General features: G+C 67.4%; 60 protein-coding genes and 1 pseudogene (1 of these 61 cut by a window edge). 29 read left to right on the top strand and 32 right to left on the bottom strand.

Annotated elements, in window-relative coordinates; all coding sequences use genetic code 11:
* Together SLQ33_RS17765 and msrB are read left to right on the top strand one after the other, a co-directional pair.
* A pseudogene (locus SLQ33_RS17765) lies at positions 1-109 on the top strand (hypothetical protein); the annotation flags it as partial.
* Complete coding sequence (gene msrB / locus SLQ33_RS17770; RefSeq protein WP_319455182.1) at positions 106-519, top strand: peptide-methionine (R)-S-oxide reductase MsrB; 414 nt, start codon at positions 106-108, stop codon at positions 517-519. The pseudogene SLQ33_RS17765 and the gene msrB, both read left to right, overlap by 4 nt.
* Here the strand turns inward: msrB and SLQ33_RS17775 are convergent.
* Positions 497-2806, bottom strand: coding sequence for a putative bifunctional diguanylate cyclase/phosphodiesterase (locus SLQ33_RS17775; protein ID WP_319455183.1), 2310 nt, complete (start codon positions 2804-2806; stop codon positions 497-499). The two genes, msrB and SLQ33_RS17775, sit on opposite strands and share 23 nt — an antisense overlap.
* A gap of 372 nt (positions 2807-3178) precedes the next feature.
* On the opposite strand from SLQ33_RS17775, the gene SLQ33_RS17780 reads away from it, so the two are divergent.
* Both SLQ33_RS17780 and fmdA read left to right on the top strand, forming a co-directional pair.
* Positions 3179-3496: a zinc ribbon domain-containing protein gene (locus SLQ33_RS17780; RefSeq protein ID WP_319455184.1), complete on the top strand. Its 318-nt coding sequence runs from the start codon at positions 3179-3181 to the stop codon at positions 3494-3496.
* A gap of 12 nt (positions 3497-3508) precedes the next feature.
* Complete coding sequence (fmdA, locus tag SLQ33_RS17785; protein WP_319455185.1) at positions 3509-4756, top strand: formamidase; 1248 nt, start codon at positions 3509-3511, stop codon at positions 4754-4756.
* A gap of 6 nt (positions 4757-4762) precedes the next feature.
* Here the strand turns inward: fmdA and hemQ are convergent, their stop codons facing one another.
* Genes hemQ through hemE form a run of 3 tightly spaced genes read right to left on the bottom strand, consistent with a single transcriptional unit; the run spans position 4763 to position 7861 of the window.
* Entirely contained in the window at positions 4763-5455 is a 693-nt protein-coding gene (gene hemQ / locus SLQ33_RS17790; protein ID WP_319455186.1) for a hydrogen peroxide-dependent heme synthase, read from the bottom strand.
* A gap of 4 nt (positions 5456-5459) precedes the next feature.
* Positions 5460-6815 (bottom strand): protoporphyrinogen oxidase, encoded by a 1356-nt coding sequence (locus tag SLQ33_RS17795; protein WP_319455187.1) that lies wholly within the window; start codon positions 6813-6815, stop codon positions 5460-5462.
* The gene (gene hemE / locus SLQ33_RS17800; protein ID WP_319455188.1) at positions 6812-7861 is read right to left on the bottom strand and encodes a uroporphyrinogen decarboxylase; all 1050 of its coding nucleotides are present in this window, start codon (positions 7859-7861) and stop codon (positions 6812-6814) included. The genes SLQ33_RS17795 and hemE overlap by 4 nt, the downstream gene beginning before the upstream one ends.
* A 155-nt stretch (positions 7862-8016) precedes the next feature.
* Here hemE and SLQ33_RS17805 point away from each other — a divergent pair, with 155 nt between their 5' ends.
* Positions 8017-8553 (top strand): DUF3000 domain-containing protein, encoded by a 537-nt coding sequence (locus tag SLQ33_RS17805; RefSeq protein ID WP_319455541.1) that lies wholly within the window; start codon positions 8017-8019, stop codon positions 8551-8553.
* 1 nt (position 8554) lies between these two features.
* Complete coding sequence (locus SLQ33_RS17810; RefSeq protein WP_319455189.1) at positions 8555-9835, top strand: ribonuclease D; 1281 nt, start codon at positions 8555-8557, stop codon at positions 9833-9835.
* A 57-nt stretch (positions 9836-9892) separates the two neighbouring features.
* On the opposite strand, the gene SLQ33_RS17815 is transcribed toward SLQ33_RS17810, so the two are convergent.
* Both SLQ33_RS17815 and SLQ33_RS17820 read right to left on the bottom strand, forming a co-directional pair.
* Positions 9893-10807 (bottom strand): alpha/beta hydrolase, encoded by a 915-nt coding sequence (locus SLQ33_RS17815; protein ID WP_319455190.1) that lies wholly within the window; start codon positions 10805-10807, stop codon positions 9893-9895.
* Positions 10808-10835: 28 nt separating this feature from the next.
* Positions 10836-12038, bottom strand: a complete 1203-nt coding sequence (locus tag SLQ33_RS17820) for a saccharopine dehydrogenase family protein (RefSeq protein WP_319455191.1) — start codon at positions 12036-12038, stop codon at positions 10836-10838.
* A 35-nt stretch (positions 12039-12073) separates the two neighbouring features.
* On the opposite strand from SLQ33_RS17820, the gene SLQ33_RS17825 reads away from it, so the two are divergent.
* Positions 12074-12706, top strand: a complete 633-nt coding sequence (locus tag SLQ33_RS17825; protein ID WP_319455192.1) for a TetR/AcrR family transcriptional regulator — start codon at positions 12074-12076, stop codon at positions 12704-12706.
* On the opposite strand, the gene dxs is transcribed toward SLQ33_RS17825, so the two are convergent.
* Together dxs and nhaA are read right to left on the bottom strand one after the other, a co-directional pair.
* Positions 12687-14597 (bottom strand): 1-deoxy-D-xylulose-5-phosphate synthase, encoded by a 1911-nt coding sequence (gene dxs, locus SLQ33_RS17830; protein WP_319455193.1) that lies wholly within the window; start codon positions 14595-14597, stop codon positions 12687-12689. The genes SLQ33_RS17825 and dxs overlap by 20 nt on opposite strands.
* Before the next feature lie 37 nt (positions 14598-14634).
* On the bottom strand, positions 14635-15921 hold the full coding sequence (gene nhaA, locus SLQ33_RS17835; protein WP_319455194.1) for a Na+/H+ antiporter NhaA: 1287 nt from the start codon (positions 15919-15921) through the stop codon (positions 14635-14637).
* A 98-nt stretch (positions 15922-16019) separates the two neighbouring features.
* On the opposite strand from nhaA, the gene SLQ33_RS17840 reads away from it, so the two are divergent.
* Both SLQ33_RS17840 and SLQ33_RS17845 read left to right on the top strand, forming a co-directional pair.
* Positions 16020-16499 (top strand): hypothetical protein, encoded by a 480-nt coding sequence (locus SLQ33_RS17840; protein WP_319455195.1) that lies wholly within the window; start codon positions 16020-16022, stop codon positions 16497-16499.
* A 12-nt stretch (positions 16500-16511) separates the two neighbouring features.
* Positions 16512-17156 (top strand): TIGR03085 family metal-binding protein, encoded by a 645-nt coding sequence (locus tag SLQ33_RS17845; protein ID WP_319455196.1) that lies wholly within the window; start codon positions 16512-16514, stop codon positions 17154-17156.
* An 18-nt stretch (positions 17157-17174) separates the two neighbouring features.
* On the opposite strand, the gene SLQ33_RS17850 is transcribed toward SLQ33_RS17845, so the two are convergent.
* From SLQ33_RS17850 to SLQ33_RS17860, 3 genes are read right to left on the bottom strand one after another with little or no spacing between them, the layout of a single operon-like run.
* The gene (locus tag SLQ33_RS17850) at positions 17175-17915 is read right to left on the bottom strand and encodes an ABC transporter permease (RefSeq protein WP_319455197.1); all 741 of its coding nucleotides are present in this window, start codon (positions 17913-17915) and stop codon (positions 17175-17177) included.
* Positions 17915-18625: a fluoroquinolone transporter permease gene (locus SLQ33_RS17855; protein ID WP_319455198.1), complete on the bottom strand. Its 711-nt coding sequence runs from the start codon at positions 18623-18625 to the stop codon at positions 17915-17917. The genes SLQ33_RS17850 and SLQ33_RS17855 overlap by 1 nt, the downstream gene beginning before the upstream one ends.
* Positions 18622-19527 carry an ABC transporter ATP-binding protein gene (locus SLQ33_RS17860; RefSeq protein WP_319455542.1) on the bottom strand — a complete coding sequence of 302 codons (906 nt, stop codon included), beginning with the start codon at positions 19525-19527 and terminating at the stop codon, positions 18622-18624. The genes SLQ33_RS17855 and SLQ33_RS17860 overlap by 4 nt, the downstream gene beginning before the upstream one ends.
* A gap of 173 nt (positions 19528-19700) precedes the next feature.
* Here SLQ33_RS17860 and SLQ33_RS17865 point away from each other — a divergent pair, with 173 nt between their 5' ends.
* Positions 19701-20147 carry a GbsR/MarR family transcriptional regulator gene (locus SLQ33_RS17865; RefSeq protein ID WP_319455543.1) on the top strand — a complete coding sequence of 149 codons (447 nt, stop codon included), beginning with the start codon at positions 19701-19703 and terminating at the stop codon, positions 20145-20147.
* Here SLQ33_RS17865 and SLQ33_RS17870 read toward each other — a convergent pair.
* The 3 genes from SLQ33_RS17870 to SLQ33_RS17880 are packed head-to-tail and all read right to left on the bottom strand — an operon-like array spanning position 20140 to position 23443.
* Positions 20140-20271, bottom strand: coding sequence for a LuxR C-terminal-related transcriptional regulator (locus tag SLQ33_RS17870; protein ID WP_319455199.1), 132 nt, complete (start codon positions 20269-20271; stop codon positions 20140-20142). The two genes, SLQ33_RS17865 and SLQ33_RS17870, sit on opposite strands and share 8 nt — an antisense overlap.
* Entirely contained in the window at positions 20268-21533 is a 1266-nt protein-coding gene (locus SLQ33_RS17875; RefSeq protein ID WP_319455200.1) for a class I SAM-dependent RNA methyltransferase, read from the bottom strand. Before SLQ33_RS17875 ends, SLQ33_RS17870 begins: the two co-directional genes overlap by 4 nt.
* Positions 21449-23443, bottom strand: a complete 1995-nt coding sequence (locus SLQ33_RS17880; RefSeq protein ID WP_319455201.1) for an APC family permease — start codon at positions 23441-23443, stop codon at positions 21449-21451. The genes SLQ33_RS17875 and SLQ33_RS17880 overlap by 85 nt, the downstream gene beginning before the upstream one ends.
* Before the next feature lie 98 nt (positions 23444-23541).
* On the opposite strand from SLQ33_RS17880, the gene SLQ33_RS17885 reads away from it, so the two are divergent.
* Positions 23542-24216 carry a TrkA family potassium uptake protein gene (locus SLQ33_RS17885; RefSeq protein ID WP_319455202.1) on the top strand — a complete coding sequence of 225 codons (675 nt, stop codon included), beginning with the start codon at positions 23542-23544 and terminating at the stop codon, positions 24214-24216.
* Between the two features lie 7 nt (positions 24217-24223).
* Positions 24224-24883, top strand: coding sequence for a TrkA family potassium uptake protein (locus SLQ33_RS17890; protein ID WP_319455203.1), 660 nt, complete (start codon positions 24224-24226; stop codon positions 24881-24883).
* On the opposite strand, the gene SLQ33_RS17895 is transcribed toward SLQ33_RS17890, so the two are convergent.
* The 3 genes from SLQ33_RS17895 to SLQ33_RS17905 all read right to left on the bottom strand — a co-directional run bounded on the left by SLQ33_RS17895 (position 24866) and on the right by SLQ33_RS17905 (position 27416).
* A complete protein-coding gene (locus SLQ33_RS17895; protein ID WP_319455204.1) occupies positions 24866-26266 on the bottom strand; it encodes an MFS transporter in 1401 nt (466 codons plus the stop codon). The two genes, SLQ33_RS17890 and SLQ33_RS17895, sit on opposite strands and share 18 nt — an antisense overlap.
* A 50-nt stretch (positions 26267-26316) precedes the next feature.
* Complete coding sequence (locus SLQ33_RS17900; RefSeq protein ID WP_413467665.1) at positions 26317-26931, bottom strand: DUF3159 domain-containing protein; 615 nt, start codon at positions 26929-26931, stop codon at positions 26317-26319.
* Positions 26932-27044: 113 nt separating this feature from the next.
* On the bottom strand, positions 27045-27416 hold the full coding sequence (locus SLQ33_RS17905) for an OB-fold nucleic acid binding domain-containing protein (RefSeq protein WP_319455206.1): 372 nt from the start codon (positions 27414-27416) through the stop codon (positions 27045-27047).
* A gap of 159 nt (positions 27417-27575) precedes the next feature.
* Between SLQ33_RS17905 and SLQ33_RS17910 the strand changes: the two genes are divergently transcribed.
* The gene (locus SLQ33_RS17910) at positions 27576-28286 is read left to right on the top strand and encodes an alpha/beta hydrolase (RefSeq protein ID WP_319455207.1); all 711 of its coding nucleotides are present in this window, start codon (positions 27576-27578) and stop codon (positions 28284-28286) included.
* Here the strand turns inward: SLQ33_RS17910 and SLQ33_RS17915 are convergent.
* Both SLQ33_RS17915 and dut read right to left on the bottom strand, forming a co-directional pair.
* The gene (locus tag SLQ33_RS17915; protein WP_319455208.1) at positions 28273-29046 is read right to left on the bottom strand and encodes a DUF3710 domain-containing protein; all 774 of its coding nucleotides are present in this window, start codon (positions 29044-29046) and stop codon (positions 28273-28275) included. The genes SLQ33_RS17910 and SLQ33_RS17915 overlap by 14 nt on opposite strands.
* Complete coding sequence (dut, locus tag SLQ33_RS17920; protein WP_319455209.1) at positions 29046-29510, bottom strand: dUTP diphosphatase; 465 nt, start codon at positions 29508-29510, stop codon at positions 29046-29048. Before dut ends, SLQ33_RS17915 begins: the two co-directional genes overlap by 1 nt.
* A 25-nt stretch (positions 29511-29535) precedes the next feature.
* On the opposite strand from dut, the gene SLQ33_RS17925 reads away from it, so the two are divergent.
* Positions 29536-30027 carry a DUF3093 domain-containing protein gene (locus SLQ33_RS17925; RefSeq protein ID WP_319455210.1) on the top strand — a complete coding sequence of 164 codons (492 nt, stop codon included), beginning with the start codon at positions 29536-29538 and terminating at the stop codon, positions 30025-30027.
* 17 nt (positions 30028-30044) lie between these two features.
* On the opposite strand, the gene SLQ33_RS17930 is transcribed toward SLQ33_RS17925, so the two are convergent.
* Positions 30045-30347, bottom strand: a complete 303-nt coding sequence (locus tag SLQ33_RS17930) for a DUF4193 domain-containing protein (RefSeq protein WP_319455211.1) — start codon at positions 30345-30347, stop codon at positions 30045-30047.
* A 162-nt stretch (positions 30348-30509) separates the two neighbouring features.
* Between SLQ33_RS17930 and cei the strand changes: the two genes are divergently transcribed.
* The gene (cei, locus tag SLQ33_RS17935) at positions 30510-31160 is read left to right on the top strand and encodes an envelope integrity protein Cei (RefSeq protein WP_319455212.1); all 651 of its coding nucleotides are present in this window, start codon (positions 30510-30512) and stop codon (positions 31158-31160) included.
* Positions 31161-31165: 5 nt separating this feature from the next.
* Here the strand turns inward: cei and SLQ33_RS17940 are convergent, their stop codons facing one another.
* Complete coding sequence (locus tag SLQ33_RS17940; protein ID WP_319455213.1) at positions 31166-32041, bottom strand: inositol monophosphatase family protein; 876 nt, start codon at positions 32039-32041, stop codon at positions 31166-31168.
* Between the two features lie 97 nt (positions 32042-32138).
* On the opposite strand from SLQ33_RS17940, the gene ppgK reads away from it, so the two are divergent.
* A complete protein-coding gene (gene ppgK, locus SLQ33_RS17945) occupies positions 32139-32939 on the top strand; it encodes a polyphosphate--glucose phosphotransferase (RefSeq protein ID WP_319455214.1) in 801 nt (266 codons plus the stop codon).
* A 193-nt stretch (positions 32940-33132) separates the two neighbouring features.
* Positions 33133-34611 (top strand): RNA polymerase sigma factor, encoded by a 1479-nt coding sequence (locus tag SLQ33_RS17950; protein ID WP_319455215.1) that lies wholly within the window; start codon positions 33133-33135, stop codon positions 34609-34611.
* A 1182-nt stretch (positions 34612-35793) separates the two neighbouring features.
* Here SLQ33_RS17950 and SLQ33_RS17955 read toward each other — a convergent pair.
* The 3 genes from SLQ33_RS17955 to SLQ33_RS17965 form a co-directional block, all read right to left on the bottom strand.
* Positions 35794-36351, bottom strand: coding sequence for an RICIN domain-containing protein (locus SLQ33_RS17955; protein ID WP_319455216.1), 558 nt, complete (start codon positions 36349-36351; stop codon positions 35794-35796).
* A 123-nt stretch (positions 36352-36474) separates the two neighbouring features.
* Positions 36475-36792, bottom strand: a complete 318-nt coding sequence (locus SLQ33_RS17960) for a hypothetical protein (RefSeq protein ID WP_319455217.1) — start codon at positions 36790-36792, stop codon at positions 36475-36477.
* Positions 36793-36844: 52 nt separating this feature from the next.
* Positions 36845-37630 (bottom strand): hypothetical protein, encoded by a 786-nt coding sequence (locus SLQ33_RS17965; RefSeq protein WP_319455218.1) that lies wholly within the window; start codon positions 37628-37630, stop codon positions 36845-36847.
* Positions 37631-37722: 92 nt separating this feature from the next.
* Between SLQ33_RS17965 and SLQ33_RS17970 the strand changes: the two genes are divergently transcribed.
* Both SLQ33_RS17970 and SLQ33_RS17975 read left to right on the top strand, forming a co-directional pair.
* Positions 37723-38814, top strand: a complete 1092-nt coding sequence (locus tag SLQ33_RS17970) for a methyltransferase (RefSeq protein ID WP_319455219.1) — start codon at positions 37723-37725, stop codon at positions 38812-38814.
* Between the two features lie 4 nt (positions 38815-38818).
* Positions 38819-39205, top strand: coding sequence for a RidA family protein (locus SLQ33_RS17975; RefSeq protein ID WP_319455220.1), 387 nt, complete (start codon positions 38819-38821; stop codon positions 39203-39205).
* On the opposite strand, the gene SLQ33_RS17980 is transcribed toward SLQ33_RS17975, so the two are convergent.
* The gene (locus tag SLQ33_RS17980; protein WP_319455221.1) at positions 39187-39564 is read right to left on the bottom strand and encodes a DUF952 domain-containing protein; all 378 of its coding nucleotides are present in this window, start codon (positions 39562-39564) and stop codon (positions 39187-39189) included. The two genes, SLQ33_RS17975 and SLQ33_RS17980, sit on opposite strands and share 19 nt — an antisense overlap.
* Positions 39565-39707: 143 nt before the next feature.
* Here SLQ33_RS17980 and SLQ33_RS17985 point away from each other — a divergent pair, with 143 nt between their 5' ends.
* Together SLQ33_RS17985 and SLQ33_RS17990 are read left to right on the top strand one after the other, a co-directional pair.
* Positions 39708-39899, top strand: coding sequence for a hypothetical protein (locus SLQ33_RS17985; protein ID WP_319455222.1), 192 nt, complete (start codon positions 39708-39710; stop codon positions 39897-39899).
* Between the two features lie 49 nt (positions 39900-39948).
* Positions 39949-40956, top strand: coding sequence for a YihY/virulence factor BrkB family protein (locus SLQ33_RS17990; RefSeq protein WP_319455223.1), 1008 nt, complete (start codon positions 39949-39951; stop codon positions 40954-40956).
* Here the strand turns inward: SLQ33_RS17990 and SLQ33_RS17995 are convergent.
* Positions 40946-41182 (bottom strand): DUF3039 domain-containing protein, encoded by a 237-nt coding sequence (locus SLQ33_RS17995; RefSeq protein ID WP_319455224.1) that lies wholly within the window; start codon positions 41180-41182, stop codon positions 40946-40948. The two genes, SLQ33_RS17990 and SLQ33_RS17995, sit on opposite strands and share 11 nt — an antisense overlap.
* 78 nt (positions 41183-41260) lie before the next feature.
* Here SLQ33_RS17995 and SLQ33_RS18000 point away from each other — a divergent pair, with 78 nt between their 5' ends.
* The 3 genes from SLQ33_RS18000 (at position 41261) to SLQ33_RS18010 (ending at position 43587) form a co-directional block, all read left to right on the top strand.
* The gene (locus SLQ33_RS18000; RefSeq protein ID WP_319455225.1) at positions 41261-41659 is read left to right on the top strand and encodes a DUF3099 domain-containing protein; all 399 of its coding nucleotides are present in this window, start codon (positions 41261-41263) and stop codon (positions 41657-41659) included.
* A gap of 151 nt (positions 41660-41810) precedes the next feature.
* Positions 41811-42770 carry a sigma-70 family RNA polymerase sigma factor gene (locus SLQ33_RS18005; protein ID WP_319455226.1) on the top strand — a complete coding sequence of 320 codons (960 nt, stop codon included), beginning with the start codon at positions 41811-41813 and terminating at the stop codon, positions 42768-42770.
* Positions 42771-42897: 127 nt separating this feature from the next.
* Complete coding sequence (locus SLQ33_RS18010; protein ID WP_319455227.1) at positions 42898-43587, top strand: metal-dependent transcriptional regulator; 690 nt, start codon at positions 42898-42900, stop codon at positions 43585-43587.
* Here SLQ33_RS18010 and SLQ33_RS18015 read toward each other — a convergent pair.
* A complete protein-coding gene (locus SLQ33_RS18015) occupies positions 43584-44630 on the bottom strand; it encodes a DUF4192 domain-containing protein (RefSeq protein ID WP_319455228.1) in 1047 nt (348 codons plus the stop codon). The genes SLQ33_RS18010 and SLQ33_RS18015 overlap by 4 nt on opposite strands.
* A 160-nt stretch (positions 44631-44790) precedes the next feature.
* Here SLQ33_RS18015 and sthA point away from each other — a divergent pair, with 160 nt between their 5' ends.
* Positions 44791-46206: a Si-specific NAD(P)(+) transhydrogenase gene (gene sthA, locus SLQ33_RS18020; RefSeq protein WP_319455229.1), complete on the top strand. Its 1416-nt coding sequence runs from the start codon at positions 44791-44793 to the stop codon at positions 46204-46206.
* A gap of 5 nt (positions 46207-46211) precedes the next feature.
* Here sthA and SLQ33_RS18025 read toward each other — a convergent pair whose 3' ends face one another.
* Positions 46212-46994, bottom strand: a complete 783-nt coding sequence (locus SLQ33_RS18025; protein WP_319455230.1) for a trypsin-like serine peptidase — start codon at positions 46992-46994, stop codon at positions 46212-46214.
* 109 nt (positions 46995-47103) lie between these two features.
* Between SLQ33_RS18025 and SLQ33_RS18030 the strand changes: the two genes are divergently transcribed.
* The 3 genes from SLQ33_RS18030 to SLQ33_RS18040 are packed head-to-tail and all read left to right on the top strand — an operon-like array spanning position 47104 to position 49923.
* Positions 47104-48120 carry a proteasome assembly chaperone family protein gene (locus SLQ33_RS18030; protein WP_413467657.1) on the top strand — a complete coding sequence of 339 codons (1017 nt, stop codon included), beginning with the start codon at positions 47104-47106 and terminating at the stop codon, positions 48118-48120.
* Between the two features lie 27 nt (positions 48121-48147).
* A complete protein-coding gene (locus tag SLQ33_RS18035; protein WP_319455232.1) occupies positions 48148-49182 on the top strand; it encodes an alpha/beta hydrolase in 1035 nt (344 codons plus the stop codon).
* A gap of 42 nt (positions 49183-49224) precedes the next feature.
* Positions 49225-49923 carry a PhzF family phenazine biosynthesis protein gene (locus SLQ33_RS18040; RefSeq protein WP_319455233.1) on the top strand — a complete coding sequence of 233 codons (699 nt, stop codon included), beginning with the start codon at positions 49225-49227 and terminating at the stop codon, positions 49921-49923.
* 7 nt (positions 49924-49930) lie between these two features.
* Here SLQ33_RS18040 and nrdR read toward each other — a convergent pair whose 3' ends face one another.
* Entirely contained in the window at positions 49931-50395 is a 465-nt protein-coding gene (gene nrdR, locus SLQ33_RS18045; protein WP_319455234.1) for a transcriptional regulator NrdR, read from the bottom strand.
* An 87-nt stretch (positions 50396-50482) separates the two neighbouring features.
* Complete coding sequence (locus tag SLQ33_RS18050; protein WP_319455235.1) at positions 50483-50938, bottom strand: LysM peptidoglycan-binding domain-containing protein; 456 nt, start codon at positions 50936-50938, stop codon at positions 50483-50485.
* Positions 50939-51127: 189 nt separating this feature from the next.
* Between SLQ33_RS18050 and lexA the strand changes: the two genes are divergently transcribed.
* A complete protein-coding gene (gene lexA / locus SLQ33_RS18055; protein WP_319455236.1) occupies positions 51128-51808 on the top strand; it encodes a transcriptional repressor LexA in 681 nt (226 codons plus the stop codon).
* Between the two features lie 12 nt (positions 51809-51820).
* Here the strand turns inward: lexA and SLQ33_RS18060 are convergent, their stop codons facing one another.
* Together SLQ33_RS18060 and SLQ33_RS18065 are read right to left on the bottom strand one after the other, a co-directional pair.
* On the bottom strand, positions 51821-53788 hold the full coding sequence (locus SLQ33_RS18060) for a hypothetical protein (protein WP_319455237.1): 1968 nt from the start codon (positions 53786-53788) through the stop codon (positions 51821-51823).
* Positions 53789-54002: 214 nt separating this feature from the next.
* On the bottom strand, positions 54003-54352 hold the end of the coding sequence (locus tag SLQ33_RS18065; RefSeq protein ID WP_413467666.1) for an acyl-CoA dehydrogenase family protein. It continues 802 nt past the right edge of the window; only the last 350 of its 1152 coding nucleotides appear in the window; its start codon lies off the right edge, out of view — the gene reads right to left on this strand; the stop codon is at positions 54003-54005.

Here is a 54352-nt window from a genome sequence, read left to right on the forward strand (position 1 = left end):
TCATGCTGGACATCAAATGTGTCGAGCAAGCAGGGCGGTAGATCAGCGGCACCTCGGGTGCATCGGCAATCCATCGAAGATCACCGACACAAGGATGGTCCACCAGTGAGCACCCCTGCCCCGAAAATCGAACTGACGGACGACGAGTGGCGCAAGAAGCTCACCCCGGCTGAATTCGCGGTATTGCGCCAGGCCGGCACCGAGCGACCGGGCACCGGCGAGTACACCGACACCACGACCGAGGGCGTCTACGCGTGCCGGGCGTGCGGCGCGGAGTTGTTCCGCAGCACCGAGAAGTTCGAGTCCCATTGCGGTTGGCCATCTTTCTTCGACCCGGCCGACTCGGACGCAGTGATCCTGAAGACCGACGACTCGCTCGGCATGCATCGCGTCGAGGCAATCTGTGCGAACTGCCACAGCCACCTGGGACACGTGTTCGAGGGCGAGGGCTATCCGACGCCGACGGATCAGCGGTACTGCATCAACTCGATCTCGCTCAAACTCGTGCCTTCGTCGTAGCCCGCGACAGCAACTGTCGCAGCGCGTCAGCCTCCAGTGGCGCACTGTAGTGGAATCCCTGCGCCACCTCGCAGCCATACTCGCGCAGCCGGGCCGCCGTGGCGGCGTTCTCGACGCCCTCTGCGACGGTAGTCAGGTCCAGGTCGTGTGCGAGGTCGACGACCGCGCGCACCACCGCGGCCGCTCGCCGATCGACGAGTATCGGTGCGATGAACTGCCGGTCGAGCTTCACCTCGTCGATGGGTAGCTCGCACAGGTAGCTCAGCGTCGAGTAGCCGCTGCCGAAGTCGTCGATCGCGACACGCATCCCGTGTGCCCGCAAGCGTTCGAGGACCGTCCGGGTCCGGTCGAGGTTGTCCAGCAACAGATCCTCGGTGATCTCGATCGTCAGTAGTTCGGGGTTCAGGTCGCGGTCTTCGAGCGCCTGCAGGATCCGGTCGGGCAGCTTCAGATCGCACAGCGACGGCGCAAACACGTTGACGGCAACGGGCACCCCGACGCCGTCGGAACGCCACTGGGCGGCATCGTCGAGCGCCTGCCCGAGTACGAAATCGGTCAGGGAACGCATGAGTCCGTGTTCACGAACGAGCGGCAGGAACTCGTCGGGGCCGAGTAGTCCGCGTTCGGGATGGGGCCAGCGGACGAGCGCCTCGACGCCGACGACGTCACCGTCGCGCAGGTCGAACTTGGGTTGGTAGACCAGGCTCAACCCGACGTGGTCGATGGCGTGGCGGAGTTGCCCCAACAGCCTCACCGTCACCACGCCGTTGTGCCCGGCGGTTCCGGTGGTCGCGACGTCGTTGGTCGTGTCGACGAGGTGCATCTCGGGATCGAACGTGTGGACCCCGCCCGTTCGTGAACGCTTCGCCGAATACATCGCCACGTCAGCCTGTTTCAGTAGCTCGTCAGCGGAGATCTCGACCTGGTCTGCGCGGGCCACGGCCAGTCCGATGCTGGGGCGTACCAACAGGTCGTGTCCGTCGACGATGAACAACTCGTCGAACGCCTGCAGCACCCGGTGCGCGATCAGTCGAGAGTGCTCCGCGTTGCCCTCCATCAGCACCGCGAACTCGTCACCTCCGACCCGCGCGACGGTGTCGCCGGTACGCACACAACCGAGTAGTCGTTCGGCGACCAGCACCAGCATCTGGTCTCCGGCCGGATGCCCGAGGCTGTCGTTGACGAGTTTGAAGTCGTCGAGGTCCAGCGACAGCACCGCCACCGACTGGCGGTCCCGCTGATGCAGCTGCATCGCGTGGGTCAACCGATCGTTGAACAGTGCCCGGTTCGACAGGCCGGTCAGCGGGTCGCGCAGGGCCTGGTCGGCCACCACCTCCAGTAGCTTGCGGTTCTCGTTGACCACGAAGTACTGCCGCGCCAGCACCGCGACGATCAACACCGTCGACGACATGAAGAGCGCACCCAAGCCGGGCATGCGTATACACATCGGGCCGCACACCGCGGCGGCCAGTGCAATCGGCACGTAGGGCAACCACAGCGACGACCGCGACGGCACCTTCACCGACGCCACGTCGACCATCGACTTGCCGTAGCTGAGCAGACCGGCGATGCCGATCAGCAGCACGCCGGCGATCCAACCCACGTCGACGAAGCCGCCGTCCCGGTAGGTGTCGTGCGCCGTCTGGTACACGAATGCGCTGTCCGACAAGGCCATCGCGATGACGCCCGCCGTCAGTAGCGTCAGCGTCCGTCGTTGGCCGTTGCGACCGCGGACCAACACCATGACGGCGACGGTGATGACCATGAGGTCGCCCACCGGATACGCCATTGACAGCGCTAGGGCGAACTGGTTGTCACCCCCTGCGTCGTAAACGCTCTGCAGCACCAGGACCCATGAGATCTCGAAGAGCGCGGCGGCAACGATCAGGCCGTCCAGCACCAGCCGGGTGTAGGAGTGTCCGCTGTACCCGGTGGGGAATATCGCCAACCCGACGCAGGCGGCGATCGGGAACAGCAGATACGCCGCGTCGGCTGGGGACGGGAACGGCGAGGCATGCAGAACGAACTCGTAGTACGTCCAGATCGCGCTGCCAACGGTCCAGCCCCCCACCGCGACGGTCAAGAACGCCCAAGAGATGCGCTTGCGGCCGTGCGACGACCATGCGGCCAGGCCCGTGCCCACGGTGGCGAACATCGCGAACGCCAAGGAGCCGTAGTTGCAGACGAGGAGAAGCGTCGACTCACCACCCCAACCCGCGATCAACCACGCGGAGACCGCAATGGCAGCAGCGGTGGGAATGCCTACCGCCCACGCGATTCTCCTCATCGAGCGAGGCTAGCAACATTTTGCGCTACGCGAAACCCGAATGGGATTCGACGCCGTACCCGATTGCCATATCAAACAAATTCGCGGATATTCGTGCTGTCATGGCCGCTCATCGGCGGTACGGGACCGTCGCCGCCGATCGACTGCATTCCCGAGAAACGGCACTGTCCGTCAATTTCAGCAAATTACGCAACGATGAAGGGCAACGCGCTCGAACACCCCGGCGACCTCCGTTGAGCTGCTGCGTGCGATCGCCGTTCGGCGACCAGGACATCGGCAGAACCACCATCTGCAGACGTTTCGGACCACGAAACGAGCCGGCGTCCGCCCTCGATCGTGCCCGGAGTGCGGGGGTGCTCATGTTGTGTTGCAATGGGATTCACCGACACGTCCGTGGAGATTCCGATGCCCACCTATCGCTACCGTTGCGTGCATTGTGGTGGCTTCGACCTGCTTCGCCCGATGTCGGAGGCAACGGAGCCGACGCTCTGTCCTGGCTGCCGCGAGCCCGCTCGTCGGGTGTTCGGCATCCGCACCACAGGCTTCGTCGAGCCCGGACTGCGGGCCGCCATGGACGCCAGTGCGCGCAGTGCGGATTCACCGCAGATCGCCAACTCGGTGCCCGGTCGATCGCGGCGGGCCACCCGAATCACGACCGATCCGCGGCATGCCCGGCTACCTCGACCCTGACTTGGAGTTTCCGTGCCCGATGTCGTCTTCTCCGTCGATCAAGCCCGCTCGATGCGCGAGCAAGCGGTACCCGGTCACAACAGGTGGCATCCCGACATCCCGCCTGCCGTCACCGTCAAGCCGGGCCAGTCGATCCGCGTGGAGTGCCGCGAATGGACCGACGGTCAGATCGGCAACAACGACTCCGCCAACGACGTCCGCGACGTCGATCTGACCCACGCCCACATGCTGTCCGGGCCGATTTATGTCGAGGGCGCAGAACCGGGTGACCTGCTGGTCGTGGACATCCTCGACCTCGGCCCCGTCCCTCAAGAGGTGGGCGATGCGCCCGGGCAGGGCTGGGGCTACACGGGGATCTTTTCCAAGGCCAACGGGGGCGGCTTCCTCACCGATACGTTCCCCGACGCCTACAAGGCGATCTGGGACTTCTCCGGTCAGAAGTGCACGTCGCGGCACCTCCCGGGTGTCGAATTCACGGGCATCACACATCCCGGCCTGTTCGGCACCGCGCCGTCACCGGAGCTGTTGGCCCGATGGAATGCGCGTGAACGGGCGCTGATCGCCACCGATCCCGACCGGATACCGCCGCTCGCGCTGCCACCGCTCGAGGAATCCGTGCTCGGGGGCACCGCCACCGGCGATGCGCTCGCGGCGATCGGCCGCGACGGCGCGCGCACCGTGCCTGCGCGGGAGAACGGCGGCAACCACGACATCAAGAACTTCACTCGAGGCTCTCGGGTCTTCTATCCGGTTCACGTGCCGGGAGCCCTGTTCTCGGGTGGCGATCTGCACTTCAGCCAGGGTGACGGCGAGATCACCTTCTGCGGCGCGATCGAAATGGGTGGGTTCATCGACTTCCACGTCGACCTCATCAAGGGCGGCATGGAAACCTACGGCGTGACGACCAACCCGATTCTGATGCCAGGCAACGTCGAGCCCCGCTACTCGGAGTTCGTCACCTTCATCGGCATCGGCGTCGATCACGACACCGACACCCAGCTGTACAACGACGCGACGGTCGCCTACCGCAACGCATGCCTCAATGCCGTTGCGTACCTGAAGAAGTTCGGCTACTCCGGCGCGCAGGCCTACCTGCTGCTCGGCGCCGCACCGATCGAGGGCCGGGTCAGCGGTGTGGTGGACATTCCCAACGCGTGCTGCTCGCTATACCTGCCGACGGCGATATTCGACTTCGACATCACGCCGTCCGCTTCGGGCCCGGTGCTGGCCGACCGCGGTGCGTGCGCCGTGTCGTCCTAGCGCCGACTACGGCAGCCTGGCGATGAGCTCCTCGACACCCACTCGCGGGCCCGTGAAGAACGGCGTCTCCTCCCGGACGTGCCGTCGCGCGTCGGTGTAGCGCAGCTTCCACATGAGCTCGACGATCCGACCGAGGTCCGGACCCTCGAACGCCAGAATCCATTCGTAGTCGCCGAGCGCGAACGCAGGCACCGTGTTGGCGCGCACGTCGGGGTACTCCCGGCCGGCCATGCCGTGCTCGACAAGCATCTTGCGGCGCTCGTCGTCGGGAAGCAGGTACCAGTCCAGGGAGCGCACGAAGGGGTAGACGCACACGTAGTCGCCGGGATCCTCGCCCGCGATGAACGCCGGGACGTGGCTCTTGTTGAACTCCGCGGGCCGGTGCAGAGCGACCACGCTCCACACCGGATCGCTCACCAGCCCGAGCGACGTGCGCCGGAACGCGCGGTAGGTGGCTTGCAGATCCTCGACCCGCTCGGCGTGCGTCCAGATCATGAAGTCGGCGTCGGCCCGGAATCCCGCGACGTCGTAGACGCCGCGCACGACGACGCCGTTGTCCTCTTGCTGCTTGAGGAACGTCGCGGTGTCGTCGACGACGGAGCCGCGGTCCTCCCCCAAGGCCTCCGGCTGCACGGCGAACACCGAGATCATCATGTATCTCTGCATGGAGTTGAGGGCGTCGTAGTCGAGCTTGGCCATACCGCTATCGTGCCACGCGCGACGCCGCCAGCGCCGCGGCCGCCCTGGTCCCCGACGCGACGCAGGCCGGCACGCCGATTCCGTCGAGATAGCCGCCCGCGACGGCCAATCCGTGGGGTAGTCCGGCCCGCAGCTCGGCAACGAGGTCACCGTGGCCGGGGCCATACTGCGGCATCGCGTCGAGCCAGCGCTGCACGTGACAGTCGACGGGATCGACCCGGATGCCGAACACGGCCGCGAGGTCGTCGCCAGCCCACTTCAGCAGTTCCTCGTCACCGACGCTACGAGCAAGATCGTCGCCGAATCTGCCGAACGACAGCCGCAGCAACTCGACGTTGCCGCTGACGCCCCACTTGCGCGACGTCAGCGTCATCGCCTTGGCGTGCAACGGTTCTCCGCTGGCGACCAGCACACCCGACTGCGCAGGAAGCGGCGTCCCCCCGGGAAGCGCAAGCACCACCAGCGCCGTCGACGCCACCTGTATCCGACCGGCGGCAGCGGCCGTACGCGGCGCCACCCGCTGGACCAGTTGGGGTAGCCGCGGGGCGGGGACGGCGAGCACCGCCGCGTCCGCATGCCAGCCGGCGCCCTCGTCGTCGACGAGGGTCCATCCGGCGGCCGCCCGCTCGACGTGATCGACCGCGACGTGCGCCCAGTGGACGTGCGCCCGCCGCACCAACTCGTCGAGCAGCACGCGGTAGCCGCCGTCGATGGCGCCGAACACCGAACCGGCGAGCGGCGGCGGCAGAGCCTTCCGCACCGCGTCGGTGAGACTGCGCGCACCCCGATCCAGGGCCGCGGCCAGCGTCGGCACCGCCGAACGCAGCCCGATCGTGGCGGCCGAACCGGCGTACACACCGGCCAGCAGCGGGTCGACCGAGCGCGCCACCACCTGCTCGCCGAAGCGGTCACCGACGAGTTGCGCCACGGTGGGGTCGGCTCCGGGCCGCCAGGAGAACGGCCGGCCTAGCTCATTTCCCACGCGCGCCACCGTCGCGTCGTCGACAAGGCCGGCGACCGACGCCGCGTGTGCCGGGATGCCCTGCAGGGTGCCCTCCGGCATCGGATGCAGCCGACCGCCGCTGAAGATCAGCGGCCGGACGCCCGTCGTGCCGACCTGCCGGGGCGCCAGCCCCAGCTCGGCCAGCAACGCGGGAACCTCCGGTCGACGTGCGACGAACGCCTCGGCTCCGACGTCGACCGCCTGATTACCGATGCGCTCCGTGCGCAGCACCCCACCCAGTCGGTCGGCTGGGTCGAACAGTGTGATTGACGCGTCCGGACCGGCAGCCATCCGGAGCCGGTACGCGGCGACCAGGCCCGAAATTCCGCCCCCAACAACGGCATACGCGGAAGTCATAGAGAGTGAGCTAAGGCGACGGCATCGGTGACGATGCCGGGATCGGTCGCGGGCAACACGCCGTGCCCCAAGTTGAACACGTGGCCCGCCGCTCCCGCGTCGATGGCGCGGCGACCGTCCTCGACGACGGCGCGAACGGCGCGGTCCACCACCGGCCAACCCGCCAGCAACACCACCGGGTCGAGGTTGCCCTGCAGCGCCAGCCCTGGACCCACTCGCGCGGCCGCGTCCGCGAGCGCAGTGCGCCAGTCGACGCCGACGACAGTCGCGCCCGCCTCACCCATCGCGCCCAGTAGTTCGGCCGTCCCGACTCCGAAGTGCGTCATCGGCACGCCCTCGCCGGCGAACGCGTCGAACACCCTGGTGCTGTGCGGCAGCACGTGGCTGCGGTAGTCGGCCAGCGACAACGTGCCCGCCCACGAATCGAACAACTGGATCGCGTCGACGCCCGCGTCGAGTTGAGCCCGCAGGAAGCCGATCGTGATGTCGGTCAGCGCCGTCATCAACGCGTGCCAGGTGGCGGGCTCGCCGAACATCATCGCCTTCGTGCGTTCGTGGTTGCGGCTGGGCCCGCCCTCCACCAGATACGACGCCAACGTGAAGGGCGCGCCGGCAAAACCGATCAGCGGCACGTCGTCCAACGCCGACACGAGCAGTCGCACGGCCTCGGCGATCGGCTCGACGTGCTCGCGCTCGAGCGGCTTCATGGCTGCGACGTCGGCGACGGTGCGGATCGGATGCGCGATGACGGGGCCGACGTCGGGCACGATGTCGAGGTCGATACCCGACGCCCGCAGTGGCACCACGATGTCGGAGAACAGGATGGCGGCGTCCACGCCGTGCCTGCGCACCGGCTGCAAGGTGATCTCACAGACCAGCGCGGGGTCGAAGCAGGCGTCCAACATGGCGTGGTTGGCGCGCAGCGCCCGATACTCGGGCAAGGAGCGTCCGGCCTGGCGCATGAACCAGACCGGAACGCGGCTGGGTTTGCGGCCGCTGGCCGCGGCGAGATATGGCGACTCGGGCAGGTCGCGGCGGGTATTCATCGGTACCCATGCTGCCATGGGGCCCAGTTCGCGGGCTCCCGTGCATGGGTCTTATAACGCTTCGGCGCGCCTGCGCCCTCGCCTGCTCCGATGAGCTAGCGTCACAATCCGTGACCTCCGCTGAGCCGGCACAGTTCCGCGAAGCGGTGGCGGCGATGAATGCCACCACCGTGCGGCCGGAGATCGAGCTGGGCCCGATCCGTCCGCCGCAGCGGCTTGCCCCCTTCAGCTACGCGCTCGGCGCCGAGGTCCGCCACCCCGACACGGCGATCGTCCCCGAGACTTCCGACGGTGACGCATTCGGCCGGCTGATCCTGCTGCACGACCCCGAGGGCGCTGAAGCGTGGGACGGCACCATGCGGTTGGTGGCCTACATTCAAGCGGACCTGGACTCCACCGAGGCCGTCGACCCATTGCTGCCCGAAGTCGCCTGGAGCTGGCTCGTCGACGCGCTCGCCGAGCACACCGACCAGGTGACAGCACTCGGTGGCACCGTCACCGCGACCACGTCGGTGCGTTACGGCGACATCTCCGGACCGCCGCGCGCACACCAGCTGGAGCTGCGTGCGTCCTGGACGGCGACGTCGCTGGCACTCGGCCCGCACGTCGCCGCGTTCTGCGAGGTGCTCGAGCACGCCGCCGGGTTGCCACCGACGGGGGTCACCGACCTCGGCTCCCGCACGCGCGCGTGAGATGACGGAAGCGCCGTCACCAGACCCCGGTCCGCAGGAACCCGAGTCGCAGGCCACACCGCTGCTGGCCCCGGCCGACGGGGTGCCACAGGTATCGCTGTACGTCCGCGACATCGCGGCGGCGGCGCAACTGCTCGCGTCGGGTAGCGGACCATTCGCCATCGATGCCGAACGTGCGTCCGGCTTCCGCTACTCGAACCGCGCGTACCTGGTGCAGATCCGTCGGGCCGGTGCGGGCACGGTCCTGATCGACCCCGTCAGCCACGGCGTCGACCCCGTCGAGGCGATGGCGCCGGTCGCCGAGGTGCTGCACGAGGGCGAGTGGGTGTTGCACGCAGCCGACCAGGACCTGCCGTGCCTCGCCGAACTCGGCATGACGCCACCCGCGCTGTACGACACCGAACTGGCCGGCCGCCTCGCCGGCTACGACCGGGTCAACCTGGCCGCCATGGTCGAGCGGCTCCTCGGCTTGCAACTCACCAAGGGCCACGGCGCGGCCGACTGGTCCAAGCGGCCGCTGCCACCGGACTGGCTGAACTACGCCGCGCTGGACGTCGAGGTGCTGCTGGAACTGCGCCACGCTGTTGCGGCAGTCCTCGAGGAACAGGGCAAAACCCGTTGGGCCGCAGAGGAATTCGAACACCTGCGCACCTATGTCGCACCGCCCACTCGCCGGGACCGCTGGCGCCGCACCTCGGGCATCCACAAGGTGCGTGCGCCGCGCACGCTGGCCGCCGTCCGGGAACTGTGGACCACGCGGGACCACATCGCCCAACGACGTGATATCGCGCCGGGCCGAATCCTGCCCGACGCCGCGATCGTCAACGCCGCGACCAACGACCCGGACACCGTGGAGAAGCTCACGGCGCTCCCGGTGTTCGGTGGTTCACGCCAGCGCCGCGGCGCGCAGGTGTGGCTCGACGCTCTGGCGCGTGCCCGCACCACCGAGGACCTACCCGCTTCCAACGAACCGCTGAACGGCCCGCCGCCCGCCGTGCGCTGGAGCCGCCGCAAGCCAGAGGCCGCCGCCCGGCTGGAGGCCGCGCGCACCGGGCTGACCGAACTGTCGCAACGGGTTTCGGTGCCGTCGGAGAATCTGCTCACGCCCGACCTGGTGCGCAGGCTGATCTGGGACTGGCAGCCCGTGCCCGACCCGGCCCCCGTCATCGACGCCTTCTTGACCGAGGCACGGGCCCGACCGTGGCAGCGAGAGCTCACCGTGCCCGTGCTCGCCGCCGCGCTGACGGAGCCGCCGCCCGAGCCACCCTCGGAGCCCGCTTAGCGTTGACATAGCGCTCAGTGCGGAGTTTTCCGAGTGACGTGCGCTGTCAGTTCACACTCAACGCGTGATGACGCGGTCCACGTGGGCCAGGAAGTGCTCGAGCACGGCTTCGGGGGCTTCGAGCTGCGGCCAGTGCGCGATGTCGTCGGCCAGCATCACCACGTCCGCATTGGGGATCACGTCCCGATAGCGCTCGGCCATGTGCCTGCCGGAATTCGGGTCGATCGGCCCGTCGATGAGACGCATCGGGACGGAGGTCTGCCGCATCGCGCGCACCCAGCGGTTGCGGTGGACGTAGCGGTCGTTGAGGAAGCGCCCAACCAGATGCATGACACGCTTGCCGTCGTTGTACTCCAGGATCTGGTGGAACTGCTCCATCAGGTGGCGCGACGGCTTGGTGTTCGGTCCGAACATCTCGTTGAGCGTGGGTTCGACGAGCCTGCGTGACAACGGGCTGCCCTGTACGCGACTCATGATGTCCCCCAACGGTGTCCGCGACATCACCTTCTGCATCAGCCGCGGCGTGTACGCCTCGTTGAACATGCCACCGTTGAGCCACGTGATCGATTCGAATGCCACCGCGCGGTAGGACCAGTCGCCGAACTCATGGCGGGCCAGCAGTTCCTGCCCGACGGAGTCGCCGAGATCGTGGGCCAGCACGTGGCACGTCTCGACGCCGAGGTGTTCGAGCAGCGCCTCGTGTAGGTCGGCATGATCGTGCACGGAGTACCCATAGGCGACGGGCTTGTCGGAGAAGCCCATCCCGATCATGTCCGGCGCGATGACCGTGAACCGCTGCGTCAGGGTCGGCCAGATCAGCGACCAGTCGAAGGAGTTGAACGGGTACCCGTGGATGAGCAGCAGCGTCGGCCCTTCGCCGAGCGGCAGGCCATCGACCCGATAGAAGATGTCGAACCCCAGGTAGTCGAAGAACTGCCCGGCGGCCTTCCAGCGCTCGAGTTCGGCGTCCATGACCGCAGCCTAGGCTGATCGGACGGAGTCAGGTGTTGAGAAACGCCGTGACCAGCGAGCCGTTGAGCGCCGCACGATTCTCGGCGGCGGACTGCCACGATCGGGTGATGATCGTCATGGCCGTCGGGTGCGGTCTGCCGATGCAGTGCTGGGCGAGCGCGCCGAAGAACGGTTCGGGCTCGAGCGCGGTCTCCGGTGTGTGAACTCCGGGCTTGTCCAAGTCGGCGAGTTGAAGGGCGGCGATGGCAAGCGGGACACCGGTGATCGCCGCCATCGAGAATCCAGGGAATTGTCCGAGCGCTACGGCGACGGTGGCGGGTCGGCCTGCGTGGATACCCGATGCGACGGCGAACAGAGGAGGTAATTGGCCAGGTCGGATCATCCGGGTGGGGTCTGCGGGCGTCATTCGCTCGGCGGTGTTGGCGATGCGCGCCGCGGCGTCGAGGCCGACCAGGCGGTGGTCGATTGCGAACCGCAAAACCGACAGCAGCGCGAGGGTGATTCGGTCGCCCACCACCACGTTGGTGTTGTCGACCAGGTCTCCGAAGACGCGCTGGAGCGTGACCGCTTCGGGGTGGCCGAAGCTCCGACCTGTCGCGATCCCGATACCGGGATATTGCAGGACGATCTTCTCCAGGGCCGGGCGCGTGGTGACGATTCCATTTCTGGTGACCGGGATGGTGCCGCTGATCTGCTGCATGCCGTGAACGACCGCCGCACCGACGGTGTCAGTGGAGTCTGTGTTGACTCCGTTGATGCTCCAGCCGGTGTGCACCTCGTCGACGCGCTCGAGTTCGCGGCCGGCGATGACGGCGAGCAGATTCGACAATCCTGGGCTTGCGCCCATTCCGATCAGTGCGGTCACACCGGACGCCTTGGCCTGCTGGTCTAGCGCGAGCATGTCGAGGGTGGGCTCGGGGTCGTCGCAGATGTCGACGTAGTGGCGGCGGGCGTCGATCGCGGCACGCAGTAGTGGCACTCCGAAACGGAAGTAGGGACCCACCGTGTTGACGACGACGTCGCAGTCGGCCATGGCCGCCCCCAGCCCGCGGCTGTCGGTGACGTCGAGTTCAAGGGCGACGGCCTTCGCGCCGAGCGACTGGGCCGCCGCCGCGGCAGCCGGGCCGTCCCGGTCGGCGATGACGACGGTCGTCACCGACTCGTCGGCGGCGAGGATGCCGGCGGCGACCTTGCCCATTTCGCCGGCCGCACCCAATGCGAGGATTCGCACGTAGACCGCCTCTCAGTGTTAATATGTTTACTGTCATGACAGTAAACAAAATCGGTCGTCCGAGCAAGGCCCCCGAACGCATCGCTGAGATCCTTTCTGCCACCGCCGTGGTTGCGGCCCGCGATGGGCTGGCCAACACCACGATGTCCAATGTCGCCGAAGCCGCCGGAATGCAGCGCACCCTGGTCCTGCACTACTTCAGGACCCGGGACGAACTCATCGAGCGTTTTCTCACCGATGCGGTGGCGCACTACGGAGCCGCGATGCTGCAGCCAGTTGGCAGTGGAAAGTCACTGCGGCAGCGCATCATTGCGATGTTCGGCCCCGACGCATACGGCAGCCGAGACGATCTCGTCATCTGGGCGGAACTGATTGCCATGGCGGGTCGTGACCCGAAAGTGCGCGAACGACTTCGCGTTATGTGGACGGAGCAGTGGCTCGTCGAGATGGAACGGCAACTGAGCTCCGAGTACCCCGCTTCGTCGCCGACGACCGTATCGGCGGCGGCGTATGGACTGGCCTGCCTCTTCGAGGCGCACTGGGCGTTTCACCTGCAAGACGTCACCGGTCCTCGACGGCGCCGACAGGCTGTCGAAGCCGCGCACGCGATTCTTGGCAGCCTCGAGAATCGACCGCGAACCGACCCGGCTAGTCGATCGGGTGCGTGACGTGATCGCCGACGACGGCGCCCAACGCGGCCACCCAGCCCGTGATCTGCCGCGCGACGTGCTGGTCGGTCAACCCGACGTCGGTCAGCACCTCGCTGCGCGACGCGTGGGCCTGGAACTCCTGCGGCACCCCGACGTCACGGCACGGCACGTCGATCTCGTTGCGCCGCAACGCCGCCGACACCGACGATCCGATGCCGCCGTGCACGCCGTTGTCCTCGACCGTGACGACGAGCTTGTGCGCCGTGGCGAGCTCTCCGAGCACCTCGGGCACCGGAAGCACCCAGCGCGGGTCGACGACCGTCACGCCAATGCCCTGATTGCGCAGCCGCTCGGCCACCGCCAGCGCCATCTTCGCGAACGCGCCGACCGCCACCAGCAGCACGTCCTCGGACAGGCCATCGGCGGGGGTGGCGAGCACGTCGACACCCTTTCGCCGCTCGAGGGCCGGAATGTCTTCTCCGACATCACCCTTCGGGAACCGAATGGCGGTGGGCCCGTCCTTGACGTCGAGCGCCTCGCCGAGTTCCTCGCGTAGCCGGGCGGCGTCCCGCGGCGCGGCGACCCGCATGCCGGGCACGATCCCGAGCATCGAGAGGTCCCACACGCCGTTGTGGCTGGCGCCGTCGGGGCCCGTGACGCCTGCGCGGTCGAGCACCATCGTGACGGGCAGTCGATGCATCGCGACGTCCATCATCACCTGATCGAACGCGCGGTTGAGGAACGTCGAGTAGATCGCGACGACGGGGTGCATGCCGCCCATCGCCAGGCCCGCCGCCGAGGTCATCGCATGCTGTTCGGCGATGCCGACGTCGAAGAACCGATCGGGGTAGCGCTCGCGGAACGCGCTGAGCCCGGTGGGCCCCGGCATCGCAGCGGTGATGGCGACGACGTCGCGGCGCGTCTTCGCGCGCCGGACCAACTCCTCGGCGAACACCGACGTCCAGCCGGGTCCGGCCACCGACGTTGCGACGCCCGTGTGCGGGTCGATCACCCCGGTGGAGTGCATCTGGTCTTCCTCGTGGTCCTCGGCGGGGCCGTAACCCATGCCCTTGCGCGTCACGACGTGCACGATCACCGGTGCGTTGAAGGCGCGCGCGTGACGCAGCGCAGCCTCGACCGCGTGTTCGTCGTGGCCGTCGATCGGACCGACGTACTTGAGCCCGAGGTCGGTGAACATCACCTGTGGCGACAGCGCGTCCTTGATGCCCGCCTTGATGCTGTGCATGCACTGGTAGCAGAGCTCGCCGATGAGCGGCATACCCCGGACGGCCTTGCGGCCCTCCTCGAGGATGCGCTCGTAGCCGGGTTGCAGGCGCAGGGCCGCGAGGTGGTCGGCGAAGCCGCCGATGGTGGGTGCGTAGCTGCGCCCGTTGTCGTTGACGACGACCACGACGGGCCTGCGCGCGGCGGCGATGTTGTTCAGCGCCTCCCAGCACATGCCGCCGGTGAGCGCTCCGTCACCGACGACGGCGACGACGTGTCGATTGCGGTGGCCGTTGAGCTCGAAGGCCTTGGCCAGCCCGTCGGCGTAGGACAGCGCCGAGCTGGCGTGGCTCGACTCCACCCAGTCGTGCTCGCTCTCGCTGCGCGACGGGTAGCCCGACAGGCCGCCCTTCTTGCGCAGGTTGTCGAAGTCGGAGCAGCGTCCGGTCAGCATCTTGTGGACGTAGGCCTGGTGGCCGGTGTCGAAGACGATGGGATCGTGCGGCGAGTCGAAGACCCGGTGTAGCGCGAGCGTCAGCTCGACGACGCCCAGGTTGGGGCCGAGATGTCCGCCGGTCGCAGCGACCTTGTGGATTAGGAACTCACGGATCTCGCGGGCGAGCTCGTCCAGCTGAGATTGCGAAAGGTGCTGCAGATCGGCGGGTCCGCGGATCTGATCAAGCATCCCGTCAGTTTACGCACGGCTCTACCGAGCAGTCCTGTCAAGGCTCGTAGACGTCGGGCACACCGTCGTGGTCGGCGTCGGCCGTCTCACGGTCGTGAATCCGCCGGTATTCGGCGTTGCGGCTGACCAGAACCAGCGCGGCCAACATGCCTGCGACCACTGATCCGAGCAGCACGCCGATCTTGGCGTCGGCGCCCGTCAGGGTTCCGTAACCGAACGCCAATTCCCCGATCAGCAACGACACCGTGAACCCGATGCCCGCCAGCAGTGCAACCCCGAGCACGTCGCGCCAGGCCAGGTCGTCGTCGAGCGCGGCGCCCGTGAACTTGGCCAGCAGGAACGTGGTGACGAACACACCCAGCGGTTTGCCGACCACCAGTCCCAGCAGCACCCCGAGCGTTGCGGGATGCGTCAGCGTCGCCGTCAGCCCGGTCCAGCCGCCGACCGTGACGCCCGCGGCGAAGAACGCGAACACCGGCACCGCCACGCCCGCCGACAACGGACGCAGGCGGTGCTCGAACTGCTCGGCGACGGAATGCCTGCCGAGTACCGGCACGGTGAAACCCAGCACGACCCCCGCGACCGTCGCGTGGATGCCGCTGGCGTGCACGAGCGCCCACGTCGCCGCCGCCAGCGGTACCAGCAGCCACCAATGCCGCAGCCCGCGCTGAACGGCGACGGCGAACAGGCCCCCGGGGATCAGGGCAAGCGCAAGGGGGCCGATCGACAGATGATCGGTGTAGAACGCGGCGATGATCGTGATGGCCAGCAGGTCGTCGACCACCGCGAGCGTCAGCAGGAACGTCCGCAGGGCGGTCGGTAGGTGCGTGGACAGGACGGCGAGTACCGCCAGCGCGAAGGCGATGTCGGTGGCGATGGGCACCGCCCACCCGTGGACGTTCTCGGGATGGCCCGCGATCAGGTTGATCCCGATGAAGATCCCGGCGGGAACGATCATCCCCCCGACGGCCGCCGCGATCGGCAACGCGGCCCGGGCGGGGTCACGCAGATCGCCCGCGACGAACTCGCGTTTGAGCTCGAGGCCAACCACGAAGAAGAAGATCGCCAACAGCCCGTCGGCCGCCCAGGTCGCCAGGTTGAGGTGCAGGTGAAGTGACTCGGGGCCGACCGGAAACTCGGAGATCGCCCGGTACGACGCCGCCCACGGGGAATTGGCCCAGCCCAGTGCGACGCCGCCGGCGATGAGCAGCAGTACCCCGCCGACCGTCTCGCGTCGCAGCACGTCGGCCACGTGCTTGGCCTCCGGCCAAGAGCCGCGACTCAGCAGCCGAAGTCGGGGCCGGCCGCCTGGTAAATCCGTCATGGTCAGGTTCCTTCGGCGTCGTCGAACGATCGCCGACCAGACTTCCCGGCACACCAGGTAGCACCCTAAACCGTCAAGCCGGTCGTTACCGTGGAGACGTGGGACTCACCGTCGTCGAACGCCGCAGCGTCGTCACCGCGCCCGCCGACGAGGTGTGGCAGCGCGTCACCACGCCCGAGGGCATCAATGACGAGGTGCGTCCCATCATGACCATGTCGATGCCACGCGGCGCCGGACCGCTCACCATCGACACCATCCCCGTCGGAACCCCGATCGGCCGCTGCTGGCTACGCCTGTTCGGCGTGCTGCCGTTCGACTACGACTACCTCACCATCGTGGAGCTGGAACCGGGGCGGCGGTTTCACGAGGAGTCGACGATGATGTCGATGCGCCTGTGGCGACACGAACGCACCGTGACACCCGACGGCGATGCGTCGGCAGTGGTGCACGACCGCCTCACGTTCCAGCCGCGGCTCCCCCTGAGGCTGGCCGCGCCGCTGCTGGCCGTCGGTATCGGCGCGTTGTTCAGTCACCGACACCGCCGGCTGCAACGTCACTTCGCCACCAGCGAGTCCTGAGATTCCAGCGGCGTGGATGACGTCCCGCTCGACGCGCAAGAGCGCCTCGAGCTGTGTGATCTCCTCAAACAGCTCGGCCCTTCAGTTCCCACACTGATCGAGAACTGGACTGCGCACGATCTCGCCGCCCACCTCGTGTTGCGAGAACGCGATCTCGCTGCCGGCCCTTGCCTCGTTCTGCCGGGTCCCTTCCAACGGTTCGCCGAGCGCCGCAGGGTCAGATTGGCCAAGCGCAAGGACTTCGCGTGGCTTGTTGCGCGGATCCGATCCGGCCCGCCCATCGGCTTCTTCCGCATGAAATGGGTCCGCTCATTGGCGAATCTCAACGAATTCTTCGTTCACCACGAGGACGTTCGCAGAGCGAATGGGTATGGACCCCGTCGCCTCACGCCTGCAATGGATGCTGCCTTGTGGCGAAACGTTCGCCGTGGCAGCCGCTACCTGACTCGGCGGCTGCACGCGTCCGGGCTCGAGGTTGAGTGGGCCGGAACCGACGAGCGAGTGACGGTTCGAACAGGCGAGCCGACGGCTCGACTCAGCGGTCCGCCGGGCGAACTCCTCCTGTACCTCTTTGGGCGCCAGCCCATAGCGCAGGTCGAAGTGAGCGGACCACCGGATGCCGTTGCGGCGTTGCGTCGCACGCACTTGGGCATGTGAGTCCAGCGCTCGCTTCGATCAGGTGTTCTTGGCGAGGAAGCGACGGAACAGCGGCCACGCGACGGCAAGGTTGTAGACGACGCCGCCGAGCAGGTACGGCCACCAGGCGCCGTGGTCGCTGGCGACCCAGAATGCCTTGGCCGCCCAATATGGCGGCAGCACGCCGAAGGCCAGATTCCAGCCGGAGTCGATGAACCACGGCAGGCAGGGCAGGCCGGCGATCAGCATGCCGAGAGCGCGGAGCGCGGCCAGGCCTTGAATCTTGTTGTTCGCCATGACGACGATGAGCAGCAGGCTCACCACCGCCGACAGCCCGGAGAGCAGCCCGATCGGTATGAGGGCCGGCACCAGACCGGGCTCGAGGATTCCGCTGAACGACATCGTCGCAATCACGTAGACGGTGGTCACCACCATCACGGTCGCGGCGCGGTAGATAAAGAGCGCGGACAGCGGAACCGGAGTCACCCGCAGCGCGGTGAGCGTACCGGCGTCGACCTCGTCCAGGACGAGGAACGCGGCCAGTCCACCGACGATGATGATGCTGGTCAGCAGGAGGAACGCGGTGAGGATCAGTGGGTAGTACGAAACTAGGTCGAATCCGTAACGCTCGGAGAGCATTTCGGTGAATCTGGGCGTGAGGAACGCAACTCCGCTGGTCCAGATGACCGGGGCGAGCACGATCATGATCAGCAGCGGGTCACGGTATGTGCCGCGAATATCGTTGCGGCCGAATGCCATCAAAGCTCGCGTAGACGCCATTACACACCTGCCCGTGCGGTGACGTAACGAACGAATGTCGCCTTGGCGGCCCAGCACAAACCAGCCACGCACACCAAGGGATAGGCCACCGCGTATACGACCTGCCACGTGGCGAGCGTGACTTGGTCGAAGGCGGCCCCGAACAGGAGCAGCGGTCCCTGCGTCGGGATGAGGTACAGCAGCGGATTCGGCAACACGCCGGAGTACTCCAGTACCGGCGGGACCATCATCAGTGCCAGCGGAATGGTCGCCACCAAGAACCAGTCGCTGATCGAAGCGAACGGCAGCGATGAGATGAAGCCGACCAACAGCATCAGCAACGTCCCGAGCACCGCCCCGACCACCACCGGTGCCACGTGGTAGGTGAACCCCTGGCCAATCGTGGGCACGACCAACGCAACGAACAGCGAGATCAGCACCAGCAGCGTCAGTTTGGCGGTCAGGTACTCCCAGAACCGCAACGGGGTCGACAGGACCGCACCGATGGTGCGCTCCTGCTTCTCGAAGAACACTGAGCCCGCGACGAAGAAGAATCCGATGATGCAGGTGTCGCCCAACAGCATGTAGGGCTCGGCGACCCGGCGCAGAGTGCCGGGCATCGGCAGCAGAACGGCCAGCCAGATCAGTCCGGAGAAGATCGCGGCATGCAGGAAGCGCTGCCGATTCTGAAGGGTCAGTTCGAGCCGCAACGCGCTCACCAACCGGCTCATGTGAGCTGCCTTCCGGTGACCTCCACGAAGACATCGTCGAGGCTGGCTTCCCTACTGTGGATGGTCTCGACGTGGTGGATGCGAAGCACGTCGTGAAATGCCGGGTCGTCGGCGAGGCCGTCCATCGCGAACTCCGCGGTTTCGAGACCACCGTCCGCACCGCGAAATTCGACACGAACCACCCGCTGGCTGCGCGCGATCTTCAATTCGGCGGGCGTGTCGAGGGCGACGATCTGGCCATCGACCACGAAGGCCACCCTGTCGCACAGTTCATTGGCGGTCGCCATGTCGTGGGTGGTGAGGAAGACGGTGCGGCCGCGTGCCCTCAGGTCCAGGATCATGTTCTTCACCTTGCGGGCGTTGACCGGATCCAAGCCGGAGGTGGGCTCGTCGAGAAAGAGCAGGTCCGGGTCGTTGATCAGCGACCGGGCGAACGTCAGCCGCATCTGCATTCCCTTGGAGTACTTGCCAACTCGCGTGTTGGCATCGTCAGCCAGGCCGACGGCGTCCAGCAGCTCCATCGGATCAAGCGTCGTGCCGTCGTACAAGGAGGCGAAGAACCGCAAGTTCTCCACGCCGGTGAGCTTCTGGTAGTGATTGGGCAGCTCGAACGAGACGCCGATGCGCTGGTAGTAGTCGGGCCCCCAGGCCAGCGGGTCCTTGCCCCACACCGCGGCCTCACCGCCGTGTCCACGGAGCAAGCCGATGAGGAGCTTCTGCGTCGTGGACTTCCCTGCTCCGCTGGGCCCGAGGAATCCGAAGATCTCGCCGCGGCCCACGGAGAAGTCCATGCCGCGCACGGCGGGTTCCGATGACTTCGGATAGGCGAAGGTCAGATCGCGGACGCGGATGACTTCGGTTGAAACGCTCGACGGCGTGGACTTTGTCGCGGTGGTGGGCATCGAGGCTGAGTCGCCTTCCGGGTCGGGGTGCGCCGGTCGAACCGTCGTCACCGCATGCGGGTACGAAATTCCGACCAGACTTCCCGGAGCGCCGACGGTTACTATACTGAACTTTCAGAGATCTTTGAAGACTCTGATGAAATCCGGGAGGGCGTGTGGCCAAGTGCTCCGATTTGCAACAGGCCGCCGAGCAGCTCGCGATCGTCCTCACAGATCACGGCCTGCAACGCATGACCGCCCGCGTACTGGCCGCGCTGCTATTCACCGAACAACCCAGCATGACCATGGGTGAGCTGTCCGAAGGCCTGAAGGCGAGCTCGGGAGCCATCTCCGGCGCGATCAAGATGCTCACCTCCGTCGGGCTAGTCGAGCGGGTGCCCGTTCCGGCCAGTCGACGTGACCACTACCGGCTACGCGATGATGCCTGGGCGGTGTTGTACACCAACCAAAATGCGGTCATCGCGGCCATGCAGGCGGCCGCAGAGGTCGGAATCGCGGCAACCGGCCACGACAGCCTGGCGGGACGGCGCCTCGCCGAGATGCGCGACTTCTACGCCTTCCTTCTGGGCGAAATCCCCGCCTTGTTGGACCGTTGGCATCAACGGGCCGAGCTCAGCTGACGATGCCCAATTCGCGGGCGCGCTTCACCGCGTCGCGCCGCTCGGTCACCTGAAGTTTGGACAGGATCGCCGACACGTGGTGGTCGACGGTCTTAACCGACAGGTACAACCGCTCGCCCGTCACGACAGGCTGAGCACGGCGACGCACTCGACGTGATGGGTCAGCGGAAACGAGTCGAAGACACGCAGCTCCTCGACGACGTAGCCGTGCCCGAGGTACAGCCCCACGTCCCGTGCGAATGATGCTGCTTCACAACCGATGTGAACGATCCGCGGCACACCGGCGCCGGCCAGCAGGTCGATGACCTCGCGGCCTGCGCCGGTACGCGGCGGATCCAGCACTGCGACGTCGGCGCGCTGCGGTTGGGCGGTCAACGCTCGGCGCACCGAATCGGTGACGACGTCGACCCACGTCAGATCTGCCAGCGCTGTCCTCGCCGCCCGCGCGGACCCACGCGAGGTGTCCACGGTGACGACCCGGCCGGACTCGCCGACCCCAGCAGCGAGCACCGCCGCGAAAACCCCTGCGCCGCCGTACAAGTCCCACGCGGTCATGCCCGCATCGAGTTCCGCCCATTCGGCGATCAACCCGCTGTACACTCGGGCCGCGTCGCGATGGGCCTGCCAGAACGCGGTGACGGGCACCAGCCACGTCCGTTCGCCCACCCGCTGCACCGCTTCATAGTCGCCCTCGACCACCTGGGTGGGCGCCACCTTTCGCCCCGACCTCGGTCCGGTCTGCACCACGTGTCGCCGGCCGTCGTCGTCGAGCGCGACGTGCAGTTGCGCGCCCTCGGGCCAGCGCCCCTCGTCGAGCCCGCTCAACATGCCGTCGGGCACCTGCGCGCACGCGAGTTCGGTTACGAGCTGCGGACTGTGGTAGCGGTGAAACCCCGCCTTGCCGTCGGCACCGGTGTCCAAGCGCACCCGGGTGCGCCATCCCGTCGCCGCATGCGAACCGATGGGCTCGGCCACCCCCTGCCACTCGTGCCCGCCGAGCCTGGCGAGTTGGTTGGCCACCACGTCGGCCTTGATCGCACGCGCCGCATCGGGTGTCGCGAAGGCCAGGTCACAGCACCCCGCACCGTCGACGCCGGCGATCGGACACAGCGAGTCGACCCGGTCCGGCGATGGCTCGAGCACCTCGACGACCTCTGCGTGCCAGTGACTTCCGCGTTCGGCGGTCACCCGGGCCCGCACCCGCTCGCCCGGCAGTGCATAACGCACGAAGACCACTCGGCCATCTTCGCGGGCCACGCAGCTGCCGCCGTTGGCCGGCGGACCCGTGGTGAGTTCGAGTATCAATCGAGGAAGCCCCGGCGCGCGTCGCCCGGAGCCGACTGCGGCTGCAACGTCTTGAGCCGCTCCGACGAACTCAGTTGCCATGGAACGGAAGTCACCATGACGTTGGGTTCGAACAGCAGCCGACCCTTGAGCCGCAGCGCGCTCTGGTTGTGCAGCACCTGTTCCCACCAGTGCCCGACGACGTACTCGGGGATGAACACCGTGACCACCGTTCTGGGCGACTCCTTGGTGATCCGCTTGACGTAATCCAGTATCGGGCGGGTGATTTCACGGTAGGGCGACGCGATCACCTTCAGCGGCACGGTGACGTCGCTGTCCTCCCACTTGTGCACGAGGGCGCGCGCCTCGCCGTCATCGACGCTCACCGTGATCGCCTCCAGCACGTCGGGCCGGGTCGCCTTGGCGTAGGCCAGTGCCCGCCGCGTCGGCTTGTGCAGGTTCGACACCAGGACGACGGCGTGGTTGCGGCTGGGCAACACGATGTCCTCGTCCACGGCCTCGCGGGCCTCGAGTTCGCGTGCGACGGTGTCGTAGTGCTTGTGGATCATCTTCATGATCACGAAGAGCGCACCCATCGCGAGGATGGCGATCCACGCTCCGACGAGGAACTTGGTGACGACCACCACCAGCAGTACCGCACCCGTGCAGATGAATCCGATGGTGTTGATCACACGAGCGCGCTGCATCCTGCGGCGCTCGGCTCCAACGGTCTCGATGCGCAACAGCCGCGTCCAGTGCCGCACCATTCCGATCTGGCTGAGCGTGAACGACACGAACACCCCGACGATGTACAGCTGGATCAGCGCCGTGACCTCCGCCCGGAACGCGACGATGAACGCGATCGCCGCGAAGGCCAGGAACAGGATTCCGTTGGAGAAGGCCAGCCGGTCACCGCGGGTGTGCAACTGCCGCGGCAGGTAGCGATCCTGCGCGAGGATCGACCCCAGCACCGGGAACCCGTTGAAGGCGGTGTTCGCGGCCAGCACCAGGATCAGGGCGGTGACACCCGTGATGACGAAGAGCCCGACCGGAAAGTCGTGGAAGATCGTCTCGGCGAGTTGCGCGATCAGGGTCTTCTGTTGGTAGTCCGCGGGCGCGCCGATCAGTTGCTCATGAGGCCGCTCGGCCACCTGCACGCCGGTCTCCTTCGCCAACATGATCATGCCCATGAACAGCGAAACGGAGATGGCGCCAAGCAGCGCGAGCGTAGTCGCGGCGTTGCGCGACTTGGGCTTTCGAAACGCCGGTACGCCATTGCTGATCGCCTCGACACCGGTCAGTGCCGCGCTGCCGGACGAAAAGGCCCGCGCGACGAGAAACACCAGCGCAAATCCCAAGACCTCGCCGTGTTCGGAATGCATCTCGAACGAGGCCGACTCCGCCCGCAGCGGTTCGCCGAGCACATAGATCTGGATCAGGCCCCAGCCCAGCATGATGAACATGCCGATCATGAACGCGTAGGTGGGAATTGCGAACGCGGTGCCCGACTCCCGGATCCCGCGGAGGTTCAACGACGCCAGGATCAGGATCGCGGCCACCGCGAAGACGACCTTGTGCTCCGCGATGAACGGCACCGCCGACCCGATGTTCGACATTGCCGACGCCATCGACACCGCCACGGTGAGCACGTAGTCGACGAGCAATGCGCTCGCCACGGTCAACCCCGCCGTGTGTCCGAGGTTGGTGGTGACCACCTCGTAGTCACCGCCGCCGGACGGATAAGCGTGCACATTCTGCCGGTAGCTCGCGATGACGATGAGCATCACGACCGCGACCGCGAGGCCGATCCATGGCGCCATCGAGTAGGCCGTCAGCCCCGCCACCGAGAGCACCAGGAAGATCTCCTCGGGCGCGTAGGCGACCGACGACAACGCGTCCGAGGCGAACACCGGCAACGCGATCCGCTTGGGTAGAAGCGTGTGACCGAGATTGTCGCTGCGGAACGGTCTCCCGAGGACCAGCCGGCGCGCGGCGGTCGAAAGCTTGGACACGAGTGCCAAGAGTAAGCGTACGGCGGAATGGCTGTAGCGTTCCGAGTGCGCAGTTTCATGATTATCTGAGCCAGGGTGACCGCTGGAAGGACCGAGGCGTGCGGGTAGTGGTGATGGGATGCGGCCGGGTGGGCGCGTCATTGTCTGATGGGTTGGCCAGGGTGGGCCATGAGGTGGCGGTCATCGACCGCGACAGCACCGCGTTTCACCGGCTGTCTCCCGAGTTCCCCGGCGAGCGCGTGCTCGGCATGGGCTTCGACCGCGACGTGCTGTTACGGGCGGGCATCGAGGAAGCGGGGGCCTTCGCCGCGGTGTCCTCGGGTGACAACTCCAACATCATCTCCGCGCGGGTGGCGCGCGAGACGTTCGGCGTCGAGCGCGTCGTGGCCCGTATCTACGACGCCAAACGCGCGGCGGTCTACGAGCGACTCGGCATCCCGACCGTGGCGACGGTGCCGTGGACGACGGACCGCCTGCTCAACGTGCTCACCCGCGAATCCGAGACGACGAAGTGGCGCGACCCCTCGGGCAACGTCGCGGTCGCCGAACTGGCGCTACACGAGGGCTGGGTCGGCCACCGGGTGACCGCGCTGGAAGCGGCCACCGGCGGGCGCGTCGCGTTCATGATCCGATTCGGCAGCGGGCAACTGCCCGAGCCCAAGACCGTCATCCAAGCCAGCGACCAGGTGTACCTCGCCGCGATCTCGGGCCGGGTGGCCGAGGCGATGGCCATCGCCGCGCTGCCGCCGGGTGAGGACGCCGAGGACCAGTGAGGACGTCATGAAGGTTGCCATCGCGGGAGCCGGCGCCGTCGGCCGCTCCATCGCCAGGGAGCTCGTCGAAAACCACGAAGTCACCCTGCTGGAGCGCAATCCCGAGCACATCGACGTCGACGACATTCCGGCTGCCCACTGGCGCCTCGGCGACGCGTGCGAACTGAGCCTGTTGGAGTCGGTCGGGCTTGAGGAGTTCGACGTCGTGATCGCCGCGACGGGCGACGACAAGGCCAACGTCGTCGTCAGCCTGCTGGCCAAGACCGAGTTCGCGGTCGGCCGCGTGGTCGCCCGGGTGAACGACCCGCGCAACGAATGGCTCTTCGACGAGAATTGGGGCGTCGACGTCGCAGTGTCCACGCCACGGATGCTGGCCTCGCTGGTCGAGGAAGCCGTGTCCGTCGGTGATCTGGTGCGGCTGATGAGCTTTCGCAAGGGGCAGGCGAACCTCGTCGAGATCACGTTGCCCGACGACACCCCGTGGGGCGGCAAGGCCGTCAAGCGCCTCGAGTTGCCAAGGGACGCCGCACTGGTCACGATCCTGCGCGGCGCGCGCGTGATCGTGCCGGAGGACGACGAGCCCCTCGAAGGTGGCGACGAGCTGCTGTTCGTGGCGACCGCCGAGGTCGAAGACCAGCTGCGCGAACTGCTACTCCACCCGCGCTGAGCGCAGCGCGGGCGGGGGCGGCGCCCGGTCGTGACAGGGGGCCGCCGCTTCCGCGCCGACTCGTCCGGAGTCGTGGGTGGCGTTGCTGATGCCGATCGCCGAGCACAGGCCTGCCGCGAGGAACAGTACGGCGACCACCAGCGCACCCTGGCGGAAACCTGCGAAATCCATTGCGCCCGAAATGGTTACGCCCAAGAATGCCACCGCGATCAGCCCCGCGATCCGGGACACCGCGTTGTTGACCGCCGAGCCGATGCCGCTCTGTGCCGGCTCGACCGCGGCCAGTATCGCCGCCGTGAGCGGGGACACCGTGACCGACAGGCCGAGCCCGAACACGACGAGCCCAGGCAGCAGCTGCGTCCAGACGTCGAAGTCCTCGCGCACGTTGCGCAGCAGCAGGAACCCAGCCGCCGCGATCACCGGGCCGACCGCCATGTACAGCCGCGGCCCGTGCCGGCCCGCCAGAGTGCCGAACAGCCGGGCAAGGAAGAACGACAGCACCGGAATCGGCAGGGTGGCCAGCCCCGCCTGGGTGGCGCTCAGCCCCACGGTCTCCTGCAGGAACAACGCGACGAGCAGCATGCCGAGCGACACCGCCGCATAGAAGAACACCGTGGCCAGGTTGCCGACGGCGAAGTTGCGCGCCGCGAACAGCGTCAGCGGCATCATCGGGTTTGCCGTGCGGCGCTCCCACCACGGAAACGCGGCAAGGCACACCACTCCGACCGACAGCGCGCCGAGCACCACCGGATGGGTGACGCCGAGCCGCTGCTGCTCGATGAGCGCGTACACCGTTGCCGTCAGGCCGACCGCCCCCAACGCGGCGCCGCCGACGTCGATGCGGCCGGTGCGTCGGCCCCCGAATTCGCCCGCATTCAGTCTGGTGGTCAGGTAGAGCGTGACGGCGAGTGGAAGGATGTTGATCCCGAACACCCAGCGCCAGTTCAGTGCATCGACGAGCAGCCCGCCGAGCGGCGGCCCCACCACGAACGCCGTGCCGGTCCACGCCGTCCACGTTCCGATCGCGCTGGCCTGCCGGGCCCCGGTGAAGCGGGCGTTGATCATCGCCAACGAACTCGGAACGAGGAAGGCCGCGCCGACGCCCTGCAGGCAGCGCGCCGCGACCAGCACCCCGCCGGTCGGCGCCGCCGCACAAAGCAGCGACGCGACCGCGAATACGCCGAGGCCCGCACGGAGCACCGCGAGCCTGCCGTACTGATCGGACACCGCACCGGCGACGAGGACGAGGGCCCCGAGCGTCAACAGATAGCCGTCCACCACCCACTGCTGCAACGCCAAACCGCCGCCGAGGTCGCGGCCGATCGCGGGCAGGGCCAGGTTCACCACCGAACCGTCGAGGAACGCGACGAAGGAGGCGAGCACCGCGACCGCGATGAGCGTGCGGTCCGTCGTGCGTTCCGGCGGCGGCTTCGTCAGTCCGTCCGAGCCTCGGTGGGCTCGTCCGTGAGTGCCGCATCCCTGGCGTGGATGGCGCGCTGCGCCGCCCGGATCGCCAGAAACGTCACCAGTGCCGCGACCGCGGTCAGGGGCCACCCCATCGAGATGCGGGCGACGCCGAGCCAGCCGACCTCGTCGGCGTCGTACAAGTGGTACTGGACGACGAACCGCGCGGCGAACACCAGCGCCCACGCGCACGTCGCGACGTCGAAGACCAGCACGGCGCGGCGCACCGAACGCCAGTCATGGCCGTGTCCGCTGAGCGAACCCCACGCGTAACCGACCAGCGGTCGCCGGATCAGCACGGACGTGACGAATACCGCGGCGTACACCAGCGACGACCAGATGCCGTACGCGAAGAAGCCCCGCGACTCCCCCACCCACCATGCGATGAGCGCGCTGATGCCGACGGCGAAGAAGCCGGAGATGGCCGGCTGCAACGACTCTCGCCGGATCAGTCGCCAGACCAGGACCAGCACTGCCACGCCGAGCGCGGCCGAGATCGCGGGCACCAAACCGAACAGCGTCGACACAGGAACGAAGACGACCACCGGCAGAGACGAATAGATCAGCCCGCTGAAGCCGCCCATCTGCTCGAGCAGTGCGCGTCCGTCGAGCTTCTTGACCTCCGGCTCATCGGGGTGGTCGAGCGCGTCGGCCGTGTGAACGTCTTGATCCTTCGCCATCCCCTTTTCGGGGTGGGTCACTTCTGGATCTCGTAGTGGGGGTTGTAGATCGCCTTGGACCCGTTCTCGAGCTTGCCGAGCCGGCCGTGCACCCGCAGCGTGCGTCCCGATTCGATGCCGGCGATGCGGCGTTGCCCGAGCCAGACCAGCATCACCGAGTCGGTGCCGTCGAACAGTTCGGCGCGAACGCCGCCCGCGCAGCCCTTGGCGTTGGTTTCGACGCAGCGCAACGTGCCAACCATGGTGACTTCCTGGCCGCGCCGGCAGTCGATCGCCTTCTGCGCGCCGTTCTGAGCGGCCTCGTCGGTGAGCTCCTCGACGTCGAGACGTTCCGGGTCCTCCGTGAGCCGGCGCGTGAGCCGGCGCAGATAACCTTCGGCCGTAGCCATGGGCTCTCCTGCCCCTTGCGCGAGTCCACCGTGGACTCACCTGTAACCAACGCCACCGTAGACCTCTTGGTTCCCTTTTTCCACGTGGCCCAACCACCCACTGGATCACATTGACGTGTCGGTTCCCACACGAGTTGGGGCACACGGCACGATCGACTGATGAGCGTCATCCTGCGCGACGTCACCGTGGTCCTGCTGCCCGGTACGGGATCCGACGACGACTACGTCTACCGGGCCTTTTCCGCCGCACTGCACGACTGCGGAGCCACGGTGGTGACGCCTGCGCCCGAACCCGAACACCTCGTCGAGGGCTACCGTCGTGCGCTCGACGACGCGGCCCGGCCCGGCCCCATCGTGGTCGGCGGCGTGTCCATCGGGGCCTCGGTGGCCACCGCGTGGGCGCTGGCTCATCCGACACGCGTGCTCGGGGTGCTGGCCGCACTTCCGGCGTGGACCGGCGCGCCCGACGGTGCGCCCGCCGCGTTGACGGCCCAACACTCGGCCCACCAGCTCAGGCGCGACGGGCTGGCCGCGGCGGTCGCCCAGATGCGCGCGGGAAGCCCGGCCTGGCTGGCCGACGAACTGACGCGTTCGTGGGTGGGTCAGTGGCCTGCGCTGTCCGACGCCATGGAGGAGGCCGCCCACTACGTCGCACCGACCAGCGACGAGCTGGCCGCCCTGACGGTCCCGCTCGGGGTGGCCGCGGCGACGGACGACCCCATCCATCCGATCGAGGTCGCGTTCGAGTGGGTGGCGGCCGCGCCGCGAGCGGCACTGCGCACGGTCACGCTGGACGGCATGGGGGCCGACCCCGGCGTGTTGGGCGCGGCGTGCGTGGCCGCGCTGATCGAGGCCGCTACCCACCCGTGATGGTGCGCAGCTGCTGCATGGCCGAGCCCTGCTCACTGCGCCGCGCGACGGGCTGCGCGGGAGGCGGCGGCTGCTGCCCCCCTTCAGCGGCCTGCTGGGCGACCATCTGTTCGGCGCGGGCGCGCAGTCGGGTGATCAGTGACTCGGACAGCTGAAGCGGCAGCATGAAGCGCACCGGCAACGGCGTGTCTCCACGGCGAACGACCGTGTCCGTCAACGAGTTTCGCACGTCGTCTGCGATGGCGGAGGCGTTGTCGGGCGCGCCGACCGCGGCGCCTCGGATCATCCACCGGTATCCGTCGACACCGATGAACCGCATGACGAGGGGCTCGGGACCCTTGGTCATGACCCCGACGACCTCGCGCCCCCACGGCCCGTCCTCGAACGTGACCTCCGCGCCTTCCTTGCGGAGCGACTCGGCGACCTCGGTGATGACCTCGCGCCACAGGCTTCCGGTCTTCGGCGCGGCGTAGGCCGTGACGTTGTAGCGGCCGTTGGGCGTCACCATCCACACCATCGTGGGGACGCCCTGTTGATTCACCTCAACGGCCAGTTCGGCCGTCTCGTCCACCGGAATCAGCACCGACCCCAGATCGTGCCTGCCCTCGGTGGCCGACTCCGGGTCGTCGAAGTCCTCGATGTCGAAGGGGCCCTCGGAGTCGTCCCGAGCCGGCGCGGCGACGTCGGCGGTGACCCGTTCGGGCTCGCGGGGCTCCTCGGGAACCTTGTCCTCGTCGCGCTTGCGCCTACCGAATGCCATCACAAACTCCCGTGTCCGCCGGATGAACCGTGGCCGCCCTCGCCCCGCGAGGTGTCTGCCAGCCCGGCCTCGTCGAACGACGTGACCTCGACCAGCTCGGGCAGTTCGACCCGTTGTACCAGCAACTGTGCGATCCGATCGCCGCGGCGCACGTTGATCGGCTCATCGGGATCGGTGTTTATCAGCGTCACCTTGATCTCGCCCCGGTAGCCCGCGTCGACGGTGCCCGGGCTGTTGACGATCGAAAGCCCCACGCGCGTAGCCAATCCCGAGCGCGGATGGATCAGACCGACCATTCCATACGGGATCGCGACGGCGATCCCGGTGGGGACCAGTGCCCGTCGGCCGGGTGCGATGTCGACGTCGACGGCGCTGTAGAGGTCGACGCCGGCGTCGCCGTCGTGTGCCCTCGCGGGCATCGGCAGGTCGGGATCCAATCGGACGACCGCCAGAGAGGTGGACACGGCGTGCAAGATTACTCTTGGCCGCGTGTCCGACACGCGCGCAGCCGCCCAAACGGTGCGATACCACGAACGACTGTGGGTGCCATGGTGGTGGTGGCCGCTCGGATTCGGGCTGGCTGCACTGATCGCACTCGAGGTGAACCAAGGCGTCGCGACGCTGCCGAACTGGCTGCCGTACGCGGTGCTGCTCCCGGTGGCCGCTGCGGTCTTGCTGTGGTTCGGCCGCATCGACGTGCGCGTCGTGGCTACTACCGCGGACTCCGGCAACGGCGAGACCGAACTGTGGGTGGGTGCGGCCCACCTGCCCGTCAGCGTCATCGCGCGGTCGGCAGAAGTCCCGCGCTCGGCGAAGTCGGCGGCCCTTGGACGCCAGCTAGACCCCGCGGCCTACGTCGTGCACCGGGCATGGGTGGGCCCCATGATCCTGGTGGTGCTCGACGACCCGGACGACCCGACGCCGTACTGGCTGGTGAGTTGTCGCCGTCCGGAGCGCGTCCTGGCGGCGTTACGCGGCTGAGCCGCGCAACGCGGCCGTCAGGCGGCGCAGTCGGTGCAGATCGTCACGCCGTTCTTCTCGCTGGCGAGCCTGCTGCGGTGATGAACCAGGAAACAGCTCGCGCAGGTGAACTCGTCGGCCTGCTTGGGAATCACGCGGACCGACAATTCCTCGCCGGACAGGTCGGCGCCCGGGAGCTCGAAGGACTCCGCGGACTCGGACTCGTCAACGTCGACGACCGCCGATTGGGCTTCGTTGCGACGCTGCTTCAGCTCCTCGAGTGAATCCTCGGAGACGTCGTCGGTTTCGGTGCGCCGTGGGGCGTCGTAGTCGGTGGCCATACCCTCTTCCCCTCGTATCGTTGCGACAGAGCTTTGTACCAGTGCCGAACGCATCCGCCAAATGATTCGTGCCCCGTTTCGCGGCGGATTGGTTGTGATTTATATCACAGGTCAAACACCCAGGTAGCGACCGGTGCCAGGGCCTGCCCTTACAGTGCAGGGGTGGTCGCGCAAATCACCTCCGGCACCGCGTTCGACAAACACGGCCGCCCCTTCCGGCGACGCAACTTCGTGCCAGGCTCAATCGTGCTTGCGGTGCTGGCCGCAGTCACGCTGGTCGTCTGGCTGATCGCCTTCAACCAGCCCGCCGAAGTGGAGCAGGCGGCGGCGTGCAACGCGCCGCCAGCGCCCACCGAGCCGACGCAAACCGCACTTGGCGAGCGGGTGAGCTCGGCGACCATGACCGAGGTGGCCCCCGCCAAGCTCGCCGACACCAAGATCAAGGTGCTCAACGCCAGCGGTCAGGGCGGCCAGGCGGCCGAAGTGGCGGGCGCGCTGCGCGACCTCGGTTATGCGCAGCCCGAGGCAGCCAACGACAACGTCTACGCGAATACGCGACTGGAGTGCCAGGGCCAGCTGCGGTTCGGCGCGTCCGGCCGCGCCGCGGCGGCCGCACTGTGGCTCGTCGCCCCCTGCACCGAGCTCTACCAGGACCAAAGAGCCGACGACACCGTCGATTTGGCGATCGGCACGGATTTCAGCGAGCTGAGCCACAACGACGACATCGACGCCGTGCTGGCCAGTCTGCGCCCCGACGCCACCCAGCCGGCGGATGCGGCGTTGCTCTCCAAGATCCACACCGGCGCCTGCTGAGCGACCTATCCGGCCCCAACCCGTCGCAACGCAGCGTCGAACTCGTCGGCGATGCCCGGTGCGGCGGCGGCAATGAACTCTGAGTTGCCGTCACCGGGCGGCAACCGCAGCCACGCGCCCGCCTCCGCAGCGATGAGCGCGGCCGCGGCCCAGTCCCAGACGTGCACCCCGTCCTCGTAGTAGGCGTCGAGACGTCCGGCCGCGACCATGCACAGGTCCAGCGCACAGGATCCGATGCGACGCACGTCGCGCACGTCGGGAAGCAGCCGGGCGAACACGTCGGCCTGACCGCGTCGCTGCTCGGCGGCGTAACCGAACCCGGTGCCCACCAGGGCCAGGGACAGTTCACTAAGCGCGTTGCAGCGCAACGGGTTCGACGCGTCACCCCGCCGCACGTGTGCGCCCTGGCCCAGTGCCGCGGAGAACACCTCGCCGGTGGGAACGTTGGCCACCGCCCCTGCGACCGACGCCCCGTCGACCCGCACGCCCACCGACACCGCGTACGCCTCGATGCCGTAGACGAAGTTCACCGTGCCGTCGATGGGGTCGAGCACCCAGGTGGGGCGACCCGAGCGGGCGTCGGCGGAGCCGCCCTCCTCCTCGCCGACGACGAGCTCACCGGGGCGCAGCTGGGCGAGCCGCTCGCGCAGCAGGCGCTCGGTCTCGGTGTCGACGATCGTGACGGGGTCGGTGGGCGTGCTCTTGGTGCGCACCTCCGGGGCGGCACCGTCGCGTTGGGCGCCAGCCCCGAAGACTTCGGCACGACGGCGGCGGACGAAGGCGGCGGCTTCTGCGGCCAGCCCTTCGGCGACCGTTCGCAGGGTGCCCGGATCGGTGTCTGGATCGTTGGTGGCAGACGTCACCCGCTCATCGCAACACATCTCCCGCGACCGGTTGTCCGGCAGCCGCCCGTGGACTTTGGCGAGGCACTAATGTGTGGTTCGCATCTCACCTGCCGGCCTGCAAGAGGAGCGCTCGATGACCGCCACCGACAAGCCAGAAGCCGAGTCCAGCACCGACAGCTCCCCACGCAAGGGATTCGGCGTCGACGTCGGGGGCAGCGGCATCAAGGGCGGCGTCGTCGACCTGGACACGGGGTTGCTGATCGGTGAGCGATTCAAACTCCCGACGCCCCAACCCGCCACGCCCGACGCGGTGTCCGACACGATCGCCGCGGTGGTCCGCGAGTTCGGCTGGACGGGCAGCCTGGGCGTCACCTACCCAGGCGTCGTCACCAACGGCATCGTCCAAACCGCCGCCAACGTCGACAAGGGCTGGATCGGCACCAACGCCGACGACGTCATCAGCGCCAAACTCAACGGCCAGGAAGTGACCGTACTGAACGACGCCGACGCCGCAGGGCTGGCCGAGGAGAAGTTCGGCGCTGGCAAGGACAACACCGGCCTTGTCGTCCTCCTGACCTTCGGCACCGGCATCGGTTCGGCCGTCATCCACAACGGAATCCTGTTGCCCAACACCGAGTTCGGACACCTCGAGGTCGGCGGCAAGGAGGCCGAGCACCGGGCGGCGTCCTCGGTGAAGGAGACAAAGGGGTGGAGTTACGAGCGCTGGACCGAAGAGGTCACCAAGGTCCTCGTCGTCATCGAGAACGCGATCTGGCCGGACCTGTTCATCGCCGGCGGCGGCATCAGCCGCAAGGCCGACAAGTGGCTGCCGCTGCTGAAGAACCGGACTCCGGTGGTGGCGGCGGCACTGCTGAACACGGCGGGCATCGTTGGTGCCGCCATGGCCACCGAGGTCGAAGCCGCCCCCTCGTAGGACGGCGCGCGACCCATAATTGCCGCTCGTAGCGGCACTTGCTCAACACTGTCGTTACAATGGTCAACGGCGGCCGCACGAAAAATAGCGGCAAGTATCCAAGCTGAGATCACCGCCAACATTCGACAGCCGACGCTTTTCGGTGGCGCACGCCCACGACCACCGAGATCCGCAAGACCGAAGGGGTGCTTAAGTGGCCGCGACAAAGGCAAGCCCGGCAACCGAAGAGCCGGTGAAGCGCACCGCCACGAAAACCCCCGCGAAGAGGACTGTGACCACCAAGGCAGCGCCTGCAAAGAAGGCCACCAAGACCACCGCACACGCCACCAAGGCCGAGCCGGGCACCGCGACGAAGCCCCGCGCCGCCAAGGCGGTCGCCGACAAGCCGAGTGCACCGCGCGCCAAGACCGCGGGCGGCCCAGGCCGCCCCAAGAAGGGTGCCGCGGCCGCTAACGGCGTCGACGCCGGGGGCACCGACGCGCTCGAGACCACCGACGACCTCGAGGCCGAGCCCGAGGCAATCGACGTCGACGAGGCCGACATCGAACTCGAGGAAATCGAGGTCGACGCCACCGACGAGGCCGACGGCGACGCAGCCGCGAAGAAGACGCCCGCGGTCGCCGTGCCGGGACCGGCCGACGAGGAAGAGATCGCCGAGCCCTCCGAGAAGGACAAGGCCTCCGGTGACTTTGTGTGGGACGAAGAGGAGTCCGAAGCACTACGCCAGGCCCGCAAGGACGCCGAGCTCACCGCCTCGGCGGACTCGGTGCGCGCCTACCTCAAGCAGATCGGCAAGGTGGCGCTGCTCAACGCCGAGGAGGAAGTCGAGCTCGCCAAGCGCATCGAGGCCGGGCTGTACTGCACCCAGCTGATGACCGAGATCGCCGAGAAGGGCGAGAAGCTGACCACCGCGCAGCGCCGCGACTATCAGTGGATCTGCCGCGACGGTGACCGCGCCAAGAACCATCTGCTGGAAGCCAACCTTCGCCTCGTGGTGTCACTGGCCAAGCGCTACACCGGCCGCGGCATGGCGTTCCTCGACCTCATCCAGGAAGGGAACCTGGGCCTCATCCGTGCAGTCGAGAAGTTCGACTACACCAAGGGTTACAAGTTCTCCACCTATGCCACGTGGTGGATCCGCCAGGCCATCACCCGGGCCATGGCCGACCAGGCCCGCACCATCCGCATCCCGGTGCACATGGTCGAGGTGATCAACAAGCTCGGCCGCATTCAGCGCGAGCTGCTGCAGGACCTGGGCCGCGAGCCCACGCCAGAAGAGCTCGCCAAGGAAATGGACATCACGCCGGAGAAGGTGCTGGAGATCCAGCAGTACGCGCGCGAGCCCATCTCGCTGGACCAGACGATCGGCGACGAGGGCGACTCACAACTCGGCGACTTCATCGAGGACTCCGAGGCGGTCGTGGCCGTCGACGCGGTGTCGTTCACGCTGCTGCAGGATCAGCTGCAGTCGGTGCTCGAGACCCTGTCCGAGCGCGAGGCCGGCGTCGTGCGGCTGCGCTTCGGCCTGACCGACGGCCAGCCCCGCACCCTCGACGAGATCGGCCAGGTCTACGGCGTCACGCGTGAGCGCATCCGCCAGATCGAGAGCAAGACGATGTCGAAGTTGCGGCACCCCAGCCGTTCTCAGGTGTTGCGCGACTACCTGGACTGAGCGGCACTCCGTCTTACTGTCCTGACCTGCAGGATTGCGAGTCACTGACGAAGAAGTAAAGAAGCACAGCGCATTAGCCAAGATATCGACATGGCGCGTCGCAAACCTGCACCCCTGGATCCGGCGGCCGCTGCTGCCCTCATGGGAGGTCGGTGAGCAGAATGCGCAGAAGCTCAAGAATCGGCGGTTTCGCGGGTTGCGAGCACAAGCGAGCCACACCCCTATGCATGGTCATAGCGTCGTCCGCAGCCAAGTTCATCAACGAGCTTCGGATGAGACGAAGGACAACACCATGAATCGCCTACCAGTTATCGCAACCGTGGCCGCAGGACTCTTGATCGCAGGTTTGCCGCCAGCCGTCGCTGCAGCCGCACCGGACGCGCCGTCGTGCACACAGTGGGGCTTCAACGGAGACACTTCGGTCGTACTAGATCCGCACGATGGCCTCGGGGGCACACTTGAGTTCACCGCAAACGGACCAAGCTACTCCGGACCAGCCACGGTGAAGGACGCTCCAAAATTGAACGGCGACGGGCACGTCGAGGTCCATACCAACGGCGCGACTATGGTCGGCTTGTTCGCCTTCGCTGGCTGGGGCGGCTCGCCGCCCAGCATCGATTTCACGGGCAAGATCGACAGCAACGGGAACGCGCACGGGTCTGCGACGAGCTCTCCCTGGGGCAACCACGGCGACTGGCAGTTGGCGGCACCGCTCAAATGCCTAGCCACCTCAGCATCCACCCCGCCCTCCGCGTAGCCATCGGAGCACATGAGTGAATCGATCGGCCCGCCACCGTCGGGAGTTGGTGGCGGGCAGATTGGAGAGACATAGGTGAGACGCGGCAGGGCTGCGCACCACAGCGGCGGCAAGTGGGTGTGACCGAGAGCCAGGCCAGGAGCGCCCCCAACCACGCCCACGTGAATTCACGCGGCCACCCCAGATCCCGCAAACCGCGACGCTAGCGGACAGCGCTCCACACCCCATAAAGGCGCGCCCACGGGATATTTCGGCCGAGGAGGGCGAGAAGATGACCGCCGCGGCCATGGTGACCTACGCGTACGACCACATCGGCCGGGCCCGAGCGGTGCTAGCCGATGTGCCGGAATAGACAACGTGTGAGCATGTGCCCGATCGAGAGTCGGCCCCGCCACCGCAACGCGGCGGCGGGGCCGCTCGCCGGGTCAGGCGTTCCGCACGAAGTTGAGTCGCCACTCCTGGGTGTGGTCGGTCTGACCGCCCGGCCGCGTCACGCACTCGAAGTCCTTCTCGGCGATCTCGTGCGCGTCGAGCAGACGGCCCGAACTCTGCTGGATGATGTTGTAGGAACCACCCCCGATCGAGTGCACCTGCCAGTTCTGCGTGTTGTCGGTCTGTCCGCCGGGCCGCGACACCGCGCGGAAGTCCAACTCGCCGATCTCGTGGGCGTCGAGGAAGCGACCGGACGACACCTGCTGGATGGTGCCCGTGGCCGTGCCGCTGTCGTCGAAGGTCACCAACCACTCCTGGCTTGGATCCCCCTGGCCTGGGCGGGTGACGACGTCGTAGTCGTGGGTGCCGTCGTTCCAGGCGTCGAGGAAGCGGCCGGACGACACCTGCTGGATCGTGAAGATCTGCGGCGCAATCGCGGCGTGGGCCGTCGGAGCGACTGGGCTGAAGGCGCCGATGGCGCTCGCTCCGGCGAGCAGAGCCAGGGTGGCGCTCAGTCGACGTCGCTTCGGGCTGGCGTGATCGATGGTCATGGTCGTGTCCTTTTCGTTGGTCGCAACCGCCAATCGGTTGCATTCACCAACTAGGAGCGACCCACCACCACAACCACGACACTTTTCTGGGTCGACTTTCGGGTGCGCGACTACTGGACTAGGTCATCGCGGTGGCGTCGGCGAGGCAGGCACAGGTACGGCGGGTGGCGCCGGTGCAGGTACGGCGGGCGGTGCCGGTGGCGCCGCGGGTGGCGGCATCAACTCCGGCGCGGGAGGCGGTGCTGGCGGCGCCGAGTGGGTTCCGCCCGGGTTCGAGTTGAGGTCGCCAAACAACACGTCCCAGTTCATGGTGCTGAAGACCAGATAGGCCATCACACCGAAGTACACCAAGCCAGCTACCCCGATGACGGCGGTCACCCACCACAGGATCTTCTCGAGTGGATCGTCCGCGGTTCGGGTGGGCTGTGCAGTCTGCGCCATGCCGCGGAGTCTAGCCATGGCATCCGGCTCGAAGCTGTGGGGCTGGACAGCGCTAGTGCGCTTGGCGCACCTTGTACGACGCGGGCCACGACTCCCGCGATTCGTCGCCCGTGAGCGGTGTGCCCTTGCCACCCACCTGAACGGCGTAGGCCTGCCTGCCGGCCCCGGCTTCGCGGTTGGCCTTCTCCTGAGCGAGGTAGAGCAATTCGTCGATGCCGAGCTCCTTGAAGGCGATGAACGTCGTCTTCCGCACCGTGTTGGGGTCGTTCACCTCGGCGACCATCCGGTCGATCACGACGCGCGAGGCCACCGCGGCGCCGAACAACAGCAGGAACGGGATCACCCAGTAGCAAATGAACGACAGTGGCGTCCGCGTGTCCAGGATCGAGGCGTCGCCCTGAACAATTGGTGGGATCGCCGACGATACCGTCATCCCCGCGAACGCTCCGACCCAAATCCACGTCACCAATGTGGTTATGCGGCCGAACAATTCGCTCTTGACCACCTCAGGCGCCTGGTCCACCTCCGCGAACTCGCGGACGAACGGCTTACCGATGAGCACGCCCGTCAGCGCAACGAGGAAGATGCCTGCGCTGCTCAGTGGTTGCACCCACCGCTCCATGAACTCCTGACTCAGCGTGAACGTCAGCACGGTCAGCACCACGAACGTGCCGATCGCCCCGAGCTCGAGCGTGCGACCCGACGCACCCTTGACGCGCCCCACTGCGAACGACAGCACCGCGGCCGCCAGCGCCGCCAACACGGCGACCGTGAAGGGGACGTTGCCGACGAGAACCCAGTACACGATCCACGGCGCGAAGCCGGCGAGAATTGCCACGGTGAGACAGTCTAGGTAACCGGACCAAGCGTTAGGGAGACCACCTGTCAACCGCATGAGCCAGCAACACAGGCACCGCTAAGGTTGGCGCCATGTCCGGCAGCCCAAAACCCCCGCCTCAGTGGTTGATCGACGGGATCGGCCGCGTCCGCGCAGGACTCGGCCTGGTACGCCGCTCCGTGCTGCCCGCCAACGTCGCCGTGTTCGAGCTCGCCCAGGGTGCCTGGCTGACGCAGGCGCTCAGCACGGCGTCGAGGCTTGGCATCTTCGACGCCCTCGCGGAGGGTCCGTCCACCGCGGACGACGTCGCGCGTCGCGTCGGAACCGACCCCCAGGCGACGTTCCGGTTGTTGCGGGCACTGGCCAGCAACTCAATTCTCAAGTACCGCAAGGACGGCCGGTTCGCGCTGGCCCGACTCGGTCAGGCGCTGCGCTCCGACGCGCCGGGCACGTTCGCGCCGATGATCGAGTTCATCGGCCATCCCAAGCACTGGGAACACTGGAGCGAGCTGCCGCACGCGGTGCAGTCTGGAAAAACGGCCGTCGGGAAACTGCGCGGCATGCCGTTCTTCGAATACCTCGAGACCGACCCGGAGTTCGCCAAGGTGTTCAACGACGCGATGACGTCGGTGTCGGGCATGGCGATCGAAGGCCTGTTACCCGCTTACGACTTCACCGATCGTCGGTTGATCGTCGACGTCGGCGGTGGGCTCGGCGCGCTGCTCTGTGCCGTGCTGCAGCAGGCGCGTGACGCGCATGGGGTGCTGTTCGACCTGCCGTCGGTGGTCGAGCACGCCGGGCCGCTGCTCGACGCCGCCGGGGTGACCACACGATGCACCATCACGGGCGGTTCGTTCTTCGAGTCGGTACCCGAAGGCGGTGACCAGTACCTGCTCAAGACGATCATCCACGACTGGGACGACGACGATGCCGTCAACATCCTGCGCACCGTGCGACGCGCCATTGCACCGAACGGCAGGCTCGCCCTGATCGAACTGGTGCTACCCGAGGGGGCCCCGTGGCATCCCGGGATGATGCTCGACCTCGAGATGCTCATCGCCGCAGGCGGACGTGAGCGCACCGCAGCGGAGTACGCAGAGTTGTTGGGCCGAGCAGGTTTTCGTCAGACCCGCGTCGTGCCGACTGCCGGCCCGATGTCCGTCGTCGAAGCCGTGCCGGTGTAGTTCCATGACGCAACGCCGCATCAACGTCTCGTCGGGCTCGCCGTTCGAGGATCAGGTGGGCTACTCGCGAGCCGTACGCGTCGGGCCGCTCGTCGTCGTCGCGGGGACCACGGCTCCGGGCGACGGTGTCGCCGTCCAGGCCCGCGAGGTCTTCCGTCGCATCGAGATCGCGTTGGGCGAGGCGGGCGCCGCGCTCACCGACGTCGTCCGGACGCGCATGTACGTGACCGACATCAACGCCTGGGAGACGGTGGCCGCGGTCCACTCGGAAGTGTTCGGCAGTGTCCGCCCGGTCGCCACCATGGTGGAGGTCTCCGCGCTCATCTCGCCGGAGCTGCTCGTCGAGGTCGAGGTCGACGCGTACGTCGCCGACTACGTCGCGGCGGATTGATCACCGGACAACTCGGGAAACGTCCCGTCCGCGTCGGGCAAGTACGGGGTGACGCTCGTCACAGCGGCAATCGGCAAGGGCCCGTACAGATGCGGGAATCGCATCGCCTCGGGGTCACCCGGCACGCCAGGCTCCCACCGCACGGGCGCGTCGAACAACGCCGCGTCGCAGTGCAGCAGGACCATGTCGGCGCGGCCCCCGTAGAGCCGGTTGGCGGGCAGATGCACCTGCTCGGGTGAGGAGAGATGAACGAAGCCCACCGCTTCGAGCGACGGCGGCCGGCGCTCGCCCGCATGCTGGGCGACCATCCACTCGTCGGTCGTGCAAAGGTGGAACAGCTTCCGCGCCCGCTGGATCATCCGTCCAGTGTGCCCAGGCCGCAACTTCACCGATTCGTGAGACACGACACACCGGTGAACGGCCGGGGAACAAGGCCGGAAGCAAAAACGTCTGAGACAGTAGACCCACGAGCAGAACCGCACGAGCAAAGGAGTGAGGCGCGATGAACGCAACTCTGACCAGTCCCGAACTGACCCGGGCTGATCGCTGCGACCGTTGCGGCGCCGCCGCGCGCGTCCGTGCGAAGCTCCCATCCGGCGCCGAGCTGCTCTTCTGCCAGCACCACGCCAACGAGCACGAGGCCAAGCTCGTCGAGCTCGCCGCCGTGATCGAGATCAACTCGGCCGAGTCCTAACGGACCCATGCGGGCCGCACCGGCCCGCGTCGGCAATGCTGGTGTGGTCATGAAAGACCAACCCGCACCCGCCAAGCCGAGCCGCCACCACATTTTGGGGGTGGCGAAGCGCACCCTCGTAAAGAGCTGGGACGACTCGATCTTCTCCGAGTCGGCGCAGGCCGCATTCTGGTGTGCGCTCTCGCTGCCACCGCTGCTGCTGGGGATGCTGGGCACGCTCGCGTACGTGGCGCCGTTGTTCGGACCCGAGACGCTGCTCGTGATCGAGGACCGGATCATCAGCACGGCGAATAGCTTCTTCTCGCGCAACGTGGTCAACGAGATCATCGAGCCGACGATCCGCGACATCGTTCAGACTGCGCGCGGCGAGGTGGTGTCGATCGGCTTCGTCATCTCCCTGTGGGCGGGCTCGTCAGCGGTGTCGGCCTTCGTGGACTCGGTCGTCGAAGCACACGACCAGACTCCCCTGCGGCATCCCGTGCGCCAGCGCTTCTACGCGCTCGGGCTCTACGTCATCAGCCTGGTGTTCGTGATCGCGACGGCGCCGTTGGTCGCCCTTGGGCCGATAAAGATTGCCGAATTCCTGCCGGACAGCTGGGATTACGTACTGCACTTCGGCTACTACCCGGTGCTGGTACTCGCCCTGATCGTCGTCGTCAACATCCTCTACCGGGTGGCACTGCCCCAGCCACTTCCGTCGCACCGGCTGATCTTCGGGTCGATCCTGGCTGCGGTCGTCTTCCTCATCGCGACCCTCGGGCTGCGGTTCTACCTGACCTGGATCACGGAGACGGGCTACACGTACGGCGCGCTCGCCACGCCCATCGCGTTCCTGCTCTACGCGTTCTTCCTCGGATTCGCCATCATGATCGGCGCTGAACTCAACGCGGCGATCCAGGAGGAGTGGCCCGCTCCGGACACCCACGCGAGACGACTGCGAGAGTGGATCGAGGAGAAGACCGACGAGGTGCGCAACGGAAGCGACGCACCACCGGCACCGGCCGAGGCACCGCCGCCTGCGGCCGATGCGCCGCCCCCGGCCGCCCCTACTTCTTGAGCGCCTCGTAGATCCGCTTGCAATCCGGGCACACCGGCGAGCCGGGCTTGGCCGCCTTCGTCACCGGGAACACCTCGCCGCACAGGGCGACGACATGCGAACCCATGACCGCGCTTTCGGCGATCTTGTCCTTCTTCACGTAATGGAAGACCTTGGGGGCGTCGTCGTCGGTCCCGTCGTCGACGCGTTCGTCGCTGTCGGTCCGCTCGATCGTCTGCGTCTGCATGACGTTCATTCTGCCTGCAGGTGAAGCGGTAAGAAACCGGACCGTTTGTCAAGGCCCGATCTGTGGAACAGTGGAGGAATGAAACACGGCCATGAGCTGAGTTTCGACGACGATGGTCGGCCGGTCCTCATCACCCGCGCGGAACAACCGTACGAGGAGCAGCACCGCGCGCGGGTGCGCAAGTACCTGACCATCATGTCGTTCCGCATTCCGGCGCTCGTGTTCGCCGCAGCGGCATACGGCATCTGGCACAACGGCTTGATCTCCCTGGCCATCCTGGTCGCGTCAATCCCGTTGCCGTGGATCGCCGTGCTGATCGCCAACGACCGACCCCCACGCAAGGCCGAAGAACCGCGGCGCTACCAGGCGCCGCGCCACATCCCGCTCTTCCCCACGGCGGAACGGCCGGCGCTGGAAAGCCGCGCGCACCAATCACCGCAACCCGAATCGACGGAATCGCAACACGACGTTCGTTGATGAGAGCTTTCTTGGTTCATTCTCAGGAGAATCTCAGGTCGACGGCAAATAACTGCAGGTCAGAAGGTGTGAAACCGGCGCCGAGCGGGAACTCCTGGGGGCACTTCGACGTTGTAGTCGATGACAGTTCCAGCCGAGCAGGAGGCCGTAAATGGCAAATGCCACCGCCAGCCGTATCGAACGCGATTTGGACGCCCAGGGTCCGGCCGCCGACCTGGTACGCGTGTATCTCAACGGCATTGGCAAAACCGCCTTGCTCAACGCGGCCGACGAGGTCGAGCTCGCCAAGCGCATCGAAGCAGGGCTTTACGCGCAGTACGTGCTCGACACCAAGAAGCGCCTCGGCGACACCCGCAAACGCGAACTCGCGGCAGTGGTGCGCGACGGCGAAGCGGCCCGGAGCCACCTTCTGGAGGCCAACTTGCGGCTGGTCGTCTCGTTGGCGAAGCGCTACACCGGTCGCGGCATGCCACTTCTGGACCTCATCCAGGAAGGCAACCTCGGGCTGATCCGCGCGATGGAGAAGTTCGACTACGCCAAGGGCTTCAAGTTCTCGACGTACGCCACCTGGTGGATCCGTCAGGCCATCACCCGTGGCATGGCCGACCAGAGCCGCACCATCCGGTTGCCCGTCCACCTGGTGGAACAGGTCAACAAGCTGGCGCGCATCAAGCGCGAAATGCACCAGAACCTGGGCCGTGAGGCCACCGACGAGGAGCTGGCCGAGGAATCCGGCATCCCCGTCGAGAAGATCAACGACCTGCTGGAACACAGCCGCGACCCGGTGAGCCTGGACATGCCAGTGGGCAGCGATGAAGAGGCCCCGCTGGGCGACTTCATCGAAGACGAGAACGCGATGTCCGCCGAGAACGCCGTGATCTCCGAATTGCTGCACACCGACATCCGCCACGTGCTGACCACGCTCGACGAGCGCGAACAGCAGGTGATCCGGCTGCGGTTCGGCCTCGAGGACGGGCAGCCGCGCACACTCGACCAGATCGGCAAGCTGTTCGGGCTCTCGCGCGAGCGGGTGCGCCAGATCGAGCGCGAGGTGATGGTCAAACTGCGCCAGGGTGAGCGCGCCGAGCGGTTGCGCTCCTACGCCAGCTAGCTCCTCCGACAGTGATCCCCGTCGACTACGACGGGGATCACTGCTTTCAGATCACACTGAGCCGGACCATGTTGCACACCAGATCAGCCGCTCACCCCGGTAGACTGGCCGGGACGGAGGGCAGCGCATGAACGATCTGATCGATACCACCGAGATGTACCTGCGGACGATCTATGACCTCGAGGAAGAAGGCGTGGTGCCCCTGCGTGCCCGCATCGCCGAGCGCCTCGAGCAGAGCGGCCCGACGGTAAGCCAGACGGTGTCGCGCATGGAGCGGGACGGCCTGCTGCACGTGGCCGGTGACCGCCACCTCGAACTCACCGACAAGGGCCGCGCGCTGGCCGTCTCCGTGATGCGCAAGCACCGGCTCGCCGAACGCCTCCTGGTCGACGTCATCGGCCTGCCGTGGGAGGAAGTGCACGCCGAGGCTTGCCGGTGGGAGCACGTGATGAGCGAGGACGTCGAGCGCCGCCTCGTCCAGGTGCTCGACAATCCCACCACCTCACCGTTCGGCAACCCGATCCCCGGCCTGTCCGACCTCGGGGTGATGTCGACCGGCGACGACGACGTGACCCTGGTGCGGCTCACCGAGCTGCCCAGCGGCTTTCCCGTCGCGGTTCGCGTGCGCCAACTGACCGAACACGTCCAGGGCGACGCGGACCTGATCTACCGGCTGAAGGACGCAGGCGTGGTGCCCAACGCGCGCGTCACCGTGCAGGTCAACGACCACGGCAGCGTGATGATCGTGATTCCGGGTCACGAACAGGTCGAACTCCCTCACCACATGGCCCACGCGGTCAAGGTCGAGAAGGTCTAACCGGCTCGTCGCCGAAAGTTGCGCCGCGGCGGCAGCGCAACGCCGATGCGCTTGGCCAGTCGGTAGCCCGTACGCGCGAGTTCGCGTATCTGCTCGGGCCGCATGCCCGACTGCAACGCCTGGTCGAGCATCCGCGCCATCTTGTGGCTCGCGTCGCTGCGCAGCGCCGCCTCCAACGAAACTCCTGCGAGCGGCCCGTCGCCGCGAACGTAGGCCGAAAAGGCAAACAGCACAAGCGCTTCCACCCGCCACGGGTCGGGTAGCACGCGGGACAACAGCGCCCACAGCGCCTCTACCTGGTCGCCGGTGCGCCCGACCGCCAGTGCATACAACGTGTCACGGACCCTCGGATCGGTCAGCGCCCACGCCAACCGGGCCACGTCGTCGTCGGTGACGACCCGACCCTCGGCCACGTCCGCCGCCGCGGACATCGCGAGCTCGACGTCGCGGCGCGCGGCAGCGTCAGGCCGGCTTCCGCCGTCATGCTCCGCACGTTCGATGAGCTCGCTCAAACCCGCGGCGCGCTCCAGGTCAGTCGCGGTGATGACGTCGAGGAGCTCGTCGCGGCTCGCGCACAGCCGCCGCCCGTCGAGCACCGCAGCCACCGCGAGCGGCGACGACGACGGATCCTCCACCACCCCGCCGCCCGGCCCGTCCGCACGGTGCCAGCGCCCGCCTGCGGCGACCCGGTCCACGACGTGCGCGTCCCGCAGTTCGATGCCGTGCTCCTCCAGCGCATAGGTGGCCACGCGGGTGAGCTCGCGGTAGTCGTCGTTGCACATCCTGCACGAGGCGCCGTCCTCGTCGACGATCACCACGATGGCCCCGTCTGGGCAGCTTGCCGCGGCGACCGCGGCCATGTGAACCACCACATCGCACGCGTCGTCGCTCAGGTCGGCGCGCATCACGCAGCCGAGCTCGCCACCTTCGAGAGTGACCAGCACTAGGGATTTCTCGGGGACGAAGCCGAGCACGGCGGGCAGCGCCGCGATGAGCTTTCCGGGGCGGTCGAGGGGGAAGTGGCGTGGATCGAATGAGGTCATGCGCCGAACTTCGCAGCAGCACCCGTCGTGGATCGCCCGCTATGCGCGCCAGGCTGGGCGCTCGTGGAGCAACGTGCGTCTGGGGATGAGGACCGTTGTTCATTCGGTATTGACCGCGTCGGCATGCAAGATCGTCCGAACCGGCGTACACCTTTGTTCCATGGGTTCCACGCAGGAGTACGACCTCGTCGTCATCGGTTCTGGGCCGGGCGGGCAGAAGGCCGCCATCGCCGCTGCGAAGCTCGGCAAGTCGGTCGCGGTGATCGAACGCGGCCGCGCGCTCGGCGGCGTTTGCGTCAACACCGGGACGATTCCCAGCAAGACCTTGCGGGAGGCGGTCGTCTACCTCACCGGGATGAGCCAACGGGAGCTCTACGGCGCCAGCTACCGGGTCAAGGACAAGATCACCCCGGCCGACCTGCTGGCCCGTACCCAGCACGTCATCGGCAAGGAGAACGACGTGGTGCGCTCGCAACTGATGCGCAACCGCGTCGAGCTGTACGTCGGCCACGCCCGGTTCCTCGACGAGCACACGATCCACGTCGAGGATCCCAACCGTGCCGAACGAATCACCGTGAGCGGCCGCTACGTCGTCATCGCCACCGGCACCAAGCCGGCCCGCCCGGCCGGCGTGGAGTTCGACGAGGACCGCGTGCTGGACTCCGACGGCATCCTCGACCTGAAGATCATCCCCACGTCGATGGTGGTCGTCGGCGCGGGCGTCATCGGCATCGAGTACGCGTCGATGTTCGCCGCGCTCGGCACCAAGGTCACCGTCGTCGAGAAGCGCGACAACATGCTGGAGTTCTGCGACCCCGAGATCATCGAGGCACTCAAGTTCCACCTGCGCGACCTCGCCGTCACGTTCCGGTTCGGCGAAGAGGTCACCGCGGTCGACGTCGGCTCCTCTGGCACCGTCACGACGCTGGCCAGCGGCAAGCAGATTCCGGCCGAGACGGTGATGTACTCGGCGGGCCGCCAGGGTTTCACCGATCACTTGGATCTTCCCAACGCCGGCTTGGAAGCCGACAACCGCGGCCGGATCTTCGTCGACGACAACTACCAGACCAAGGTCGACCACATCTACGCCGTCGGCGACGTCATCGGCTTCCCCGCGCTAGCCGCCACCTCGATGGATCAGGGCCGACTGGCGGCCTATCACGCGTTCGGCGAACCCTGTAAGGGCATGACCGAACTCCAGCCGATCGGCATCTACTCGATCCCCGAGGTGTCCTACGTCGGCGCCACCGAGGTCGATCTCACGAAGGATTCGATCCCCTACGAGGTGGGGGTGTCCCGCTACCGGGAACTCGCGCGCGGCCAGATCGCGGGCGACTCCTACGGCATGCTCAAACTGCTCGTCTCCACCGAAGATCTGCGCCTGCTCGGCGTGCACATCTTCGGCACCAACGCCACCGAGATGGTGCACATCGGGCAGGCGGTGATGGGGTGCGGCGGAACCGTCGAATACCTGGTGGACGCCGTGTTCAACTACCCGACGTTCTCCGAGGCCTACAAGGTGGCCGCGCTCGACGTGATGAACAAGCTGCGTGCGCTGAGTCAGTTCAAGCACTGAGGCACTCAGCAGTCGTCGGCGAACACCGTCGGCGGGGCGTCGCCGGGTCCGCCCGCCTCGGCCCGGCGAAGTAGCTGTTTGACCGCGTCGTCGAACGGCGGCGAGTACGACACGTCCTCCTCGCAGCCGCCGCCCTCCAATCCGCCGACGACCCCGGTGACCACCGAGTCGGCGAGCCACGGCGATCCGCTGGTTCCGTCGACGAGGCCTTCGCACGGCAGCGCGGGGTACCCGTGATGGACCGTGGCGCGAGCGCGGCAGCCCAGTTGCTCACCACCCATGCCAAAGGCGTAACCGTTCACAGTGACCTCGGTACCTTCCCGCGGCGACGTACCGAGTGCGAACCCACCGCCGGTGTGCGTCTCCACCGATCCACCACGATCGCGACTTACGCGCGCAATTGCGAAGTCCGCCAACGGATCTTGGTTGGACACCCAGCGCGGATCCAGATACACCGCGTCGAAGCGCCAGTAGTCCGAGGAACCGGCCTCGTCGGAGAAGCCTGGCACGAAGTACGCCTCGACGCCGTCGGCCATGCAGTGCGCGGCGGTCAGGATCAGGTCGCCGGCGGCCGAGTCCAGTACCGATCCACTGCACACGTGCAGCGTCTGTCCGCCGAGGAACACCGCGCCTACCCGCGGATCGCGTCCGACGGCGCCCGTGGTGGCCACCGACGACGGCGTGGTCGCCGGGGTGGTCGGGGTGGCGACGGAACCGGTCGCCGCATCGGTGCAGGAGGCCGCGAGCATCGTCACTCCGGCCGCGAGAACCATCCAGGTGCGACGCATCAACACCGATCTTGCCCGAACGCCACGATCACGGCAGGTCGTCGCGGAATGGCTGGCGCAGTGGTCGTGTTCGAACGGTTGTGTGGGGTACGCACTGGCAACTTCGCCGATGTGCGCGACACTAGAGGTCACGAGGAGGCAGCAGATGGCTGATCACGCGGATACCCCAGAGCCGCACTACCAACCCGAACAGACCGGGATGTACGAGCTCGAGTTCCCCGCGCCGCAATTGTCCGCAGGGGACGGCCGCGGCCCGGTGATGATTCACGCCCTGGAGGGGTTCTCCGACGCTGGTCACGCCATCAAGCTTGCGGCCACGCATCTCAAGGACACGCTCGACACCGAGCTGGTGGCCTCGTTCGCCATCGACGAGCTCCTCGACTACCGCTCCCGGCGGCCGCTGATGACGTTCAAGACCGACCACTTCACGGACTACGACGACCCCGAGCTCAACCTCTACGCACTTCACGACAGCGTCGGCACCCCGTTCCTGCTGCTCGCGGGCATGGAACCCGATCTGAGGTGGGAGCGGTTCATCACGGCGGTGCGACTGCTGGCCGAACGGCTCGGGGTACGCCAGGTCATCGGACTCGGCACCATCCCGATGGCCGTCCCGCACACGCGTCCCATCACGATGACGGCACATGCCAAACACAAGGAGCTCATCGCCGACCATCAACCGTGGGTCGGGGAGGTGCAGGTGCCGGCAAGCGTGTCCAACCTGCTGGAGTACCGGCTGAGCCAGCATGGCCACGACGCCTTGGGGTTCACCGTGCACGTCCCGCACTACCTGGCCCAGACGGACTACCCGCCGGCCGCGGAGGCGCTGCTCGGCGAAGTTGCCAGAGTGGCTGCGCTCGATTTTCCGCTCGCCGAACTGACCAAGGCGGGTGCGGAAGTGCACGACAAGATCAACGAGCAGGTGGAGTCCAGCGCCGAGGTCGCTCAAGTGGTGACGGCGCTGGAGCGCCAGTACGATGCGTTCGTCGCCGCTCAAGAGAACAGGAGCTTGCTGGCGCGTGACGAGGACCTTCCCAGCGGGGATGAACTCGGCGCCCAGTTCGAACAGTTCCTCGCCGAACAGGGCGGTGGCGAGTTCACCGGGGAGGACGACGCAGCGCCCTGACCAGGCCCGACAGTGAAGTTGGCGACCATGACCGATTCGAAGACCAAGCGAAAGCCCAACCTGCGCACGGTGCGCGAACTCACGCCGACGCTGCAATACCGCACCATCCACGGTTACCGCCGCGCGTTCCGGGTGGCCGGGTCCGGGCCAGCGATCCTGCTCATCCACGGCATCGGCGACAACTCGACGACGTGGAGCACGGTGCAGTCCAAGCTCGCGCAGCGGTTCACGGTCATCGCCCCGGACCTACTGGGGCACGGCAAGTCCGACAAGCCACGCGCCGACTACTCGGTGGCCGCCTACGCCAACGGCATGCGGGATCTGCTCAGCGTGCTCGACATCGAACACGTCACGGTGGTCGGCCACTCGCTCGGCGGCGGGGTCGCCATGCAATTCGCCTATCAGTTCCCGCAATTGGTGGAACGACTGATCCTCGTCGGCGCGGGCGGGGTGACCAAGGACGTCAACATCGCGCTGCGCATCGCTTCGGTGCCTCTCGGTAGTGAGGCGCTCGCAGTGCTGCGGCTGCCGCTGGTACTTCCCGCGCTCCAGGTGGTCGGGCGCATCGGCGGCGCCCTGTTCGGGTCGACAGGCGTCGGCCGCGACATCCCCGACGTGCTGCGGATTCTCGAGGACCTGCCGGAGCCCACCGCGTCGGCGGCGTTCGCGCGCACCCTACGCGCCGTGGTGGACTGGCGCGGTCAGGTCGTCACGATGCTCGACCGATGTTATCTGACCGAATCCGTACCCGTGCAACTCATTTGGGGCTCTCGCGATTCTGTGATCCCGGTCGCCCACGCTCGAATGGCACACGCCGCGATGCCCGGCTCCGAGCTCGAGGTCTTCGAGGGCTCCGGCCATTTCCCCTTCCACGACGACCCGGACCGCTTCGTCGAACTCGTCGAGAAGTTCATCGACGGGACCGAACCCGCGGTCTACGACCAGGACGTCCTTCGGAATCTGCTGCGCACCGGCATCAGCGAAGGCGGCCTCACCGGCTCGATCGACACCCGCGTCGCCGTGCTGGACGCGATGGGTCACGACGAACGCAGCGCCACCTGACCGAACGGCGGCACGCCTCCGCTACCCGGTAGCGTTTAACGCATGGCCATCGATGTGAGCGTGCTACGGGTCTTCACCGACTCCGCGGGCAATTTCGGGAACCCCCTCGGGGTGATCGACGCAAGCCTCGTCGCACCTGCCGATCGGCAACGCGTCGCCACCGAATTGGGTTACAGCGAATCGATTTTCGTCGACCTGCCGCAACCGGGCACCCGTACCGCCACGGCGCACATCTTCACTCCGACCACCGAGTTGCCGTTCGCCGGACATCCCACCGTCGGGGCGTCGTGGTGGTTGAAGGACCGCGGGACGCCGATCAACACGCTGCAGGTGCCTGCCGGTGTGGTGCAGGTGGAATACGACGCGCGTCCAGACGGCGAGTTCACGGTGGTCAGGGGGCGATCCGACTGGGCGCCGGACTTCTCGATCTACGACATGGATTCGGTGGCGGACGTGTTGGCGGCCGATCCCGACGACTACGGCGACGACGTCGAGCACTACGTCTGGGCCTGGATCGACCGCGAGACGGGGACGATCCGGTCTCGAATGTTCGCTAGCCACCTCGGAATCACGGAGGACGAGGCGACCGGGGCCGGTGCCGTACGCATGACCGACTACCTGAGCCGCGACCTCGAGATCACGCAGGGCCAGGGGTCGCAGCTGAGCACCCGGTGGGATCCGGAGGGATGGGTGAGGGTCGCAGGCCGCGTCGTCGACGACGGGGTGCGCACGCTCGACTGACCGGCGCCTAGCCCGTGGTTGGTACTTCGCGGTGGGCGCGCAGCGCCTCGATCTCGCGTTCGAAGTCGGCGGCCGATGAAAACGACCGATAGACGGATGCGAACCGCAGATAGGCCACCTCGTCGAGGTCGCGCAACGGCCCCAGAATGGCCAGCCCGACTTCGTTGCTGGGCACCTCGGCGGATCCGGCGGCGCGCACCGCGTCCTCCACCTGCTGCGCCAACAGGTTCAGCGCGTCGTCGTCGACGTCGCGGCCCTGGCACGCCCGGCGCACGCCCTTGATGACCTTCTCCCGACTGAACGGCTCGGTGACGCCACTGCGCTTCACGACCGCCAGCACGGCGGTCTCCACGGTGGTGAAGCGGCGGCCACACTCCGGGCAGGAGCGGCGACGCCGGATCGCCTGACCCTCATCGGTTTCGCGCGAGTCGACCACCCGGGAATCGGGATTGCGGCAGAACGGACAGTGCATCACCGCTCCTTCGCCGCGTGCGCCTACGGGGGACGCATACGAGCGTACCGATGCACGGCACCACGTTTCACGGCGCATGTCGACCGATCAGCCGACGGGGGCAATCAAGGTCTGACCGGCGTCCACCGCAGCCGAATCGAGTTCGTTCAACTCACGGATCTGATCGACCATCGCGCCCGTCGGCGCATCCGGCGCAATCCGCTGCGCGAGCTGCTGCAGCGACTCACCCGACTGGACCTGCACCACCGCCAGGCGGCTGGGCACCGATGTGGTGGTGTCCGCCGCGTCGACGGGCGCACCGAGCTGGGCCACCAGCCCAAGCCACACGGTGATCGCAGCGGCGATCAGTGCGAGCACGACCGTGGCTGCGGGGGTGATCGGGCGGCGACGGTGCGATGCACGCGACATCAGCACGCCGGTGCCGCGGTACGGCAATGCAGCCCCGGGCGGGCGGTGCGCCCGGGGCCGGCGGCGTACGTCCCGGGCCGGCCGCACGGGACGGACGACGAGGTCAGTGGGGTTCTCGCGGGTGATGATGGTCATCTTCGGTGGCCTTCCTCGGTAGGATTATTCGCTCCTGTGTTCGAACCATAATCGCTCACGTGTTCGATTGGTAGAACATGTGATCGAACTGTTGCAAACGATAACCGGGGGCACCGACAAGAAAATCCCGGCGACACGCCCTCGAACACATGTTTGATTCTCGGGCCACATGCGACTACATTCGCCGCCATGAGTGACAGCAGTGACGACACCGGTTCACGACGCGATGCGGGGCTGACCGAGCGTCAGCGCACCATCCTCGAGGTCATCCGCACCTCGGTCACCACTAGGGGTTATCCACCGAGCATCCGCGAGATCGGCGACGCGGTCGGGCTCACGTCCACCTCGTCGGTCGCCCATCAGCTGCGCACGTTGGAGCGCAAGGGCTTCATCCGGCGCGACGCCAACCGTCCGCGCGCCGTCGACGTGCGCAGCCCAGACGAGGTGGCCAGTGCCGTAGTGACCACCGACCTCGCCGGGTCGGACGCGCTACCCGAGCCGACGTTCGTCCCCGTGCTCGGACGCATCGCCGCCGGCGGGCCGATCCTGGCCGAGGAGGCCGTCGAAGCCGTCTTCCCGCTGCCCCGTGAACTCGTCGGCGAGGGCTCGCTGTTCCTGCTGAAGGTCGTCGGTGAGTCGATGATCGACGCAGCGATCTGTGACGGCGACTGGGTCGTCATCCGTCAGCAGAACGTCGCCGACAACGGTGACATCGTGGCCGCGATGATCGACGGCGAGGCCACGGTCAAGACCTTCAAGCGCACCGGAGGTCAGGTGTGGCTGATGCCGCACAACCCGATGTTCGATCCGATTCCCGGTAACGACGCCGCCATCCTCGGCAAGGTCGTCACCGTCATCCGCAAGGTGTAGGCCCGCCCGGCTTCAGCCCTTCACGAATCCATTCGTCAACGCGAATTCCTCACTGGCGAACCAGATTTCAGCGCGCACGTGCTCGTAGGGCCCGCTGCCCGGCGTCCAGTACAGACCCGACCTTGTGTCGGCCTTGATGGGATAACCGTCCGGCGCGTGGAACCCGTCCTCCGTCGCCAGCCGCAGCGATGTCTGCGCGGGTGCGGGCTCGTCGATACGGATGGCCGCGTGCCTGCCGCTCGGCGGCCCACTGTCGGGTTCTTCGTCTTCGTCTTCGTCATCGTCGTCGTGGTCGTACTCGAGGGGAAGTTCCGGCTCGGGTTCGATCAGTGTCGGAGCGGTGTCGATCGCGTCCTGATCGTCCGAGAGTCCCGCGGGCACGACGGGCACGGCGGGGTCCGACGGGTCCGAAACGGCGTGGCCGCGGTCGGTCGGCATCGCCCACATGCTCGCCGGCGCGTAGCGGCCGTCGTCCTCGCGAACGGGCAGCGGACCGGACTCGAAGTCGTGGTGAGCCGCCGTGTCGAGCTCGTCGTAGTCGTAGTCGTCGTCGAAGTCGTCATCGTGGTCGCGATCGTCGAAGTCCTCGGCGAACGGGTCCACCGAACCCCCGTGGTCGCGGCGACGTCGGTTCAGCAGCACCCCGATCAGGATCGCGACGAACAGCAGCGCGATGGGGACGATGGCCAGCAGCCACCACTTGTGCCACTGGTACCACTTCTCGCCGCCCGACTCGGAGACGTCGCCGGGGGCGGGCGCCTGTGGTGCCTGCAGTCCGGGCACCTTCAGGCCGGCCAGTTGCGCCGCGAGGTTCGCCGGTTCGGTGCTGAACTCGCCTGAGGTCTTGTCCCACGAGATCGCCCCGCCGTTGAACTTCTGCGTGACGACGTCGCCGTTCTCGGTCTGATCCGCGGTCGGTGCGCCAAGTTCACCCGTTGCACCGCCCAGCTTGGCCCACGCGGCGTTCATCGCACCGCGCACGATGACGGCACCGAAGTCGGGCGTCCAGAAGATGACCGGCTGATCGGCAGCGGCGAAGCTCACGATGGTGCTAGTGGGTGCGAGGCCGCCGTCGGCTTCATTGCTGGTCGGGAAGCCGAGGTCGCCCTGCGGGCCGCCCACGCTCTCGTACTTCGCGAGGACCTGACCGGTGACGACGTTGGCGCCGGTGGCGGGACTGTAGAAGATCTTGCCGCCCGCGTAGTTCTGCCCGAGTCCGTCGGCGCCGATCTGGTACTGGTCCCCCTGCTGCGCACCCAACGGCCCCATCGGGCCACCGGCCGCCCGGCGCGCGGCGTAGATCGCCGACGTGGCGTCACCCGGAACCACCAGGCCCGCAAGCTGACCCGCCAACTCGGGCGGGGTCGTCGTGAAGGCGCCGGTCTTCCGGTTCCACGACACCTGACCACCGGTGAAGTCCTGGCTGACCACGTCGGCGCGGTATACCTCGTCTTCCTTCGGCACGCCGAGCACCCCGGCCGACCCGCCGAGCCTGTCCCAGGCCGCGTTGATGGGACCACGCACCACCTGTGCACCGGTGTCCGGCGTAAAGAAGATGACCGGGTTGTCGGCCGCGCTGAACGTGGTGTTGCGACTGCCCGGCGCCTTGCCTGCGCCCTCGTCGATGTTCGGGAAGCCGAGATCACCGTCGACGGGCCCACCGAGCGACAGGTACTTGTCCAGGATCGCGCCCTGCATGATGTGCGCTCCGGTCTCGGGCGTGAAGTAGATCCGGCCGAACGCGAAGTTCTGACCGAAGCCGGCGCCGACCGGATAGACGCCGCCATCCTTGCCGCCGAGCGTGCCCGTGGTTCCGCCGCCGGCGTCCCACGCCGCAGTGATCGCGGCGTCGGCGTCGCTCGCCGGATCGGCCGACGCCATGGGAACGGTCGGCACAAGGAACGCGACGGCGACCGCCATCACGAGGCCCGCCGTTGCGCGCGCCATCGTCGTGCCCGCCAGTGTTCGCAGCCCGGTCATCAATCCTCCCCGCGAGCGGTGCAAGGTGCCCCGTCAAGTGTCGCGCCCGTCAACTTTGCTTTAGTCGACGTCCATCTTGAGGGATATCCAACCCGTCCCGGCAATGTGTCGCACCAAGGCACCCAGCATGGCGGGTGCCGGGACCGCCTCGTGACGGAACTTCGGCCCGGCCCAAACCGCCCCGAGTTCGGTCGTGCGCGAGCCAGCCGAGGCGCTAAACGCCCAGGCTACGGCCGATGATCTCCTTCATGATCTCGGTCGTCCCGCCGTAGATCGTCTGGATGCGCGAGTCCAGGAATGCCCGCGCGACGGGATACTCGCGCATGTACCCGTAACCGCCGTGGAGTTGCAGGCAGCGGTCGTTCAACCGCACCTGAGCCTCGGTGGAGTACCACTTGGCCATCGCGGCCTGCTCGACGGTCAGCTTCTCCTCGAGGTGCAACTTCAGGAACTCGTCGACCATCATCCGCACCACGGTGGCTTCGGTGGACAGCTCCGCGAGCGTGAATCGGGTGTTCTGGAAGCTGCCGATCGGCTTGCCGAACGCCTTGCGGTCCTTGGTGT

Origin of the sequence: Mycobacterium sp. RTGN6 (assembly GCF_033804605.1) — a bacterium.
GTDB lineage: Bacteria > Actinomycetota > Actinomycetes > Mycobacteriales > Mycobacteriaceae > Mycobacterium.

Excerpts from the sequence above, each read along its gene's own strand:
- SLQ33_RS17775 (WP_319455183.1), bottom strand. The coding sequence starts at position 2,806 with ATGAGGAGAATCGCGTGGGCGGTAGGCATTCCCACCGCTGCTGCCATT.
- SLQ33_RS17780 (WP_319455184.1), top strand. The coding sequence starts at position 3,179 with ATGGGATTCACCGACACGTCCGTGGAGATTCCGATGCCCACCTATCGC.
- hemQ (WP_319455186.1), bottom strand. The coding sequence starts at position 5,455 with ATGGCCAAGCTCGACTACGACGCCCTCAACTCCATGCAGAGATACATG.
- SLQ33_RS17795 (WP_319455187.1), bottom strand. The coding sequence starts at position 6,815 with ATGACTTCCGCGTATGCCGTTGTTGGGGGCGGAATTTCGGGCCTGGTC.
- hemE (WP_319455188.1), bottom strand. The coding sequence starts at position 7,861 with ATGAATACCCGCCGCGACCTGCCCGAGTCGCCATATCTCGCCGCGGCC.
- SLQ33_RS17805 (WP_319455541.1), top strand. The coding sequence starts at position 8,017 with ATGAATGCCACCACCGTGCGGCCGGAGATCGAGCTGGGCCCGATCCGT.
- SLQ33_RS17810 (WP_319455189.1), top strand. The coding sequence starts at position 8,555 with ATGACGGAAGCGCCGTCACCAGACCCCGGTCCGCAGGAACCCGAGTCG.
- SLQ33_RS17815 (WP_319455190.1), bottom strand. The coding sequence starts at position 10,807 with ATGGACGCCGAACTCGAGCGCTGGAAGGCCGCCGGGCAGTTCTTCGAC.
- SLQ33_RS17825 (WP_319455192.1), top strand. The coding sequence starts at position 12,074 with ATGACAGTAAACAAAATCGGTCGTCCGAGCAAGGCCCCCGAACGCATC.
- dxs (WP_319455193.1), bottom strand. The coding sequence starts at position 14,597 with ATGCTTGATCAGATCCGCGGACCCGCCGATCTGCAGCACCTTTCGCAA.
- nhaA (WP_319455194.1), bottom strand. The coding sequence starts at position 15,921 with ATGACGGATTTACCAGGCGGCCGGCCCCGACTTCGGCTGCTGAGTCGC.
- SLQ33_RS17850 (WP_319455197.1), bottom strand. The coding sequence starts at position 17,915 with ATGGCGTCTACGCGAGCTTTGATGGCATTCGGCCGCAACGATATTCGC.
- SLQ33_RS17855 (WP_319455198.1), bottom strand. The coding sequence starts at position 18,625 with ATGAGCCGGTTGGTGAGCGCGTTGCGGCTCGAACTGACCCTTCAGAAT.
- SLQ33_RS17860 (WP_319455542.1), bottom strand. The coding sequence starts at position 19,527 with ATGCCCACCACCGCGACAAAGTCCACGCCGTCGAGCGTTTCAACCGAA.
- SLQ33_RS17875 (WP_319455200.1), bottom strand. The coding sequence starts at position 21,533 with ATGGCAACTGAGTTCGTCGGAGCGGCTCAAGACGTTGCAGCCGCAGTC.
- SLQ33_RS17890 (WP_319455203.1), top strand. The coding sequence starts at position 24,224 with ATGAAGGTTGCCATCGCGGGAGCCGGCGCCGTCGGCCGCTCCATCGCC.
- SLQ33_RS17900 (WP_413467665.1), bottom strand. The coding sequence starts at position 26,931 with ATGGGCGGCTTCAGCGGGCTGATCTATTCGTCTCTGCCGGTGGTCGTC.
- SLQ33_RS17905 (WP_319455206.1), bottom strand. The coding sequence starts at position 27,416 with ATGGCTACGGCCGAAGGTTATCTGCGCCGGCTCACGCGCCGGCTCACG.
- SLQ33_RS17910 (WP_319455207.1), top strand. The coding sequence starts at position 27,576 with ATGAGCGTCATCCTGCGCGACGTCACCGTGGTCCTGCTGCCCGGTACG.
- SLQ33_RS17915 (WP_319455208.1), bottom strand. The coding sequence starts at position 29,046 with ATGGCATTCGGTAGGCGCAAGCGCGACGAGGACAAGGTTCCCGAGGAG.
- SLQ33_RS17930 (WP_319455211.1), bottom strand. The coding sequence starts at position 30,347 with ATGGCCACCGACTACGACGCCCCACGGCGCACCGAAACCGACGACGTC.
- SLQ33_RS17940 (WP_319455213.1), bottom strand. The coding sequence starts at position 32,041 with ATGTGTTGCGATGAGCGGGTGACGTCTGCCACCAACGATCCAGACACC.
- ppgK (WP_319455214.1), top strand. The coding sequence starts at position 32,139 with ATGACCGCCACCGACAAGCCAGAAGCCGAGTCCAGCACCGACAGCTCC.
- SLQ33_RS17955 (WP_319455216.1), bottom strand. The coding sequence starts at position 36,351 with ATGACCATCGATCACGCCAGCCCGAAGCGACGTCGACTGAGCGCCACC.
- SLQ33_RS17960 (WP_319455217.1), bottom strand. The coding sequence starts at position 36,792 with ATGGCGCAGACTGCACAGCCCACCCGAACCGCGGACGATCCACTCGAG.
- SLQ33_RS17970 (WP_319455219.1), top strand. The coding sequence starts at position 37,723 with ATGTCCGGCAGCCCAAAACCCCCGCCTCAGTGGTTGATCGACGGGATC.
- SLQ33_RS17975 (WP_319455220.1), top strand. The coding sequence starts at position 38,819 with ATGACGCAACGCCGCATCAACGTCTCGTCGGGCTCGCCGTTCGAGGAT.
- SLQ33_RS17980 (WP_319455221.1), bottom strand. The coding sequence starts at position 39,564 with ATGATCCAGCGGGCGCGGAAGCTGTTCCACCTTTGCACGACCGACGAG.
- SLQ33_RS17985 (WP_319455222.1), top strand. The coding sequence starts at position 39,708 with ATGAACGCAACTCTGACCAGTCCCGAACTGACCCGGGCTGATCGCTGC.
- SLQ33_RS17990 (WP_319455223.1), top strand. The coding sequence starts at position 39,949 with ATGAAAGACCAACCCGCACCCGCCAAGCCGAGCCGCCACCACATTTTG.
- SLQ33_RS17995 (WP_319455224.1), bottom strand. The coding sequence starts at position 41,182 with ATGCAGACGCAGACGATCGAGCGGACCGACAGCGACGAACGCGTCGAC.
- SLQ33_RS18000 (WP_319455225.1), top strand. The coding sequence starts at position 41,261 with ATGAAACACGGCCATGAGCTGAGTTTCGACGACGATGGTCGGCCGGTC.
- SLQ33_RS18005 (WP_319455226.1), top strand. The coding sequence starts at position 41,811 with ATGGCAAATGCCACCGCCAGCCGTATCGAACGCGATTTGGACGCCCAG.
- SLQ33_RS18010 (WP_319455227.1), top strand. The coding sequence starts at position 42,898 with ATGAACGATCTGATCGATACCACCGAGATGTACCTGCGGACGATCTAT.
- SLQ33_RS18015 (WP_319455228.1), bottom strand. The coding sequence starts at position 44,630 with ATGACCTCATTCGATCCACGCCACTTCCCCCTCGACCGCCCCGGAAAG.
- sthA (WP_319455229.1), top strand. The coding sequence starts at position 44,791 with ATGGGTTCCACGCAGGAGTACGACCTCGTCGTCATCGGTTCTGGGCCG.
- SLQ33_RS18025 (WP_319455230.1), bottom strand. The coding sequence starts at position 46,994 with ATGCGTCGCACCTGGATGGTTCTCGCGGCCGGAGTGACGATGCTCGCG.
- SLQ33_RS18030 (WP_413467657.1), top strand. The coding sequence starts at position 47,104 with ATGTGCGCGACACTAGAGGTCACGAGGAGGCAGCAGATGGCTGATCAC.
- SLQ33_RS18035 (WP_319455232.1), top strand. The coding sequence starts at position 48,148 with ATGACCGATTCGAAGACCAAGCGAAAGCCCAACCTGCGCACGGTGCGC.
- SLQ33_RS18040 (WP_319455233.1), top strand. The coding sequence starts at position 49,225 with ATGGCCATCGATGTGAGCGTGCTACGGGTCTTCACCGACTCCGCGGGC.
- nrdR (WP_319455234.1), bottom strand. The coding sequence starts at position 50,395 with ATGCACTGTCCGTTCTGCCGCAATCCCGATTCCCGGGTGGTCGACTCG.
- SLQ33_RS18050 (WP_319455235.1), bottom strand. The coding sequence starts at position 50,938 with ATGACCATCATCACCCGCGAGAACCCCACTGACCTCGTCGTCCGTCCC.
- lexA (WP_319455236.1), top strand. The coding sequence starts at position 51,128 with ATGAGTGACAGCAGTGACGACACCGGTTCACGACGCGATGCGGGGCTG.
- SLQ33_RS18060 (WP_319455237.1), bottom strand. The coding sequence starts at position 53,788 with ATGACCGGGCTGCGAACACTGGCGGGCACGACGATGGCGCGCGCAACG.